Here is a 56735-nt window from a genome sequence, read left to right as displayed (position 1 = left end):
CCAGAGAACCCCGAGTGGCAGATCCTCCTGTTCCATTACGGACTGCAGCCCATTGCCACTGTGCAGTAAAACAGGCTGAACAGTTATCCCATACGCGGGTCAGAACACGCGCTGACACACTAAATAATAGAGAGAACAAGGCAGCAATGAAGAACGCACTGGTGATCGGACTGCTCGTTGTGCTGGGCGGCTGCGCCTCTCAGCCATGTGACCAATATGGCAGCGACGGCAGTTGCCGCGCGGAGCGGCTGCTCTATCAGAACGATTTGCTGCAGGCCAAGATCCTCATTTCCATCGGCGACGAAAACGGCTATGAACTCGCCGATGCGCTGCTCGAGCGGAGCGCTCGCCTCGATGAACGAGGCGAGACCGAGTTCTACCAGGCGCTGCTGTTGATCCGCCAAGGCCCACAACCGGAACAGGTCCTGCGCCTACTCGAACAGGCCAGCGCCAAGGGCCACCCGCACGCCGTAGCGCTGCTATACAAAATCTACCAGGAACCCTACCTGCTGGATGAGCGCAACGCGGTCAAGGCCGAAGAATATCGCCAGGCCTATGCCGGGCTGGACGTTGCGCAGAGCGGCTATCCTTCGTTCGAGAAAGCTTTGGAGCTGGTTTCCCAGCTCGTCGAGCCGCCTCCCCCGCTCCCCGAAAGAGACGATCCCTGCGCTACTCAATGCCTCTGACGGCCATCACTGTGGCGTAGGTGTTTGCGAGATCTTGGGGTCTTGCTCCCCATCCAGCACTGCCTGCGCTTCCGCTTCGGTGGCGTACGGGCCGGCAATCGTTTGCCCATCGATCTCGACCACCCAACAGGTGACCCAGGTTGGCCGCCAACCCTGAGGTACTTCATCTCCGGTCAGATGCTTGATCGTGCGTTGCATATTCACCTCCGCTATTTGCTGTCAGCTTCGGAGCGTCGCGCTTGCGACGCTCTCTTGAACTAGGACCACAACCGCCGGCGTTTTCTCGCAGAAACAAGCCGTTGCTGTTTCGCCTCGAACTGACGAGGTACTAGCGGCTCTACAGAACAACGCAACCGAAACCCGTTCCGACATCCCGACGACAACCCGACGAGGACTGCAATGCAGATCAGGCAGGTGCTTGGGCGTAAATCGATTCTGGTCCTGCTGGCGTGTGCCGTTGTGCTGACCGGCTGCAGCCGCATGAATCTGGCCTACCGAAACCTGGATCTGCTGATCCCCTGGTCGCTCAACGATTACCTGGACATGAATCATGACCAGCAGACGCGCTTTCGTACGCAGCTGCGGGAGCACATCAGCTGGCACTGCCGTACTCAGCTACCCGGCTATCTGGATGTTATCGAACGCTTGCAGGCTCAGGTCCGCCGGGGCTCGCTGAATGAGTCCGCGCTACGAGCACACTATGAGAACGCCCAAGAGGCGATTCAGACGATCGCGCTGGAAATTACCCCAACTACCGTCCAACTGCTTCGCGACCTTGAAGACAGGCAGGTGCGTGAACTGGACGATCAGTTTGAGAAAGACCTCCAGGAGCGCGAGAAGAAATACTTGGAACCACCGCTGGACCAGCAAATCCGTAAGCGAGCCGACCGTATGCAAGAACGCGTCGAGCAATGGTTAGGCAAAGCCAGCGCCGCTCAACGCCAACGCATCCACGAGTGGGCTAGAGCGCTTAGCGAGCAGAATCAGCTCTGGCTCGATAACCGCGCCCAGTGGCAGCGGTCCCTGGTCGAGGCCGTTCGCAACCGGGAACAGGCAAATTTTGACGAGCGCATCGCCCGGCTGCTTCAAGACCGTGAGGTCTATTGGACAGCGCCCTATCGCGCTGCCTTCCCGGCCGTCGAACAGGCCACAATCGACTTGGTGATCGACCTGTACGACATGGCCAACGCAACCCAGCGTCGTCATCTTGATGAGCGTCTGCAGGATATGAGGCGCGACCTCAGCTCGTTGGACTGCCTGCCGGCGACTCGCTGACCAGCCGCCGCCGGCATATGAAACGCTAACGCCGCCGGCGAGCCAGTAGCAGCCCGACTACGCCCGCTGCGGCAATACCCCCGGCTAGCAACAAACTACGCTGCGGCTTTTCATCACTGCGCCAGCCGCCATCGATTCGACGCTCGCCCAACGCCGGATGGAACAGGTTTCCCGAGGACGGCGCGACACGGTCGGCACGGCCCAAGGCCGCACCGGTCAGCAGGCCGGACAAGCGGTCGAAGCCTGGCGTAATGAAATGGGCGAAACGAAGCAGCGTCGCCGTCAGCCCAACGGATGTCGTATGCCGCGGATGCAGGGCGAGACTGACCATCGCGTCGGCCACCTGACGGGGATCGCACAGTGGCGGTGGCGGCTGCAGCGAGCGACCGGCGAAATTGCCGCCGTCCCGGAAACCGGGGGTATCCACCATCGAGGGATACACATCGCAGACATGAATGCCCGGCCACCGCGCCAGCTCGCCACGCAGCGCATGGGAAAACCCGCGCAGCCCGAATTTGCTCGCCGAGTACGCCACCGCATAAGGCTGCGGTACCCAGCTACCCACCGACTGCGTATTGATCAGCACGCCGCCGTGCTGCTGTTTGAAATACGGCAGGACGACATGTGCCCCGCGCAGATAACCGATCAGATCCGTCTGCACGACCTGCTCGTGCGCATCCATTGGCGTCTCGTCGAAGGCCCCGACAGCACCGACCCCGGCGTTATTGATCCAGATATCGATACGCCCGCGGCCAAACTCGGCCGCCGCGCTGGCCAGTTGCTCGACCGAATCGCTGAGCGTCACGTCGGTCGGCACCACCAGCGCCTCGGCCCCCAAAGCGCGGCATTCGTTGGCCACTTCGTGCAGCGCTTCCTCGTCGCGCGCTGCCAGAACCACCCGGGCCTGCTCACGCGCAAACGCCTGTGCTGCTGCGCGGCCGATACCGCTGGAGGCGCCAGTGATGACCACCACCACGCCGTCGAGTCTGGACTCGCTCATGTTCGCTTCTCCGGTTTGCTGTCAGTCATAAGCTGACAGCTACCGCGAGACAAACATTCCCCTGCCTCGTCCAGCAAGCGGAGTTTCAGACCATCTGCAATGGGCGTGGACGCGACGGGGGCGGAAAGGCCTCGTCGAGCAGGGCCAGGTCATCGGCGTGCAACGTCAACTCCGCCGCGCTGGCGTTTGCTCGAAGATGGGCCGGGTTTGATGACTTTGGAATCACCAGTACGCTGGGCTGACGCAGCGCCCACGCCAGTGCTATCTGGGCGGGCTCTGCGTTATGCCGCTGGGCCACTTCCAGCATCGTCGGGTGGCGCAACAGATCCCCGCCCTGTCCTATCGGGCAGTAGGCCATGACGGGCATCCCCTGCGCCTGACACCAAGGCAGCAGATCGAATTCGATGCCCCGCTCCTGCGGGTTGTAGAGCACTTGATTGACAGCACAGTCCGGCGCATCCAGCTCGCGCATGTCGTCCAGATCCAGGTTGGATACACCCCAACGGCGAATCTTGCCCGCGTCTTTCAATCGCTCGAACGCTTCGACCGTTTCCGCCAGCGAATACTGCCCGCGCCAATGCAGCAGATACAGGTCGATGCACTCGGTGCCCAGCCGCCGCAGACTACGCTCACAGGCTTCGGGCACGCCTTTGCGGCTGGCGTTGTGCGGATAGACCTTGCTGACCAGAAAGACCTGATCGCGGCGATTGCGGATCGCCTCGCCGACCACCTCTTCAGCACCGCCTTCGCCGTACATCTCTGCGGTATCGATCAGCGTCATGCCCAGCTCGATGCCCAGTTGCAGGGCAGCTACCTCATTGCTGCGCTCGGCCGGGTTCTCGCCCATGTGCCAGGTGCCTTGCCCCACTACGGGAACGCTAGCGCCGTCGGCGAATTTGAGGTTACGCATCAGCAGTCCCCCCGCGGTGCGTTCTGCTCGGCAACCGGCTCGGCCCACGGATCGTAGGTGCCGAAGTTCCACAGGTGCCCCTCAAGGTCGCGACAACTGAACCCACGACCGCCATAGTCCTCGTCCTTCAGCTCGACAACGATCTCCGCGCCGGCGGCCTTGGCCTTGGTATAGAGGGCGTCGGCACTGTTGACGATCACATAGATGCTTTGAGTAGAGACGCCACCGACTTCGTCCGGCTGCCTGACCTGGCGGCCATAGTCCGAATCGGCCACCGGCCCCAGCATCAGCATGCCGCTGCCAAAACTGAGCTGCGCGTGAATGACCCCGACTTGCGCGTCTTCGACTACACGCTGCTGCTCGAAATCAAAAACCTGGCAAAGCCATTTCAGCGCTGCGGGCACATCCCGATAGCGCAGACAGGGAATCAGATTGGACGTAGTGTTCTTGCTGTACAGAGACATGAGCGCTCCTTTCGGTTGCCGCGGCTGCGCCTATAAAAGCGTACCGCATACCCTTCAGACCGAAACCGGGGCTGACGTTCCCATATCTGGGTCTGGACGCTATGTACGCTCAGCCAAGCCGAGGCGAATCCCCAGACCGATCAAGACCGAGCCGAGCACGCGGTCGATCCATTGACTCAAGCGACGGTTACTACGCAACGCCGAGCTCGCCCGAGCCGCCAGGAAAACCAAGGCGCATTCCACAATCACCGCCACCAGCACAACCAGCACGCCGAGTACCAGAAGCTGCAGGGCTATGGCGCCTTGGTCGGGGCGTACAAACTGTGGCAGAAACGCCATAAAGAAAATCGCCGCTTTCGGATTGAGGACGTCAACGAGAATGCCTTGGCGATAAGCTTGCCAAAGGGTGACCTTCGGAGCCGCTTTGACGTTGAGCGCCGCGACCGACCCGGCAGAGCGCAATGCCTGAACGCCGAGATACAGCAAATAGACCGCACCCACATACTTGACCACAGCGAAGGCCAGCGCCGAGGTGGCGAGAATGGCGGATATCCCCAGCGCAGCCGCGGCGACGTGAACCAAGGCACCGCTGCAAACGCCGCACACTGAGGCCACACCGACCCGGCGCCCGCCGGACAGGGTGCGCGACAGCACGAACAACAGATCTGGCCCTGGCGAGAGATTCAGTGCCAGCGCGGCCGAGAAAAACACCAGCCAGAACGTTGGATCGGACATCGCCTGCTCCCATTGCGCGCGAAAAAAGACCAATAAATGTAGTCCAGCATGCGTCTGTCTGCCACCACCCTCGACCGCTAGAGCGATGTGGCTCGTCGGAAAACAGTCACTATTTCGCAACAATGACTTTTTATTGTCACCGCTCTGAACTATCTTTTCCCGAGCAATGTCAAAGCGCCAGTCCCGGCAAGGATCACGGGCGCTACTCCCAGTCACTTCTGCAAAGGATATGCATATGTTCGATGAATCCCCTGCGGTCGTCGCTTCTTCTCGTCTTGTCTTGCTGTCCAACAGCGAATTGCTGGACGGCCTGCTTCATCAGCATCTCCACGGTGGCCCACAATTGCGTCTGACGCGCAGCAGCACATTTCGTCCAGGCGTAATCGACGCGGATCTGATTCTGCTCGACGTTGGCAGCTTCACGGAAGTTGATTGTTTGCGCCTGCTCCGGCAGCTGCGCGACACCCCAACCGCGTTGATCAATGCCCAAGCTGACCAGGCGCGCGGTCTGCTGGTACAGCACCCGTGGATCAAGGGCGTGTTCTACCCGAACACCAGCCGGGGTAATTTCAGCCGCGGCATCAGCGTGATGCTCGAAGGCGGCGATTGGCTGCCCCGTGCGCTGATGGAAAAGCTGCTGGGCCGCTACCGTCAGCTCACCCATGCCTCGCGTGCCATCGACGACCTGTCGGTACGGGAAAAACAGATCCTGGCACTTGCCGGCAAAGGTCTTTCCAATTCCGAAATCGCCGAGTCCCTGCATCTGAGCACCCACACCATCAAGAGTCATATCCATAACGCCTTGGGCAAGTTGGGTGCCTCCAACCGCGCACAGGGCGCATCGCTCGTGTTGGGGCATGTCGGCGAGGCCGGGATATGAAGATGGCCTGCCTGGGTCTGATGCTGCTGCTCAGCATCCAGGCCGGTGCCGACGAGGCCGAGCTCAAGGGATTCATCACCAACAATACGGTTTCACGCTCCGGCCAGGAGTTCTACCGCAAGTTTTGTGAACGTCTCAACGACACCAGCGCATTGGATTTCAACCTGGCCGTCAAAGAGCGTCCCTCGGCGCGCTGGGGGATTCTGGTCTGGGTGGAGCAGGACAACCAGCCGCTGTATCGCCGCTTTCTGCAACCGAACGTCAGCGACATGGAACAGACCGCCTATGAAGCGGCGGATTTCGTGCTGCAAGAGATAAACCGTAGGAAAGTCGAAGCACTATTCGAAGACACCATTGACCTCGCGAAGGATGAGTTATGAACCGGCCACAACAAAAAATCACCGGCGTCTTCCTGGCCGGATTGCTGCTTAGCTCCGGCCTCAGTGCCACCGAACTGGTGTACACCCCAGTGAATCCATCGTTTGGCGGCAGCCCCCTCAACGGTGCATGGCTGCTGGGCAGTGCCCAGGCGCAGAACGACAAGAAGGATCCGGATGCGGTCGGATATGACCGCTCCATTTACGAGCGACCTTCCGACTTGGAGCGCCTTACCAGCCAGCTCGAATCAAGCCTGCTGAGTGATTTGCTTAGGGATGCGCAAGCAGGCGAAACCGGCTCGCTCACGACCACAGACTTCTTCGTTCGAGCCTACAACGGCGATGCAGGACTACTGATCGTCGAAATCACCGACCGGGTAACCGGCGAAGTATCCGAAATTATCATTGGTCAATAACCAGGGAGAGGAAAGGCCATGAGAAGCCTATTTGTAGCCATCGGGATGATGGCCGTTCTACAGGGCTGCGCGGTACGCGAGCCAATGTCGGCGGACCAAGAAACCCCAACACTGACACCGCGCACTTCGACCTACGAGGACCTGCTTGAGCTGCCTCGGCCTCGAGGCCCGCTGGTAGCAGCGGTCTATGGCTTTCGTGACCAGACCGGGCAATACAAGCCCAGCCCCGCCAGCTCCTTTTCCACTGCGGTAACCCAGGGCGCAGCGAGCATGCTGGTCGACGCCATGCAGGCGAGCGGCTGGTTCATCGTGCTCGAGCGTGAGGGTCTGCAGAACGTGCTGACCGAGCGCAAGATCATTCGTGCATCACAAGCGAAACCGGACGTAGCGCCGAACATCCAATCCGAGCTGCCGTCGCTGCTGGCCGCCAACATCATCATGGAAGGCGCCATCGTCGCCTACGAAACCAACGTGCGCAGTGGGGGGCAAGGTGCTCGTTATCTGGGCATCGGCGTATCGCAGGAATATCGGGTCGATCAGGTCACGGTCAACCTGCGCGCCATCGACGTACGCAGCGGCCAGGTGCTGTCCAACGTGATGACCACCAAGACGATCTATTCCATCGGACGCAGCGCCAACGTCTACAAGTTCATCGAATTCAAGGAGCTGCTCGAAGCCGAGGCCGGCTACACCACCAACGAGCCGGCGCAGCTTTGTGTGCTGTCCGCCATCGAGGCGGCGGTTGCACACCTCATCGCCCAAGGTGTTGATCGGCGCCTGTGGCAGACCGCAGACAGCTCCCCGGCGGTCGACGCTCAATTGGCGAAATACCTCGGCACGTCAACCAATCCATAGCAAACGAAGCGGTTTCAGCCGTTCGATGGATTTGCCAGATCGCGGTTTAGGTCAGGATGACCTACCGCGACTTAACCAGGGATGACTGATGATCGACGCGCAAAGGATCGCTTGCAGAGCAGTGCTGTTGCCGCTGCTCTTCGCAGCACTAGGCAGCCCCACCCTGCTCGCCGCCAGCCTTCCGACCTCGCTCGATCTCGCGCCTGACGAAATCGCCTCCAGTCGGCCTAGCGCAAACGCACCGACACAAACCGAAACCGGCTCCCAAACCCGCAACCTGGCGTTCCTCGCCCAGGCTGGGGACAGCCTGAGCGGAAATATCAGCCAGACAGGCAATGCACTGGAAGCCTTCATCCTCCAGAGCGGCTATGCGTTCGAAGCATCCATCGAGCAGCACGGCAGCCATAACCAGGGATTGATTGTTCAGTCGGGCAGCTACAACCAGGCCCGCATTGAACAGTACGGCGCGGACAACGACGCGCAGATCGAACAGACCGGCACTGGGCATAGCAGCAGCGTCACGCAGCATGGCCGGGGTCTGAGCGTGCTGGTCCGCCAGTACCGCTAAAAAAGCACCACCAGGAAGTACCGCTGAAAACATTTCATGGAGAGACAACAATGTTCAAGATCAAACCCCTAGTAGCTGCCCTGCTGACCGTTGCCGCCGCTCAGGCTATGGCGGCCGATCACACGTCCGAACAACGCCAGAACGGCGTCAATAATGTCGCCGAGGTCATCCAGAGCTACGGCAGCTCCAACGCAGCCAAACAAGTGCAGAGCGGTTGGGGCAACGACGCGATGGTCGAGCAGACCGGCTCCTTGTCTTCGTCTGCCCTGCAGACCCAGACCGCCAATTTCAATGAGGCAAACGTCAACCAGACCCTGGCGATCAACAGCCGCTCCGTGCAATGGCAGTATGGGCACTCGAATGAAGCCAGCGTCAGCCAGAGCGGCACCTGGGGCAGCAGCGCCGAACAGCGCCAGCGCGGCCAGGACAACACTGCCAATACTGAGCAGGGCGCCAGCTATGGTGCCGAAGCGTTCACCAAGCAGGAAGGCAACGGCAACTCAGCGACCAGCTACCAGTACGCAGTCAATGGCAGCAAGAGTTCGCTGTATCAGGACGGCAACCTCAATGAGGCTACCGTTAGCCAGACTTTGAGCTCCGGTGATCGCGCCCTGATCAATCAGCTGGGCGACCAGAACATGGCTGAGGTGACGCAGACCTGGAGCAATGGCTCGGTAGCCGAGGTTGAGCAAATCGGCACGGCGAACGACGCCGACGTGCGTCAAACCGGAAGCAATCAAGAGGCCTACACCTACTCAGGCGGCAAATACAACACGGTGAACGTCGACCAGCGCGGCAGCAATCAGAACGGGTTCGTGTATCAGCAGGGCAACCTGAACAATGCAAACCTGGATCAGCGCGGTAATGGCAACACAGCTACCGCTAACCAGACTGGCCTCGATAACGCAGCCGCAATCGACCAGAACGGACGCGGCCAGATCGCCAAGGTTGACCAGCACGGCGGCTATAACCAAGCCAACGTCGAGCAGCAAGGCAAATACAACGAGCTGAACTTCACCCAGTCGGACGTCGGCAACATCCTGGCGGCGCATCAGGAAGGTGACAGCAACCGCATCACCGGCTCTAGCACGGGTGTCAACAACAACGTCGACATCGACCAGGACGGCGACCTCAACGTGGCCAGCGTCAGCCAGAACGGTTTCTTCAACGAGGCGGAACTGGTTCAGCTCGGCCAGAGCCACACCGCTACGGTAATGCAGAACGGCACAGGCAACGCCGCAGACGTCATGCAGAGCGGTATCGGCAACACCGCGTTGATCAGCCAGGCAGGCCTCAGCAACATGGCTATCGTCAGCCAACACTGACATCGCAGCAGCCAAAACTGCCGGCCGTGTGCCGGCAGTTTCGTTTCCATCCCACATCGACTAATCCGGCTATAGGCGCCACCTGAGCTATTCGCCAAACCATACGTTAGCGCCAGGGCCTGTCTGTTGGCGTTGCTTCAGCCCTAGACTCGGATCGCTGCGTCTATGACGAGCGACGAGTGAAAACCAAAGCCTTGAGACCACTGTCGGGGCTGATGTCGGGGAACTCCGGCGGGTTTTCCAGGCGCTCCTGAAACACCAATTCCGGCGCTTCGGCCGCCATCCCCTGGATAAGAAAATCTGGACCGGTGTCCGGGTCATTGATGCAGGCCAGCACCGTCCCGCTTTCGGTGAGCAACTCGGGCAGACGCCTGAGAATCTTTTGGTAATCGCGGCTCAGCGCAAAGCTGCCCTTCTGGAAAGACGGAGGGTCGATGATGACCAGATCGTAAGGGCCGGTCTTCTTGACCTTACCCCAGGACTTGAACAGCTCGTGGCCGAGGAAACTGACCCGACTCAAATCATGATCATTGAGCCGGTGGTTGTCCCGTCCACGGCTGAGCGCCGCGCGCGCCATATCCAGGTTCACCACGTGTTCCGCGCCGCCGGCAATGGCTGCCACCGAAAAACCGCAGGTATAAGCGAACAGATTGAGCACACGCTTGCCGCCCGTCTGCTGGCGGACCCAGCGCCGGCCGTAGCGCATGTCGAGAAACAGCCCATTGTTCTGTTTGATGCCCAGGTCGAGCTTGTAGCGAAGGCCATCCTCGGTGATCACCCACTCCTCGGGCGGCTCTCCAAGCAGTGGTTGCATATGACTGTCGGGCAGGTAGCGGTGCTGCAGCAGCAGGGTATGCGCCCCGCTCGATTGCCAAGGCTGTGCCTCGGTCAACGCCGACAGCATCCCGATCAGCGCCTCCAGTTCTTCGGCAGCTGGCTCCCTGAACAGCGAAACCAGCACCACGCCCTGCAGCCAATCCACCGTGACGTGCTCGAGCCCAGCCCAGCAGCGCCCGCGCCCATGAAAGAGCCGGCGGGTTTCGTCCGGCACCTGGGACAAGGCTTGGCTGAGGTGCTGCTGGAGGGTCGCGAGGGCATCTGGCTGCATGTTCAATCGTCTCGAAAAAGGCGCGCGCATTCTAAACGCGAATCGCCATACCTGCTGGGGCGATGGACAGCCAGGCGGACTCTCGCTTGCTGGCTACCGCAGCCGAGACAGCAACGAAGCGCCCGGTCTAGACTGTTCGGCCCGGTGCGATGAGCGCACCCTTCGAGCCATCAAGGACAGCGACAGATGGAAGCCACCGCATACCGACCCGTCGACGCCCTGCGCCGCGTCGCACCCGCCGCGCTGGCGATCATCCCGGTCAGCCTGTTGTTTGGCGTGCTGGCCGGCCGCTCGGACTGGAGCCCGCTGGAAGTCGCCCTGATAGGCCTGTTGGGGTTCACCGGCAGCGGTCAGTTTGCCGTGCTGCCGCTGGCCGATTCCGGCGCCGGGTTCATCACCATGTTGCTGCTCACCGCTTCGATCAACAGTCGCTACCTGCCCATCGCCTATGTATCGGCCTCACGGCTGCCGCGAACCTGGGGGCTACGCGCGCTCCTCGCTCATATGCTGGGTGACGAGGCCTATGCCACCGAAAGTGAACAGGACAGCTGGGCATCGCTGGCCGTGATCCGCGCCACGCTGTTCCTCACCTGGGTAGTTGCCGGCGTGGCAGGTGCGGTGATCGGCAACCTGATCCCGGCGAACTGGCTCGCTGCCGACCTGAACCTGGGCTTCCCGGCAAGCGTCGTGTTGATGTTCCTCTCTGCCAGCCAGCTCCGCTCACGCCTGCCCCAACTCAGCGTCAGCCACGTTCGCTTGTCGCTGGCCGTCGCGCTCTGCACGCTGATCGCCGTGGCGCTGATCATGCTGCTCGGGCCGCTGTATTTCTGGATTCCAAGCGTGCTGCTCGCCACCTTCGTACTGGCGCGGGTGCGCTCATGAACACGTCCGTGCTGCTGGCCATTGCGGCGCTGTTCGCCACCAGTTGCCTGGTGCGTATCCTGCCGGTGTTCGTCACGCTCGACCTGAGTGACGCGACCCGGCGCATTCTGGAGCGCGTGCTGCCAACCGCCGTGTTCATCAACTTCGCGGTGTACATCCTCTACAGCGAGGCCGCCAAGGCACCGCTCGCCGCCACCGTTGCATTGGCGCTGGTAGCGGGCATCGCTGTGGCAACACGGCTGGGGCTGATCGTCACGGCGGTGCTGGGTAGCGCCTGCTATTACCTCTTGCAGACCTGGCTTGCCGGATAGCAGACCGTCATGCGGGGCTGGGTGACTTCGCAGCGCGGCGCGTCTTGGGTGCGGCTTTGCGGCCCGCGCCCTTGCGCTTTTTCCAGGGTGCGTCGCGACCGGTTGGCGCGGCGGGCCCGCTGATAGTCAGGCGAACGCCCTTGCAACGCTCGACCTGCTTGCTCATCCACGCCGATTGCTTGCTGACGAATTCATCCAGGCTCATCTCCCCGCTTTGCACCATGTCCAGCGCCTGCTCCCAGATCGCCGTGGTGCCTGGGTCGGCGATGGCACGCGGGACTGCGTCGATCAGGCTGAAGGCCGCGGGCGTTGCCGCCAACGCCTTGCCCTGTTTGGTCAGGTAGCCGCGGTCAAGCAGACCCTGAATGATCCCCGCACGCGTCGCCTCGGTGCCGATACCCGTGGTGTCCTTGAGCTTCTGCTTCAGCTTGGGATCGTCCACCAGCTTGGCCACGTTCTTCATCGCCTTGATCAGATCACCTTCGGTGAAGGGCTTGGGCGGCTGCGTCCAGAGGTCCTTGAAGGTCAGGTCGTGGATCGGGCATATCTGCCCCTCACGCAGCGCCGGAAGTGTCTGTGGCCCTGGCGCCTCACGGCCGCGATTGGCCGCCAGCGCCTCGGGCAAGGCGCGCTTCCAACCCGGCTCGACGATCTGTTTGCCGACGGCCCGCAGCGCCTCGCCGGCACAGTCGAAGTCAGCCTGGGTGCGATCGTATTCATGCGCGGGCAGAAACTGCGCCAGATAACGCGCCCGGATCAGCGTATACACCGCCCGCGGTTTGCCCGACAGCCGCTCGAAGGCGCGAGCCGCCACCGTGGGGATGATGCCGTGGTGCGCGCCGACCTTGGCGTCGTTCCAGGCGCGCGACTTACGCCGGGGTTCGAGGTGCGGTGCGAGCTCGCCGAGGGATGGATCGGCCTGCGCCAACGCTGCCAGAATGCCCGGTGCTTCGCTGTGCTGACTCAACGGCAGGTAGCCACAATCGCTGCGCGGATAGGTGATGAGCTTGTGGGTTTCGTAGAGCGCCTGGGCGATATCCAGCGTTTCCTGAGCACCCAGGCCAAGCTTCTTCGAGCAGATTTCCTGCAGGGTGCCCAGATCGAACGGCAACGGCGCCGCTTCGCGCATGCGTTCGGTCTTGAGTCGTTGCAACCGAGCGCTGCCCGCCGCGCGCATGGCCTCGGCTGCTCGCTGCGCTAACGCCTGGTCGAGACAACGCCCCTGGTCATCGCAGAGTGCCTCCGGCGCGCGCCACTGCGCAGTAAAGGGCACCGGATCGTCACCCAAAAGCTGCACCTCGATGGCCCAGAATGGCTGCGGCACGAAGTCCGCAATGCTGCGGTCACGGTCGACCACCAGGCGCAGCGTCGGCGTCTGCACCCGACCAACCGGTAGTACACCCTGGTAGCCGGACTGCCGCCCGAGCAGGGTGAACAGTCGGCTCATGTTCATGCCGATCAGCCAATCGGCGCGGGAGCGACCCAAAGCCGACTGATAGAGGTTGAAGGTCTCGGCACCCGCACGCAGCCCGCCAAGCGCCTTGCGAATCGAGGCATCATCCAGCGCCGATAGCCACAGTCGCTGGATCGGCCCTCGGTAACGGCAATGCTCCACCAGTTCGCGGGCGATCATCTCCCCTTCGCGATCGGCGTCGGTGGCGATCACCAGTTCACTGGCTTCGCCCAGCAGCCGTTTCACGGCCTTGTACTGGCTGGCGGTCTTGGGCTTGACCAGCATCATCCAGCGCTCGGGCACGATCGGCAGATCAGCCAGCACCCAGCGCTTGTAACGCGCGTCGTAACTGTCCGGCGGTGCGGTTTCCAACAGATGGCCGATGCACCAAGTCACAGTGACGCCAGCACCAAGCCAGCAACCATCGCCCCGCCGAGAGGCGCCGAGCACCTGAGCGATATCTTTGGCTTGAGAAGGTTTTTCGCAGAGAAACAGCCGCATCACGTCGTCACTGGGTCATTTTCCATGCTGACTAGCATGCGCAGCGACGACGCGGCAGGCAAGATTTATCTGTATGGATATACAGACCAAGGATGATGATAGTGGTGAAATCCAGCGTGGATGGAACGACAAAGGTCTTCTTTCGGCTAGCAACAGCCACTCAACAGTTCTCAGGGATGCTAGCAAGGCTTATGAGAGGTAGAGCTTGCCAATTGTTACGTGCAAGCGATTAGGGAGTCATTGCACGTAACAAGACAACTTGCCATTTCTTAGGCGTGAGAATGACCGTGACTTTCTATCTCAGATTGGGTCTCCGGCTCGCTGTCGCCACATGCCGACACCTAACAGACAAACCAGCAGCAGGGAGCGGCTCAGCGTATGGAGTTGTTCATCATGTATTCCTTCAATCTTGATCTTAGAGTTAAAAGCCCCAGCGCCTACGACGCTGGGGCTATTTGTCTTAGATAGCGCGTTTGACGCTCAGGTACTCACCCTTGGTCTTCAGCGTAATCGTCACGTCGCTGTTGCTTCGGTTACGCCAGAACCAGCCATGGGTGCCATCGAAGATGGCAGTGAATTCGCCTTTATCACCTTTGACCTGCTTGGCCTTGCTGTAGCTGTGGTAATAGCCCTTGGGGCCGTTGTAGGGCTCGCCATGGGTGTCGTGATTGACCGGAACGCCATCGGTTGCCCACTCGTAGCTAACCGTGGCCTTGTCCAACATCTCCAGCTTGATTTCACTGGCCTCGCCCGGCTTCAGCGTGACAGTCATTTCATCAGTCTTTAGGACTTGCTGTGGCTCTGCTACCGGCTCAGCCACAGGTGCTGCCGCAACCTGCTCGTGGGGTGCCACCTGACCAGGCGCGGGGGCTTGTACGACCGGGGCCGCCGCTGGCTGAACAGCTGCATCCGCAGCCGCTTCTTCGGCCAGCACCTCCTTCATTTCACCCATCTGGGTCAGGCCAAGTACGCGGCCGACGCCCGTTGGGTCGATGGCGTATTCAGAAGGCATCACCACGGTGACGAGCAACGCAGCCGCAACACCCATTGCGATCACAGTGGAGCGCAGCAGCTGGCGGCTAGTCGGCAATTCACTCTGGGTTGGAAGCGTGGTATTGAACATTCTGCAAATTCCTTACTGAGAGACGATCAGGCCGGTGAGCTGGTAACCCATCAAGAGGAAACCGGCGCTCATCATGGCGACGTTGGCGGTGTAGGCATGGCGCCAGAAGCTGGCGGTTCGTCGCCAGTAGCCCATGACGATCAGAATGGCGCTCAGCGCCAGTAGCTGGCCAATTTCCACCCCGACGTTGAAGGCGATCAGGTTGGCGACCAGGCCATCCGCGGAGATCTCGTACTCCTGGATTTTCGTTGCCAGACCGAAGCCATGCAGCAAACCGAAGATCAGCGTGGCGGCTTTGGTGTTCGGCTGGTAACCGAACCAGCGCTGGAACGCGCCCAGGTTGTCCAGCGCCTTGTACACCACCGAGAAACCGATGATGGCGTCGATCACGTAGGAACTGATGTTGATTTCCGCCAATACACCGAGCAGCAGCGTCACCGTGTGGCCCACGGCGAACAGAGTGACGTAGAGCCCCACGTCCTTCAGGCGGTAGAGAAAGAAGATCACCCCGAACAGAAACAGCAGATGGTCGTAGCCGGTGATCATGTGCTTGGCGCCCATGTAAATGAACGGCAGCACCATCACCCCGGAGCTTTCCTGGATAAAGCCCTTGTCGCCCTCGGCAACAGCGTGGGCCAGCGCGTCAGGCATGCCGAGAAACAGCAATGCGGTGAACAAGAGCAGCAGTATTAGCGAGCGGTTTGGGCGCGCGGAAAATGCGCCCATACCGCACATGGATAGCGAATGCATGGTTGAGTCCTAAGTGACTGTGGTATTGGCCGCATAGCGGCCGGTGTCAGAGCGCGAATCTTGGGCGTGGTGGCCGCTCGATCAGGAAGATCGGACTGGGAGGGATGGCGTAGCGCGTGGCTTCTATCGGCTGCGGACGCTCTGGCAGCGTACTGACGGTGAGGAGCGTGGTCAGGTATGGCGTTTCGTGCACGTGGTCGGCGGTAAGCGTGGAGTGGTAGTGATCGGCGCATCTGGCACAGCCTGAAATACCCGTGCTGCGGGAATGCGCATGAGCATGGTCCTCGCCGCTCCACGCACCTTGGCTCACCCCAGAGCTAAGCGCGGCGCTATGCCCAGCCCATGTCATTAGCATGACGAGGGCAAGGACAAACGTTAACTGAGCACTGACCGGTTTACTGAGCATGATGTGTCTTCGATTACAGATTCGGCTGGCCGCCCGACGACAACGACAGGTTTGCCATATCCCCCCAGGGGGATAGGATCAGAGCGTAAGTCATCGAGGCATGGGACTCAAGGCATGAGCGATCAAGAACACGCCCATCAGCACCAAAGTCATAGCGATATCATCAAAAGGTTGAAGCGTGCCGAAGGTCATCTGCGCAGCATCGTGGGCATGATCGAGGCCGGTCGCCCCTGTGTGGACCTTGCCCAGCAGCTACACGCGGTAGAAAAAGCGGTTTGCCAGGCCAAGCGCACCTTGATCCAGGACCACATCGACCACTGTCTGGAGCATGCGCTCGCGGCCACCGAGCCGGGTGACACCACCGCGCTGAGCGACTTCAAGCAGATCACCAAGTACCTCTGAGCTTCTTTGGCCGCCCAGCGGAGCACGCCATGACCTGGATAGTGACCAAGTACCTGATTACTGCACTGATGGTGGTCCTGGTATCCGAAGCGGCCAAGCATGGCGACCGTATTGGCGGTGTCATCGCCGCCCTGCCCATAGTCACGGTGCTGACCTTGATCTGGCTGCACATCGAGCATCAGCCGGGACAAAAGATCGCCAACCATGCCTGGTACACCTTCTGGTATGTGATCCCCACGCTACCGGCGCTGTTGATGTTCCCGCTCCTAATGTCTCGCTTCGGCTTCTGGCTGGCACTGGCGGGTTACGCATTGGCCACGTGCCTATGTTTCGCCCTGTTTGCTCTAGCAATGCGCCGCTTCGGCATAGAACTGCTGTGATGGGCGACTGAGGTCAGCTGTGAAGCAGTAGCAGCACTGTTCTAGGTACGATTCTGCCAATCGCGCACGGCTACTTTGGGACAGTACAAAGTCACCCGACAGCTCACGGCTCAAGCAACCTTGAACCGTCCCACCAGCTGTTGCTGTTGTTCAGCCAGGCGAGCGAGTTCGAGGCTGGTCGTGGCCGTCTGTTCTGCGCCCGCGCTCACCTGAATCGCGACATCGTTGATTTCGACGATGTTGCGATTGATGTCTTCGGCCACCGCACTCTGCTGCTCCGCGGCCGTGGCGATCTGCAGGTTGCGATCACTGATCGCCGAAACACCTTCAGCTATCTCTGCAAGCAACTCACCCGCCCGGCCAATGTTGCTGGAGCCGCTCTGCGCTTTGGCGAGCGTTTCCTGCATCGAGCGAGCCGCCCGGTCAGCCCCGCCCTGGAGGTTGGCGATCATGCTTTGGATATTTCCGGTGGACTCCTGGGTCTTCTGAGCAAGCGTCCGTACCTCAGACGCGACGACCGCAAACCCACGCCCATGCTCCCCTGCTCGGGCAGCTTCGATGGCCGCGTTGAGCGCCAGCAGGTTCGTCTGGTCGGCAATCCCACGGATCACATCCAGCACAGACGAGATGGAATCGCTCTCGCGCTTCAGGTCCGCGATGATGCTAGCCGTTTGCTCAGCTTGGTCAGAAAGCTCACGGATGAGGCCGATGGTGCTTTGGACCTCGGCTCGCCCTTGAGCGGTATTGGCGTTGAGCTGCTGCGACAGTTCGGCCGCATCGTTTGTGCTTCTGGCCACATCGCGCACGGTCGCGCTCATTTCGTTGATGGCGGTCACCACCAGCTCGGTTCCCTGACGCTGCCGATCGATGCTCTCGCTCGTTTGTACGGTGACTGCGGATGACTCCTCGGCGGCGGTCGCCACCTGCGCCGTGGCGGCACTGATCTCTTGAACGACCTGCTGCAGCTCCATCGCCATGAGGTTGAGGTTGCGTGAGATCTCGCCGAACTCGTCCTTGCCCTCATAGCACGACTTGGCCGTCAGATCCCGCGCCGACAGTGCGAGCAGCGTCTGATTGACCTCCCGAACGGCCAGTTTGATGTTGCGAATGATCAGCACGGACAGGCCAATCACTACCAACAGCGCGATGACCACTGCGGAGATGGTCATCCACAAGGCGCTCTGTGCCTCGTCGCGCGCCTGAGCGGCCAAGGTCCCGACGTCCTGAGCCAGTGCCTGTTCCAGCTCACCCATAAGATCGATTCGGTTGGTGGCTGTCTCGAACCAATTTTCACTGTCAATGCCCAGGCTTTGGCCAATCGGCACCTCAAAAGCCAAGCGTTGCAGCCGCGCCACTTCGAGCGCGCTCGGCTGCTGCAGTTTTTCGTCCAGCGCACGGGTAAAACCCTCCGCCGCCGCACGACGGAAGCCTTCCATATAGGCAGAGAATTCACCGAGGTTTCGGCTGAAGGATGCAAGCAAAGGCGCGTCGAAGCGATCCTGAGCGAATACAACACCCAGCATTGCGCGCTCGCGGCCTGCACGCTCCTTCATTTCGATGAACTGGTTGAGGCCGCCTAGGGCTCGTGCGAGCGTGGCGTCTTGCACCCCGCGCTCCACCGCATGTGTGAAACCGATCAGGGATCTGATGTATCCGGTGAAGCGCGCACCGGACTCGACATTGGTGATCGCAAATGCGTCGACCTGCGAACGCGATGCCGGAAGTTCATCAAGGCCCTTTAGAACAGTGCCTATGTGCGAGCTATCACGTGCGGCAAGTTCCCTCACGGCGCTCAACGCTTCATCGGTAGCTTGGCGCATGCCTGGCAGGCGATTCGCCATGGTGCGTCCCTGGCTCCCCAGGTAGACCCCACTGGCGCCACGCTCACGCTGCAATGCGGTGATCAGGCGGCTGACGGTCTGCGCGGCCACGCTGGCCTCTACAGTGTCCTCCATCTGTTTCAGCGTGCTGTAGCTGTTAGCGATGTACAGGCTGGCAAGCCAAAGGAAACCGAGTACCGGGCACGCAAGAATGAGAACGAGCTTCGCGCTCAGGGGAATATTTTTCAGCATAGGAACCTCATGCTCCGTTTTCACGGAGCGGCGCAGGCATGGGCATTTCTCGCTCCGCTGCACCGGGATGCAATGCTTCCGATGCTTGAGAGCGGTTTTTATGTCTGTTTGGGCGGTCGAAGCTTTTAGTAGATGCTCAGAAGCTTTTCGTGGATGCCCAATACAGAGGCCGACGCATGCCGAACAGGCTGCGTGGAATCCGTTTTTGACGGGCGGTATTTTTTCGGTTTGAGCCTCAGCCACCCCTGACGCAAGTCAATTTAGTAACGCCAATATCTCGCCGCTCGTCGGGATGTGCGTTACTCGGTAGACCTATCCCGATTGAGGGTGGGCGGCGGCAGCGCCGTCATGGGTTGGGCTGGCGAAATTCTTTCGATTACAACCCGATCAACGACAGCGTCGGGTCGGACGGCAGTCGTAAAAGGGAACGACGGCCGTCACGCTCCGGCCATCACCGAAATTGCCGGTACACGATAGGCATGATGCGAACCGCATCTTTGGCGTAGCGCTTTGCCAGGCGTCGCGGTTCGGTGCACATACGGTGCAACCATTCGAGCGACATGCGCTGCATCCATCTCGGCGCTCGCTTAACCTTGCCGGAGAGGAAGTCGATTGACGCCCCGACGCACAGTCCGACCCCTCGTGCTCGACCATCTGCTCGAATCAGTCGCCCCAGAACTTCCTGACGTGGGCAACCTACGGCAAGTACCACGAGCTCGGCAGGATGACCGATGACGAAGTCCATGCACGTCTGAACGTCCTGCGGGTTGTCGTCGAAGCCCATGGGCGGGGTGTGATGGAAAAAGGTCACATTCGGGTATAGCAGGCGCATCGTTCGTATGTCCGATGCGTCGCTGCCAATCACCGTTACCCGCCACTTCTTCGCCTCGGCGATGCACATCAGTTCCCCGGTCAGGTCGCTGCCGGGGATAACGTCGGGGACAGGGATGCGCAGCAGCGTCATCAAGCCTTTCAACACCTGGCTGTCGCAAATCCTGTGGCTGGCGTTGGCATAGGCGCGGCGCAGTTCGGGATCGTCTTCGAGCCGGACCACATGGTTGACGTTAGGGGTGACGATATAACTGAACTCGCGGTTGCTCGCCTCGATGATGTGGGCGATGAGCTCAGCATTCGATCCGTCATAGAACTCGATATCGAACCCTCTTACTGTGCTTTGTCTGTTGCAACTGGACGGTCGCTCGTCTGCATGGGGCTCCTTGGGTCCCAAAAGCTTTTGCAAAACGCTGTCTCCTCGTCAGACATAGGGCATCGCATACGGGTGCGTTCAAGCTCTGCCAGCATTAAACGCCGCTGAAGCTTGCATGGTTCTTAAACTGAACCCGATCGAACGCAGAGGTTCGAGCCAAGCGGCGAGGAACCGGACGGCGAACAGCTGGCTTTGACGCGTCCGTGGCGATCAACCTGCAGCGCTGCCGTCTGACACGCATTTGCGGTCGATTCGGCAGCTGTGTCGGATCACTGAGGATGGGGACAGTGCTCGGCCAGCTCGCAACGCAACGCCGTGTGGAATCGAGCACCTGGGCAATGGCACTGGCGTGAGGGAGAGGTAGTCGCAGAGGAACAACCGCATCAGGTCGTCACGGGATCCTATGCGATGCCGCAGCGCATCAGCAGCGATGCGCGGCAGGCAAGACCCACCCATATGGCTATATAGTAGAGTTGTCCAATCCGTCCCGCCGATGGTCAGGCGGCTGGGTCACAACGGGCACACCAATCGGTTCAATCGCTTACGCGATCAGCCAACGCTTCGATGCTAAAAACCATAGAGGGCTCTGCTTGGCACACGCGGTTGCGACCGCTTTCCTTAGCCTCGTACAGCGCCCCGTCGGCGCGCGCTAGTGCGGACTCGATGCTCTCTTGGGTGGTATCGATCTCTGCGACACCGATACTTACGGTGACGTGAATGTTCTCGCCTATGCTGGACGTAACTTCCAGCGCCTGCACGGCGCAACGGATGCGCTCGGCAAATTGGCCAGCCTCCATGAGGTTAGCCCCTGGCAGCAGAACGACAAACTCCTCGCCGCCCAAACGAGCAACCAGGTCAATAGTGCGACTTTCTTCTTTCAGCGTTTTCGCCAAGTGCCTGATGACTTGGTCGCCACTGGCGTGGCCGTGGGAGTCGTTAATGCGTTTGAAATGATCAATATCGAGCGTCACGATCGATATCGAAGTGCGGGAGCTTCTGGCCAGATTGAGTAAGTAATCTGATTCTGGAAAGAAGTACCGTCGGTTATACAGCTTGGTCAGAGGGTCAGTGTCCGCCTGCTTTTTCAAATCCTCTTGAGAGGCACGCATATCCTCTAGCAGCTTGATCCGGTGCGAGATGATGAATGCCAGCGTCAGCGCTTCGAGCACGATACCGATGCCAACCCCATGACTGCTTACATAGGTCGGTGAAAGGATGCCTTTATAAGTAAGCACGGCAAGAATATTGAATAGTACGAAGAAGCTGTGGCCAACCAGGAAATACTTTACGAGCGGATGACCTTTGCGATACAGCGAGATGCTGACCGAAAAGGTGACCAGCATCATCAGCGCTGCCAGACTGCTTGCCGGTTTGAGCGCAGCAGAAATATCAAAAAGGGACCATATGAAGGTGACCGCCAGGAGCGCAATCAGCGCTTGCAGAAAGCGATGCTCGGTGGGGTAGAACAACTTCGTCTCGAAGATTGACATCATGAACAGCAGCAAGAAGATGGGCATCGTAATCAGCGACATGTTCAGCTGGAAAACTGCGTCGCCATACCCATCAAACACGCTGGCAATCAGGCCGTAGGAGAGCGCGATCCAGACCAGCCCAGAGATAAGATAAAGCGAATAGTAGATGTTCTCTCTGTTACTGGTGGCGAAATACAGCAGCGCATTGTAGAACACTAGAGCGAGCAGCATGCCGACCATAAGAGCGATGTCGGTATTAACACTTACCAATGCCAGACGCGACGCTCTTTCGTTATAAATATCGATCGCGAACCATTGGTGAGAATAAGATACGCTGCGCAAGTAAAGCGTGGTGGACTGCTGCGCGGGAAGCGCCAGCGGGAAAACTAAAGTTCCGCGAAACATCAAGTCGGAATCAGCAGCTTGGTTCATATTAAGCTGTTCGCGTTGCCGCAGCTGGCCGTCCCGTTCTTCATAAATTTCAACTGAGCGTAGATGGTATGCATGCGGAAGGTGAATAAACAGCTTCTGATCCGTATCCGATGCGTTGCGCAGAATAAGCCGGTACCAGGCGACCCTTGCATCAGCGCCAAGAGAGGTCCGGTTGCCAGTTTCGTTAAATGGCTGGGCTCTGGCCTGGTCAAACGTCAGGTTGTGCGAGGCATCGACAAAATAGCCCATCCGAAAATCGGTCTGTTTGATCGGGTGCTCGCCAATTACTACCTCTGGTGCTGCCCGTGTCTGCGCCGCTGCCAGCAGCAACATAAACGCGAACAATACCTGCTTATATAGATCCATCTGCCAAAGCCTGTCTTATGTTCGCGTGTGCACGGGTCATACGTAGCGCTGCGGTTCTTTAATGGAATATACGCATAACGGACCATCACTCCCATTGTGAAATCATGAACAGAGGGAGCGCGCCTGACAGATGCTAGGGGCCCGTGGCAGGGAAGACTATTCGAGCATACTTTCCCCTCGCGGAAGGCTCGACGTAAGTCCCGTTGCGCTCGGTTGTTGAACCGTTTCCTGAAGGCTATTTAGTTCAAGATCAGTCGAACCGCGTTACCTCAAGCTGCCGCGCCACCAGCAATTAGAAACGACACACCCTATGTAGCTGAAAATCAGCGGTCCTGCCCTCCCTACTTCATCGCCCGCTTCTACCAGGGCAACGCTTCACCGCTATAGGCGTAAAACCCACCGCTTGCCTCAGGTCCCAACCCGTCGATAACGCGCAGCAGATCATGCGCTGCATCGGCGGCAGGCCGGCCAATCTCGGCGCCGCGGAAGGGCTGGGATAGATTCGAGCTGACCGTGCCTGGATGCAACGCCAGCAGTAAGGCATTCGGCTGGCTGCGCTTGATTTCGATGGAGGCGGTCTTGATCAGCATGTTCAGCGCGGCCTTGGAGGCACGATAGCTGTACCAGCCACCGAGGCGGTTGTCGCCGATGCTGCCGACCTTGGCCGAGAGCATCGCCAGCACGCCCCGCTGACGGTCGAGCAATCCCGAGAAATACCGCAGCAGCAGCGCCGGGCCAAAGGTGTTGACCTGAAAGGTTTCGAGTAGCTGTTGATGGTCGAGGTCAGCGAGGCGTTTTTCCGGCATGAAAGCATCGCTGTGCAGCACGCCGGCGGCGTTGATGATCAGGTGGAAAGGCCCATGTCCGGCTAGCTCCGCCGCGGCCTGCTCGATGCTGACCGGATCAGACAAGTCCAGCGGCGGCGAAGTCGAGCGCCCCAGTTCCGTTACTGATGCGCAGCGTGGGTCCGTGCGCAACGCGTCTACCAGCGCAGCCCCGATGCCACCGGAGGCACCAATGACCAGCACGCGATAGCCCTCGGGAAACGATTCCATATGCATCATGGTTGCCTCTGGCCGAGATCCGGCCTGGTTGGGTGGGTCGGGCTCAGTTCAGATCGAGCGCTTAGCCCGGTTTATTGGTTTGCAGGCCGGCACGCCATTGCTCGATATGGTTCGCCAGCAGGTCGGCCACCGGCAGGCACGCGCCGAGTCGGTAGAGGTTCCAGTAATGCCCCTCTAGCGTGCGGTTGACCAGCAGCGTACCGGACGCGGGCTGCAAACTGCCGAGCGCCGACATCAACAGCGGCGAAAGCTCGATCAGTTGCTGATGCAGCGATGCGCCGCGGAAATCCCATTGCGCGCCCGGTTGCAGCAACGAGTGCAGCAGCAGATGGATGCGGCGATACAGACTATGCGGCGGCGCGCTGCCGGGCTGGCGACCGCCGAGTGCCTGGAAGCCCGCCTCCAACGCTTCGCTGGAGGGGCCGCGCAGGGCATCGAAGATCTGCACATAAGCGCGCAGCAAACGCTCCGGCAGTGGCACGACACTGCCGAAATCGTAGACCACCAGCTCCCCCGTCTCGGTCCAGGCCAGGTTGCCCGGGTGCGGATCGGCGTGCAGCTGCCCGAGGCCGAACGCCTGTTCGGCAAGCCAGTCGCACAGGGCTTCGGCCAGTTGCTGGCGAATTTCGGCGGGCGCCTGTTCAACCTCGTTCATTGAGCGCCCCGGCCGCTCCTCCAGCACCAGCACACCTGGGCGGCACAGCTCCGTTGCGGCAAAGGGAATATGCACACCTGGCCAATCCGCAAAGTGCTGCCGGAAGCACTCTAGGCTTTGGCGCTCGGCGTCGTAGTCGAGCTCCTGGTCGATGCCGCGTTGCAACTCACGGTACACGGATTCGAGGCGCGCCGATGGCGTGCCGAACAATCGCCCCAGCGGCATCAGCCGGCGCAGCTGACGCAGGTCGGCGTCGCAGATGGCGCGGATGCCCGGGTACTGGATTTTCATGATCAACGCCCGCCCCTGCTGGTCACGCGCCCGGTGCACCTGCCCCAGGGACGCCGCCGCGGCGGGTTGCGCTTCGATGGTGTCGAACAGTTCGTACAAGCGCCCGTCATAGCGACGCTGCAGATGTGATTCGAGCGAGGCGAACGGCAGCGACGGCACCTGATTCTGCAGACGAGACAACGCCGCGCTGACCGGTGGGGGCAGGACGTCCTGCCATTGCGAGGCTTGCTGGCCGAGCTTGAGCACCGGGCCTTTCATCTGCCCCAGCGTATCCCCTAGCAACGCCCCGATCGGCGCCCAGTCGATACGTGCCTTGCCGGGGGTGATGCGCTGCACCAGCAGGTTCCCGGCGATTCGTGCGCCGGTGCCGCCGAGATTGAGAAAGCGCCCGAGTGCAGACGCCGATGGGCGAGAGAAACGAGACATGCTGGTTACCCGCGGCAGGCAAAGCCTGATCATGGAGCAGCCGACCAGATGAACCAAGGGTCAATGGTTGCAACCTGTTGCGTCGTCACCTCGTCAGTAGCCTGTTCGATGCAACAAGCGGAACGTCGGTAAGCCAGGCCTGGCGGGCTATCAAGCCCGCAATAGAACCGGCTGAGCGCGCCTGGTGAACAGGCTGACACGGAACGGGCCAGGGAAAAACGAGTCGGAATATCTGACTGCGCCCCTCGGCTATCGTCCGCCGCACGGCTGTAACACGCTCGCTCGGTATGCCCCTGGCGATTGCTCGAGAGGGTTTTAGCCCGACCCGCCGAATAGGCACTTTACGGGCGTGTTCCGCATGGCCTTTGTTCTGAATTGATGGACTCGGCCGGCAGGAACAACAAACGCGGGAACAACAAACGCGGCTTCATTCATACAGAAGCCTGCGTAAGGAGTACGGAATGACCGATCGCATTGATCCTTCCTTCAACCCGAACGAAGACTTCCCTCGCATTTCCACCGGCAGCGAAGGCCTGGACGATATCCTTGGCGGCGGGCTGGACCCGAACAGGATGTACCTCTACGAAGGCAGCCCAGGCGCCGGTAAAACCACCATCGCCATGCAATTTCTGCTGGAGGGCGTTCGTCAGGGCGAACGGGTCCTTTATGTAACCCTGTCGGAAACTAAGCAAGAACTGGAACTGGTCGCTAAGCGGCACGGGTGGTCGCTCGAAGGCATCGATGTGTTCGAGCTGGTAACTCCAGAAGCCAGCCTCGACCCCGAACTCGAACTGACTGTCCTGCACCCGGCGGAGATGGAGCTGAGCGAGACCACTCAGCAAGTATTCGACCGCGTGACACAAACCAACCCGACCCGGGTGATCTTCGACAGCCTCTCGGAAATGCGATTGCTGGCGCAAAGCCCGCTGCGCTATCGGCGTCAGGTTTTGGCACTCAAGCACTTCTTCACCACCCGCCGCTGCACCGTGATCCTGCTGGACGACCAGACCTCGGAACTGGGCGACCTGCAGCTTCACTCGATCTCCCACGGCGTGGTCATGCTGGAGCAGCTGGCCATCGACTACGGCGCCGAGCGGCGGCGTTTGCGCGTGGTGAAGATGCGCGGCATCCAGTTTCGCGGCGGCTATCACGACTTCGTCATCCGCAAAGGCGGGTTGCAGATCTTCCCTCGTCTGATCGCGGCCGAGCATCACTCCCGCTACATTGGCGAGGCGGCCTCATCCGGCAATGCCGCCCTGGACACCATGCTCGGCGGCGGTCTGGAGCGTGGCACCAACGCGCTGTTCGTCGGGGCAGCGGGCGTCGGCAAGTCGTCCTTGGCACTGAGTTTTGCGGTCGCCGCGTGCAAGCGCGGCGAGCAGGTCTCCTTCTTCGTCTTCGACGAAAACATCGCCACGCTGCTGGCGCGCGGACGGTCGCTAGGGCTTGCCATGGAGCCCTGGATCGAACAGGGCCTGCTGCATCTGCAACAGGTTGACCCGGCTGAGTTGTCGCCCGGTGAATTCACCGCAGCCGTGCGTCGCAGCGTTGAAGAGCAAGGCTCGAAGTTGGTAATCCTGGACAGCCTCAACGGCTATCTGCATGCGATGCCGGATGGCCGCTTCCTGATCCTGCAGATGCACGAGCTGCTGAGCTACCTGGGACAAAAAGGCGTCATCAGCATCATGGTGCTGGCCCAGCATGGGCTGGTGGGACCAATGGATACGCCAATCGATATCAGCTACCTCAGCGATGCGGTTATCATGCTGCGCTACTTCGAGCACGCCGGTATCGTCCGCAGGGCCTTGTCCGTGGTCAAGAAGCGCAGCGGGCGGCACGAGAACACCGTTCGCGAATACCGGCTCAGCACTACCGGCGTCGAGGTCGGGCCACCGCTGAGTCACTTCAGCGGGATTCTATCGGGCACACCGGAATACACCGGTGATGCGACTCAGCTACTGACAGACGAGCATGACGACGCCCACTAAACCAGAGCATCCGCTGATCGTCGTCTACGCCCCCATCGGCCGGGACGGCCCGGCCACAGCCGAACTGCTGCGCCGCAGCGGCATGGATGCGGTGGTCTGTCACGGCGTCGATGAAGTGCTGCAACGCGCCGAAACCGATGCCTCGGCGGTGTTCATCGCCGAAGAAGGCCTTTTTGGCCATGATCTACAGGCCTTGTCCGACTGGGTCGATCAGCAACCGCCCTGGTCGGACTTTCCGTTCGTGGTCCTCACCAGCAAGCACCAACAGCCCGCCGTTGCCGCCTGGCGTCAGCGCATGGTGGCGGCGCTGCGCAACGTCTCGCTGCTGGAGCGGCCCGTGCAGAGCATCACCCTGACCAGCGCCATTCAGGCCGCCGTACGGGGTCGCCTGCGCCAGTACGAAGTGCGCACATTGATCGACGCGCGCGAACGGGCCTCACAAGAGCTCGAAGCGCTGGTGGTGGAGCGCACCAGCGAACTGGAACGCACCAACCTCGAATTGCGCACGCAGATGGCCGAGCGTGCGCACATCGAAGAAACCCTGCGGCAAACGCAGAAGATCGAAGCCATCGGCCAGCTCACCGTTGGCATCGCCCACGACTTCAACAACCTGCTGATGGTGATCTCTGGCGGGCTCGACATGCTTGATCGCCGCGCCGATCCGGAGCGCCGCAAGCGCCTCATGGACGGCATGCGACAAGCCGCCCAGCGCGGCTCGGCACTGACCCGTCAGCTGCTCGCGTTTTCCCGCCGTCAGTCATTGGCGCCGGAAGCCGTCGACCTGGCTCAGCGGATCAGCCAGATGCGCGAACTACTCGACCGCAGCTTGCGCGGCGATGTGCACGTGAAAGAAGAATTTGCAGCAGACCTATGGCCCGTCGAGGTGGATCCAGGCGAACTCGAGCTGGTCATCCTCAACCTCGCGGTCAATGCGCGCGATGCCATGCCTGAAGGTGGCTCGATTCTTCTGCAGGCCTGCAACGCACCCGGCGAGCAGGTGCTGGGTCGTCGGGGCGATTTTGTTCGCCTGGCGGTCATCGATTCCGGCGTTGGCATCCCAGCTGATGTTCGCAATCGGGTCTTCGATCCCTTCTTCACGACCAAGGAAATCGGCAAGGGATCCGGGCTCGGCCTCGCGCAGGTGTACGGCTTCGCGCGGCAATCCGGCGGCACGGTATGGATTGATACCGAGTGCGGCCAGGGCACCAGTGTGGTGATGTTGCTGCCGCGCTCGGTCAACTTGCCGAGCCCGGCGAAAGACCAACCGCTGGTGAACGAGCCCGCCCGACGCTCGGCCGGCAACGTACTGCTGGTTGATGACGATGACGAAGTGGCCGCACTGGTGGGCGAGATGCTCGAACACCTCGGCTATGAGGTGACCTATGCCGCCAGCGCCGCGGCAGCGCTGGGTGCGCTCGCCAATGAGCGGGAAGTCGACGTCGTGTTCTCCGACGTGATGATGCCCGGCGGCATGAACGGCCTGGAGCTGGCCCGGGAAATCCGGGCGCGCCAGTTCGGTGTGCCGGTTCTGCTCACCAGTGGCTACGCCGAGGCAATCAAGCAAACGGCCGAAGCCGAAGGCGTACAGGTGCTGGCCAAACCTTACCGGCTGGAAGAATTGGCAGCGGCCCTCAAGGGCGTGGTCGAAACCATCTTGGCCCCCCACAGCCTTGCCGCTCGCGATGTGCATCGCCTTGATGGCTAGGGCCCGTCGCGCACTCCACCAGAACTAAGCGCATCCCAGGCCGTCGAAACGCCTGCCCTACGCTTGCGGTACACCGCATCCGGCCGCCTCCTCTTGCATCGCGCTCGTCTGCGCCTCAATCACAAGGAACCGATCGATGCTCACTGCTGACAACCAGTCCCGCCGAACCTTCCTGGCCCCTCGCACCCCGATTGCTTATGCCTTCAGCGGCCTGCTGTTATCAGGCGCCGCACTGCTCGCCCATGCCGATGAACAGGCTATCGCGGCGCGCGACGCGCAGAACAAGCGCTGGAGCCAGCAGATGATCGAGCAACCCAAGCATCAGCCGCCAGCGCTCGACGCGAAGTACAACCACATCATCACCTTCGGTCAGTCGCTGGCCTCGGCAGCCGAGGGCTGGCCCGCGCTGTCGAAAAAGCCGGGCTACGACAACCTGATGCTGGGCGACGCGACGCGCTCAGCGACCTTCAGTGGTGATCGTTTCGTGCCGGTCGGTGGCGCCTCGTTCAAGCCGCTGCAGGCGGTGGTGCAGCTCAAGCGCGACCCCAAGGTTCTGCTCGATGCCGAGGCCGTCGCGCAGTTGGAAGCACAGGCGCAGGAAGAAGGCGAGTCGGTCGAGGTGGGCGCATTGAACATGGCCCGGCGGCTCTATCTCGACAGCAAAGGCATCGAGGCCGACCCAGAGCATTTGCTCGTCGCCAGCAACGCCGCCACCTCCGGCCGTTCCATCACACAACTATCCAAGGTCGGCGGCACCCACGAATACAAGCGAGTACTCCAGGCTGTGGATCAGGCCCGGCAGGTCGCGCAAGCCGATGACGCCAGCTACACCCTCAGCGCGCTGTTCTGGTTGCAGGGCGAATACGACTATGCCGAAGTCCAGGGCGGCATCAACGACAAGGCCACCTACAAGAAGATGCTGCGTCAGTTACGCAACGACCTGAACGAGGACACCGCCAAGGCCATCGGCCAGAAGCGGATGCCGGCGTTCATCAGCTACCAGACCGACGCCAAGACGTCGGTCGTCGATGGCAGCCTGGACATCGGCCTTGCGCAGTGGGAACTGGCGAAGGAAGAACCCAACTGGTACCTCGCCGGCCCGGTCTATCCTTACGTCGACAAAGGCACGCATCTATCCGCCAATGGCTATCGCTGGTTCGGCCAGATGCTCGGCAAGGTGTTCCATCAAGTGGTGGTCGAGCAACGTGGTTGGCAACCGCTATCACCGCTGCGCGCGACGGTCGAAGGCCGTGAAATCCTGATGGACTTCCATGTGCCACATCCCCCGCTGGCATTCAGCGAGCCCTATCTCGGGCACAAGGCGCAGATGATCGAGAACTATGGTTTCGTCATCACCGATGACAAGGGCAAGGTGCCGGTGGAAAACATCGAAGCCGCCGCCGATACCGTGTTGCGGCTGGTCGTCGGGCGCGATCTGGTGGGCATCCCGACCATCCGCTACGCCAGCCATGCAACAGGCGGCGCCGGTGAGCTGCATGACAGTGACCCGACCGTAGCGGACGCCAACTATGAATACCTGCCCGACGAAGGCATGCCGGAAGAGGCAAACATCGAGGCGCTGGTCGGCAAGCCCTACCCGCTCTACAACTGGTCCATTGCCTTCGAACTCAAGCCCAGCCAAGGGCACGATTCGGCACGCTGACTTTAGGCGACGTCCCCACCCACCGAGGCGCGACGATCAGCGCGACATTGATGAATCCCGCATCGCAGCTTCGGTAGTAGAACGAGCCGCGCTAGCGAACCGCAGGTTCCGTTGCTGAGCCGGCACGCTCGGCAGCTTGGGGGTTTACCGCATCACGCAGCGCCTCTATTGCCTGGAGGAGTTCCGCTGGTATTGCGTGTCGCTGACCTTTTCGAGCCATTCGACGTTCTGGCCTTGCTCGTCAGTCCCGGTCACGGCGATGTGTGTCATAGCGGTCTCGGGCGCAGCGCCATGCCAGTGCTTAACGCCCGGCGGGCACCAGACCACGTCGCCCGGCTTGATCACCTGAATAGGTTCGCCCCACTGCTGGACGCGACCCACGCCAGCGGTGACGATCAGGTATTGGCCCTTGGGATGGGTGTGCCAGGCCGAGCGGGCGCCAGGCTCGAAAGTGACGTATGCGCCAGAGGCATTCATGTGTTTGGTCGCGCTGTAGAGCGGGTCAATGCGGGCGCGCCCGGTAAACCATGCATCGGGGCCGGCAATGGATGCCTGGCTGCCGGCGGCGGCAATGCGTTGGTCTTCGGCGTTGCCTTCATCGGCGAATGCCATCGGCACCAGGGTCGAGATAAACAGGGTCAACAGTAGCGTGCGCATGGGTCTCTCCGCGTTAAATGGTTGGGTCGGGCGCCGTTTCATGGCCGAATTGAATAGCGGGGCCGGCCACGGCCTGCCGGATTACTCGCTCAGGTTGTTCCTGAAGAAAGCAGCGAGCTTGTCGAAGGGGATCAGGTCGACGCGGTCATAGAGATCGACGTGCCCGGCACCCTTGATCCACAGCAGCTCCTTCGGCTCGCCCGCCTGACGGTAGGCCGCTTCGCTGAACTCCTTCGAGTGCGCCTCGTCGCCGGAAATGAACAGCATCGGGCGCGGGGAAATCGTCTCGATGTCATTGAACGGATAGAAGTTCATGAACTTCACGTTGCTGGTCAGTGTTGGGTGCGTGGTCAGATCAGGCGTTGAGCTGGCCGGCGTGAACTCGCCGCGGGCCGTACGGTAGAAGTCGAAGAACTCGCGTTGGATGGGGTGAGTGTCCTCGTGCAACTGGTGCACCGTGCCGCCGGTATAGCGAGTCTCGCCGCCGGTGAATTCGGCGTAGCGTTGCTCGGCGGCCTCAGCGAGGATCTGCTTACGCTGCTCGAGCGTTTGCGACTTGTTCAAGGCGTCGCGGTTGGCCGCGCCCATGTCGTACATGCTAACCGTCGCGATGGCCTTCATGCGGGGGTCGATCTTGGCCGCGCTGATGACAAAGCTGCCGCTGCCGCAGATGCCCAATACGCCGATCCGCTCCCGGTCCACGAAAGGCCGCGTGCCGAGGTAATCAACCGCGGCGCTGAACGCCTCTGTATAAACGTCCGGCGCCACCACATTGCGCGGCTGGCCTTCGCTCTCGCCCCAGAACGACTGGTCGATGGCGAGCGTGACGAAGCCCTGCTCGGCGAGCTTCTGTGCGTAGAGATTCGAACTCTGCTCCTTCACTGCGCCCATGGGGTGGCCCACGATGATCGCGGGGTAGCGCGTGTTCCGGTCAGCAGCTTTAGGCATGAACAGGTTGCCCACGACCTCCATGTTGTATTGGTTATCGAACCGGACCTTTTCCAGGCTCAAACTATCGCTCGTGTAGAAATTATTGGCACCGTCAGACATGTCTTGTCCCATTGCGTTGAATGCGTAGGCGCTGGTCATTAGTCCTACCGCCAGAAGCAGCTTTTTCATCGGTCTATCCTTCTTCATGCAGTGATCGGGAATGGGCGGCCAGCTGGCCTGGTGGTTGTTCAGCACCCGGCGTAGTCACCACCCTTTGTCCGGTATGTGAGCGCGATGTCAGGAAAGTCAGAAAGGCCGCAATTAGCAGCAGGGCCATGCCGCTGAGAAAGGTGCTGCGGTAGCCGCTGGTGTCGAACAGCACCCCGCCCAGCATCGAGCCCACGGCGATCGACAGTTGAATCACCGCCACCATCAGTCCGCCACCGGCCTCGGGGTTTTGTGGAAAAGTCCTCGGCACCCAACTCCACCAGCCGACCGGAGCGGCGGTGGCAATGAGTCCCCAGGCGCCCAGAAGCACGACTACAACGCCCGTCGCGTGTCCGAATTGGGTCAGCGACAGTGCGATGACGGCCATCAGCACGGGGATGCCGATCAGCGTCGGATAGAGGCCGCGTTTGAGGACCGAGCTGATCAGCAGCGTGCCGATAAAGCCCATCACCCCGATCACGAGCAGCATCAGCGAGAGCGTGGACACGTCGACCCCTGTCACCGTCTCGAGGAATGGCCGCAAGTAGGTAAACAGCGTGAACTGGCCCATGAAGAACGCCCCGACAGCCAGCATGCCCAAGGCCACCACCGGGTGTTTGAGCAGGCTGAAGACATGAAACGGTTGGGCCTTGCGAGCCTCGGTCGGCATCGAAGGCAGGCTGATCCACTGCCAAATGAGCGCGGCGAGGGCCACCGGGACCAGGCACAGGAAGGCGCCGCGCCAGCCGATGATTGAGCCCAGATAACTGCCCAGAGGAGCCGCGACGACCGTGGCCAGCGCATTGCCGCCGTTGAACACTGCCAGTGCCCGCGGGACCTGATCTTCCGGAACCAGGCGCATGGCCGTCGCCGCGGACATCGACCAGAATCCACCAACCACCACGCCGATTAGCGCGCGGCCAAGCATGTAGGTGAAGTAGTTCGGCGCCAGCGCAACGACCGCGCCAGACAACCCCATGACTCCCGTCAGCAGCAGCAACAGCGCCTTGCGGTTCATGTGCCCAGCGAGCGAGGAAATGAACAGGCTGGTCACCACGGCGAATGCGCCGGAAATCGCAATGCCCTGACCGACGCTCCCCTCGCTGATGTTGAGGTCGGCGGCGATGGGCGTGAGCAGACTGACAGGCATGAACTCGGAGGCGATCAGCGCAAATACGCACATCGACATGGCGAACACCCCGCCCCAATGGGCAGTCTCGTGGTTGTCTAATGTGGCATCGGTTGTGTAGCTGATCATGAGTGGCGATACCCCTGAAGCGGCCTCACTGACCGCAATGCTTGGCCGGCGCGGCGAGCTGCACACCCCACAATCGGTTGCGAGCGACAGCGCCGCGTCTTTTCGTATCAAGCATTCTCCTGGGGTATGGCTTTCCTGATTAGCTAATGAATGCTTAAAGCCGCTATAAGCGCCGCTAATCAGTTATCTATGCCAAGCTAGGCCCATGGTCAGACGCAACCTCAACGATCTCCTCTCATTCGTCACCGTCGCACGTGAAGGCAGCTTCACCCGCGCAGCGGCGCAACTGGGCGTTTCGCAATCGGCGCTAAGCCAGGCGGTCAGCGGCCTGGAGAAACGCCTCGAAATTCGCTTGTTGACTAGGACGACACGCAGCGTCTCGCCCACGCCTGCCGGTGAGCGGCTGCTGCGCGCCATCGGACACCGCTTCGATGAAATTGAGGCCGAGCTGGACGTGCTGACGGACCTGCGCGAGAAACCGGCGGGCACGGTGCGAATCACCTGTGGCGACCACGTGCTGCGAACCCTATTGCTGCCAAAAATCACGCCACTGCTCAAAGCCTTCCCCGACATCAACGTCGAGTTCGACGTCAACTACGGCTTTCGCGACATCGTGGCCGATCGCTTCGATGCCGGTGTGCGCCTGGGCGATACCATCGACAAGGACATGATTGCCATGCCGATCGGCCCGGCGCTGCGGATGGCCGCGGTGGCATCGCCGACATACTTTGCGCAGCACACCAAGCCGACCACACCGCAGGACCTGACCGGACACCGCTGCATCAACATGCGCTTTCCGACCCATGGTGGGCTATACGCCTGGGAGTTCGAACAAGGCGAGCAGGCTCTTAACGTGCGCGTTGAGGGCCAGGTCGTGCTGAACAGCACGCCGCATATCGTGCTTGCGGCGCTGGACGGGCTGGGCATCGCCTTCCTGCCGGAAGACGAGTTCGCCCCGCATATTGAGGAAGGCCGCTTGGTGCGGGTGCTGGACGACTGGTGCGCGCCGTTCGATGGCTACTACCTGTACTACCCGAGCCGCAAGCAACCCTCGCCCGCATTCACCCTGGTGCTCGACGCGCTGCGTCTCGCAGCGACTCAGAACCACGGCTGACGGCAGGCGACCCCACCGGCGCTATACAGGCACTGCATCGGTCCCCTGAGCGAGATCAGGCCATGTTGCGCAGACGGGCCAGGTCCTTGACCGGGGAGGCGCCGAACAAGCGGCTGTATTCCCGGCTGAATTGCGAGGGGCTTTCATAGCCCACCCGGTAACCCGCTGCCGACACTTCCAACCCTTCGGCCACCAACAACCGGCGGGCTTCCTGCAGGCGAAGCTGCTTCTGATATTGCAACGGACTCATGGCCGTCAGTGCCTTGAATCGATGATGCAGGCTGGAGCTGCTGAGATTGACCCGTCGCGCTAACTCATCGATGCGCAGCGGCTCGACGTAGTTGCGATTGAGCCACTCGATCGCATCGTTGACCCGGTGCGACTGACTGCCTTGCAGCGCCACCGCCTGAAGGTGGTGCCCCTGCGGCCCGCAGAGCAGTCGGTAGAACATCTCGCGCACTGCCAATGGCGCGAGGACCGGGATGTCCTTGGGATTGTTTAGCAGGCGCACCAGCCGCAGGGTGGCGTCCAGCAGCGGCGCGTCGATACGGTCCAGATAGAGGCCACGCCCCGCGGTATCTTCTGGCGCTGGCGCCGGGTTGGCGTCGGCAACCAGCCCGGCAATCAGTGATGGGTCGATGTCCAGCCGAATGCAGATGTAAGGCTCATCGCTGGACGCCCGGATCACGCAGCCGGCAACAGGCAGCGTCACCGACACCACCAAATAATGTAGCGGGTCGTAGCGATACAGCTCATCAGCCAGGCGCACTTCTTTGCCGCCCTGAACGATGACGCACAACGCCGGCTTGTGCAGGCCATAAGTCATCTCGCCAGGCGTTGCGCAGCGGATCAGATGCAGCGGCTCGATGGCGGTCGGGTGCATGCCGTCGCCGCTGACGGCGCCTTCGACCAGCCGCGCCAGCTCGGCGCGCTGTGCGCTGGTCTCGTCACTCGATGGGGAGATGAAGGAATTCATGAGCAGCGGGTTCCGGAAAACGGATGAAACAGCTTAGCAGTTCGTTCGATTTTGCCTGAGCGATGGGACCTTTGTGTGCAGAACCGTTCGAGTGCCGGCGATTTGCGGCGAAGCACCCGCAGCCAGCCAATGTGCGCCTCGAATGCTGTCATCGCTATGACATAACGTGATGATACTTTGCCATCACTACGCATTGAGTGCCCCGCCGTGATTCGACGGTTCCTGTCCTCCCCCACGTTTCCTCAGGCGCTGTTGCTATCGCTCTGTATAGCCACGCTGGCACTCCTGTGGGGATCGTATTGGCACCACGGACAGACGTCGCGAAGGGCGGCGTTGCAAGCCAAGGCCGCCGAGCATCTCAGCCTGGCCCGTAGTGCCGTGGAGAACCTGCAACAACGCGTCGACCGGGTGCAGGTCATCGGTCACCTGATGTTGAGCGACGGCTTCAGCTCCGACCGTCAAAGCCTCGCTCGCATGCTTGCCGAGGACCCTACCCTTGAGCGCTTGAATCTCTACGATCTGGGCGGGCGCCTGCTCGCCAGCACGTCTGACTCCCAGCCACTGCCAGAGCAATGGCTCGCGGAATTCAACGCCCATAATGCGCAGTACGGTAACCAGCCCTTCCTGCTACGACCCATGGCGTCGCTGCAGGCCGCAGAGCCTGCAAGCTGGCAGTTACCTTTTCTGATACCGCTGACCGGCCCCGACTCGATTGAGTTGAAGCGCATCCTGTTGGTGCAGTTGGACGTTAGCCCACTCGCCGTTCTACTCAATCACGCCGACCTGGGCGCTACCGGGCTGGTGCGATTGCTGGACAGGGCTGACGAGGGACGGCTCCACTTCACAAACGGTGGGATGTCTGCCGCAGGCAAACGCCTCAGACCCGGTCTGCCTGCAAAGACGGATGCCGGCATGACCACCCAATACAGCACTGATCAGGAATATCAGAGCCTTTACAGCCGCGCGCGTGACAGCGGATTCAGCGTGGTCGTCAGCCAGCAGGTTGGCGAAATCCTCGCGGCCCACCAACGCAGTTTCGGCCGTCAGTTGTGGATGAATCTGGCCATGACGTTGCTCATCCTCGGCGGAGTGATCTGGGCGATGCGGCTGTTGCAGAGGCGCCACGAGGCATTCTGCGCGCTGGAGCAGGCCCATCGGATCGACCAAGAGCGGATCAGTCGTCTGGAGGACGAACATCGGCGCAGCACCCATGCAGCCGCTACCGACCACCTGAGCGGCCTGCACAATCGCCGGCAGTTCCTGGATACCTGCGCTGAAACCCTGGCTCGCCAGCGCAACCTGCGTCGTTTGATGGCAATACTCTTCATCGACATGGATCGCTTCAAATCGATCAACGATTCGCTGGGGCACAAGGTCGGGGATTTGCTACTGCAGGCCGTGGCGGGACGGATCAGCCGCGCGCTGGAACCCGGCGATCAGGCGGCGCGCTTCGGCGGTGATGAATTCGTCGTGCTGCTTGCGGGCGACCGAAGTGAAGAGCAGATCGACACCTGGGTCCGCGATCTGGTGAACAAGCTCACCGCCGTCTATGCCCTCGATGAACATGAGGTCAACACCAGCCCGAGCATCGGTGTCAGCATCTGTCCCCGTGATGGTCAGGAAATCGACGGTTTGATTCGCTGCGCTGACGCGGCAATGTATTCGGCCAAGCAGTCCGGTCGCGGCCAGTATCGGTTCTTCGACCCCTCCTTGAACCTCGCGGATATCAATGAATTCTCGCTGGAGCAGTCGCTGGTTGCCGCGTTGAGCGAACGGCAATTCGTCCTGCACTACCAGCCGCAAATCCGCTTGGATTCGATGCAGGTTTCTGGCTATGAAGCACTGGTGCGCTGGGAGCACCCGCAGTTCGGCCTGCTCTATCCGGATCGCTTCATTTCGCTGGCAGAGCGCAGTGGGTTCATCGTCGCGCTCGGCTGGGAAGTGATACGTCTCGCGCTGGAGGAACTGAAAGGTTGGAGCGCTCAAGGCCGATCCTCGCGACTCGCCGTCAACGTATCGGCCATACAGCTGCGTCAAGCCGACTTCAGCGAACGGTTGCTCAGCGAGCTGGCGCAGCGCGGCATCGAAGCCTGGCAGTTCGAGCTGGAGATTACCGAAACGGTCGTACTCGATGATGAAGGCATGGCCGTCGAGCATCTCGAACGGCTGCGTGTGGCCGGGCTGAACATCAGCCTTGATGACTTCGGCAGAGGCTATGCGGGCTTCGCCCACCTGCACTCGATGCCGCTCAATACACTGAAGATAGACCGGGCGTTGATCGCCCCACTGTCGAACAGCTATGACGACAACCCCATCGTCTCGTCCACCATCACGCTGGCGAAGCGCCTGGGTTTGACGGTGGTGGCCGAGGGTGTGGAAACGCGGGATCAGCTCGTCTACCTGAGGCTGGCGGGCTGCGACATCGCGCAGGGCTATCACTTCAGCCGCCCCATGTCAGCCGAACAGCTCTATCAATACGCTCCGTTCACCAGAACGGCGGAACCCGTATGTGGATGACGCAGCAGCCCGCATCACGGGTCCAGCATTGATAAAAAAACGCCGGCCCTGAGGCCGGCGTTTTCGCAACATGGATCGATCAGCTACGGGCGCGCTCGGCGTCGCGCAGTGCCTTGACCTCATCATGGTTGCGCTGCACGCCCTGCATCTGACGCTCGACCACCGAACGGACATCCATTGGCAGGTCCTTCTCGAGCGCTTTGCGGTAGCTCTTGAGGGCAACGTCTTCGCCACGCTCGCACTCGTTGAGGATGGACTCGTCATCCTTGCCGGTGACCTTGGTCTTCAGGTCGACCCAGCGACGGTGCATATCACCGGCAGTGCTTGTGGAGGTATCCGGATCGCCACCCATGGTGCGTACCAATTGCTGCAGCTCAGCGGCTGCCGTGGCGCAATCCTGGGCACGTTGATTCATGGTGGTCTTCAGCTGCGGATTCTTCAGGTCATCAGCGCATTCGCGGAAGCCCTTCTCACCGTCTTTGCTGGTTTCGATGAGATCGTTGAGTACGGAAATGGTGTCTTTGTTATCCATTGAGAAAGTCTCCTACGGGCTTGGATGAACGGCCGGAAAGAACACGGCCAACCTGTTAAGTCGACTCTGCCGTTTCGATAAAGGTTCAGCCTGTCTGCCCGGTGGAGCCACTACGTTCAGCGAGGAAAGGACAGGCTGAAGCAGGTAACCGATGCATCGCTGGTCACCCGCACTTCACCCCCATGCAGCTGCATGATCGAGCGCACAATTGCCAGCCCCAGCCCGCCAGAGTCGCCCGGTTGGGCACGTGACGGATCGCAGCGATAGAAGCGGTCGAACAGCCGCGGCAGGTGTTCGGCAGCGATGGGCTCGCCGCCGTTTTCGACAGTGATCACCACGTTTTCAGCGGTACGCTCGCTGCTCACGCGGACCTCCGTTCCCGTCGCGCCATAGCGCAGCGCATTGGCGATGAGGTTGGCCAGCGCCCTGCGCAGCAGATCCGGATCGGCGTGCAGGCTGCCGCTCGCCTCGTTCACTACCCGCATCTGCTGCTCTTCGGCAACGCCCTCGAAATAATCACCGAGCTGTTCCACCGTTTCGGCCAGGTCGAGGTCCTGCCGGTGAATTGCCGCATCGACCTGCTCGGTGCGGGCTAAAAACAACATGTTGTTGATCATTCTGGCCAGACGCTCATATTCCTCCTGATTGGAAGCCAGCAGGCTCTGGTAATCCTCCAGCGAGCGTACCCGCCGCAAGGTTTGCTGGGTCTGGCCCATCAGGTTGCTGAGCGGGGTGCGCATCTCATGCGCCAGGTCTTCGGAAAACCGCGACAGCTGGGCAAAACCGGCCTCCAGTCGCGCGAGCATCTGGTTCAGTGCCTCGCTCAACGCGCGCAACTCGCTAAGCTCGGCACTGTCTTCGATGCGCAGATGCAGGTGCTGGACGTCGATCGCCAGCGCACGGCGGGTCAGCTGACGAACCGGCCGCAGTCCTCGTTCGCTCACCAGCCAGCCCAGCAGAAACGCCAGTAGCGCACCGGTGGCCAGGGCCAGCCAGAGTTTCAGGCGGTACGCGGCAAGCATCTGCTCACGCTCGCCCAGCAATTTGCCGGCGATCAGCGTCAGGCCGCCACGTGGTCGTTCGATCTGTATCCAGGCCAACCGCGCCTGATCACCCAGATCCTCCAGCCGCGGGTGATCCGCCGGCGGCAATTGCGGGATCGCCAACTGAGCGGGATTGATCTCGATCAGCGGCGCCCCACTCTCCCCCAGCACCCAAAGCAGACTGTCGCGATTGCCGAGCATGTTGGCGTAGAGCTGAGGTCGCTCGCGCAGCACCTCGATGCTGTCACTGTCATCGAGCAAGGCCGCCATGCGCTCCAGCCGCCCGAGCAGCGCCTGGTCGTCGCGCCAGGCGATCTCGCGCTCCAGTGATTGATAGAGGTAGAAGCCAATCGCACCCAGCAGCGCCGTGCTGACCAGCGCAAACATCAGTGCCAGACGCAGGCTCAGCGAGCGTGGCAGCAGCTTCATTCCGGCACTTCCAACAGGTAGCCCATGCCGCGCACGGTGTGGATCAGCTTGGGCTGGTAAGGGTCGTCCACCTTCGCCCGCAGCCGGCGTATCGCGACGTCGACGACATTGGTATCGCTGTCGAAATTCATCTGCCAGACCTGCGAAGCAATCTGCGCCCGCGACAGGACTTCGCCTTCACGGCTGAGCAGCAGGTGCAACAAGGCGAACTCCTTGTTGGTCAGCGTCAGCCGCTCACCCTGACGCGTGACCCGACGGCGGAGCAGGTCCAGCTCCAGATCGGCGACCTTGAACTGCTCGACCTCACGCGGCGGCCCGCGGCGCAGCAAGGTGCGAACCCGCGCCAGCAGCTCGGCGTAGGAAAACGGCTTGACCAGATAGTCGTCAGCGCCCAGCTCCAGGCCCTTGACCCGGTCTTCCACGGCATCGCGCGCGGTGAGGAACAGCACCGGCGTCTGCGCCTTGCGCCGCACGATCTGCAGCAGTTGCCAGCCGTCGATGCCCGGCAACATGACGTCGAGGATGATCAGGTCGAACTCGCTTTCCTGAATCAGGTGCTGACCGTCCAGGCCGTTGAGCGCGACTTCCACCAGATAGCCCGACTCGCTCAACCCCTTGCGCAGGTAATCGGCCGTCTTGAACTCGTCTTCTACTACCAGTATGCGCATCTGCTTCCTCCGGGCGAGGCGCATAGGCTAGGCGCCCGCGAGCATTTATCCCATTACAAATACGTAATGCGCAGGCAATGGGTTTGACGCGGCCACCAGCACAGGATGGCCCCACCTGCTCCACGGAGCCCATTGAGGAGAAACCGATGCGCATTGTCCCCCTTTCGTTGGTCGGCCTGGCCCTTGCCGGTGCCCAGGCCATGGCCGCCACCCCGCAACCTGTCAGCCAGCAGAACGTCTCGCTGCAACTGGCCAACGCCCTGCTCGACTCGGCCATGGCCGCCTGCCACGCCGAGGGCCGTACCGCCGCGATGGCAGTGGTCGATCGCGGCGGCAACCTGATCGCGCTGCAGCGTGACGACAACGTCGGCCCGCACAACACCATCGCTGCACAGCGCAAGGCCTACACCGCGTTGTCCAGCAAGACACCGACCCGCCTGTTCGGCGAGCGCGCCCGCAACAACCCGGACGCCGCCAACCTCAACACCTTCGATGAACTGTTACTGCTCGGCGGCGGCGTTCCGCTGCGGGTCGGCGACGAAGTCATCGGCGCCATTGGCGTAGCCGGTGCCGGCGGCGCCGAGACCGACGAGGCCTGCGCCACTCAGGCAATCGCAAAACTGCTTCCTTCCAACCGTTAACCGGAGATCAATCCATGACTAACCTGAAAACCCTTTGCGCCAGCCTCGTCATTGCCAGCCTTTCCAGCCTCGCCATGGCTGCCGACAACCCGCTCAGCGTACATGTGCTCAACCTCAACGACGGCCTGCCCTCGCCTGATGTGAAAGTCACGTTGGAAAAGCAGAACGGTAAGCAGTGGACTGCCCTGAACGATGGCGTGACCAACCAGCAAGGCCGCATCACCGCGCTCTATCCGCAGGACAAGTCGCTGGAGAAAGGCACCTACCGCGTCACGTTCAAGACCGGTGACTGGTTCGAGGCGCACGATACGGCGAGTTTCTTTCCGGAAGTCCCGGTGATCTTCGAGGTGGACGGCACCGTGCCGCACTACCACATCCCGCTGCTGCTCAGCCCGTACGGCTTCTCGACCTATCGGGGCAACTGAGCCATCAGAAGGGCCGACTGACAGGTAACCCGACGGGTTGCACCTGTCAGTCGCGGCCTCGTCTAAGTCTGCTGACTGCCACCCAGCGGCCCAGGGCGGCCCAGCAGATAGCCCTGCGCCTTGGTCACCTGAAGCTCACGGAGGATCTCCAGTTCGGCCTCTGTCTCGACGCATTCAGCGACGATCTTGCAGTCGGTCTCCTGACCGAAGCGGATCAATGCCGACGCCAGCGCCCGGCAGTCGCGGTTGCTGTCCATGTTGCGGATCAGGCTACCGTCGAGTTTGATCACATCCGGCTTGAGCTTGAGGATGTGGCGAAAACTCGCATAGCCGGCACCTGCATCATCCACCGCCAGCAGCAGGCCCTGCGCGCGCATGGGTTCGAGCGCTTCGGCGATCAGGTCATAGTCGCGTACTGACGCGTGCTCGGTGACCTCGAGCATCAGCCTGTCCAGGGGCTGGCCGTCTAGCAGGGTTCCGAGTGCCCCGGCGAGGATGGTTTCCGGCGAGACGTTCAACGACAGGTAGCGGTCCTGGCGAATGCCACTCAGGCCTTTCAGGGCTTCCTGGACGAGCGCTATTTCCAGTTCGCATTGCAGACCGACCTGCTCGGCCTCACCGAACCAGAGATCCGGGGTACGTTGTGGTTCGCCGGAGAATCGCGCCAGCGCTTCGTAGCCAACCACGTCGTTCTGCCTCACATCCACGATCGGCTGATACACGACGTTGTACGCCTGTTCACTCAGCACGCTGTTGATGCGCGCGAGCCGCTCCTCCTGTTCGCGCTGCTCCTTGGCCTGAGTCTCGAGCAACCGGCCGGCGAAGTCGGCGAACAACCGCAGGGTATCCAGATCACGTTCGTTCAAGGTGCCGTCAGGCTTGGAACTGAAGCAGCAGAAGGTGCCGTACAAGCGACCATCGCTAAAACGGATCGGCACGCTGATATAGGCGCCGATCGACAATATCTCGGTGATGGGCAGCGCCACCGCTTCGGGCAGTTTGCTGGTGTCGGGGATCAGCTGCGGCAGTCGACCATCCACCACCCGCTGGCAGTAGCTGTCTGAAAGGGGATCGGAGCCGCCCACACATATCGGCGGCGGATCGCTACGGCCGCTTACATGGCGGAACACGCGAAAGCCCTGCACCATCTCGGCGACGAACGCGACATCCATGCCCAGGTGCGAACGCACTGAGCGCAACGCTTCGCAGAGCATGTCACCTACCGTATGGCCCGCTATTTCCAGGTCCCGCAGCATGGCCGCTGGGTCGCCGCCCCGCTCGAAGGCCTCGGGTCCCAGCCGAACGTTCTGCAGCATTCACACCTCCGGTGAAATAGCCGTTTCGTTTCGACGGCTCGGGTTGACGGTCCTTATCCAGCGGCGAGCACAACTGCGCCCCGCTGAATCGTTGGGACCTTTAGTTCAGTGTTGTTGGTTTCTGGCGACTCGCCTGAGTTTTCCGGATGATCGGTCCCCCGCTGCGTGCCTTAAACGCCGATTAGCCTGGTGCTGAACGTTCTGAACCGGTCTGGGCTGCATCCTGGCTGCTCCATCGATTGGCTGAATAGCTGTTGATCACAAGCAGCCACGCCTTAGCAGCCCGCCGCCGCCAAACTCGAAGAAACCCACAAACATAGCCAAGTTGCCGTCCCCGTTCGTTCATGTAACGGACCAGCTGCACGGCCGTCGCCGGGAGCAGCGGCAGCATGCTTTGCCAAGTGTGACCAATCATTTCACGCTAAAGATTGTCCCAAGGGAGTAGCCGCCGCCCCGGTGCGGCGCTCCGATCAGTTGAAACCGCCCTTCGAGCCTAGCCAAAGATGCCGCAATACCTCGCCCCCGTTCCTCGCTGGGAACCCGAAGAACGCCCCTCAATGCCGGGCTCGCCGGCGATCCTGCTGCATCCCATGCCGCTGCGCATCGCCTATGCCTGTGTTGCCGTACTGGTCGGCATCACCGGCGGGCTGGGCAACGCCCTGTTCATCGCCAACCTGCCGAGCATTCAGGGCGATCTGGGCCTGACGCCGTCGCAGGCGGCCTGGCTTCCGGCGGCCTATTTCATGGTCAGCGTGTCGGCCAACCTGCTGATGATCAAGTTTCGCCAGCAATACGGCCTGCGCCGCTTCGCCGAGATCGGCCTGACGCTCTACGCATTGCTGAGCATCGCGCATGTATTCGTCGAAGGCTTTGAAATGGCCGTGTTCGTCCGCGCAGCCAGTGGTCTGGCCGCTGCGACCACCTCCTCCCTGGGCCTGTTCTACATGCTGCAGGCGTTTCGCAAGGTCGATCTGCCCAAGGCGGTGATCCTCGGCTTCGGCATTTCCCAGCTGGGCACACCCTTGGCCTGGCTGATGTCCCCTGCGCTGCTGGTGATGGGCGAATGGCATCGCCTGTATGTGTTCGAAAGCGGCCTGGCGCTCTGCTCGCTGGCCGCCGTGGTGGTGCTCAAGCTACCGCTGGGCGAGCGCATCAAGGTGTTCGAACCGCTGGATTTCCTCACCTTCGCCCTGTTGGCTCCTGCGCTGGCGTTGATCGCGGCGGTGCTGGCCCAGGGGCGCATCCTCTGGTGGACGGAGGAGCCTTGGCTGGGCTACGCCCTGATTGCCGCGCTGCTGCTGTTCTGCGCTGCCTTCATGATCGAACATCACCGGCGCAACCCGTTGCTGCACACACGCTGGCTGGGCACTGCCGAAATGCTGCGCTTCGCCTTCGGCGCGCTGGCGTTGCGGCTGCTGCTTTCCGAACAGACCTACGGCGCGGTGGGCCTGCTGCAGACCCTCGGCATGGGCACCGAACAGCTGCAGCCGTTGTACGCGGTGATCCTGCTGGGCCTGGTCATGGGCATTGCCGGCAGCGCGATGACCTTCAGCCCAACCCGGGCCTTTCCGCAGATCCTGTTGTCGATCGTGCTGATTGCCATCGCCAGCTTTCTCGACATCGATGCCACCAACCTGACCCGTCCCCATGACATGTTTCTCAGCCAGGGCCTGCTGGCCTTCGCCAGTGGCATGTTCCTCGGTCCGCTGCTGATCACCGGTATCGGCCGCGCGCTGCGCAACGGTCCGAACTATCTGGTGACGTTCATCGTCTTGTTCACCATGACCCAGAGCCTCGGCGGCCTGGCCGCACCAGCACTGTTCGGTACCTATCAGGTGATGCGCGAGAAGTACCATTCCAGCCACCTCACCGAACAGGTGGTGGCCGGCGACCCGCGGGTTGCCGGACGTTTGCAGGCCCAGAGCCAGGCGCTGATACCGCGCCAGAACGACCCTCGGCTTCGCCAGGCACTGAGCGCAGCGCAGCTGAGTCAAGCGGCCACGCGCGAAGCCAACGTGCTGGCCTTCAATGATGTATTCCGGCTGATCGGCATGCTTTCCATCGGCGTGTTCGGCTGGACGCTCTATCGCACCCTGCGCATTGCGCAGCAGAACAGGAATTCCGCCTCTCCATGAGCGAACGCACCCAACCCGAGGAACAGCAAAGCCTGCAGCCAGCCCAACCCACGCAGCCCTCTGCGGCGGCCACCGACGCGGGACCGACCCCGGACGATCCGCCGAAAACCATCAAACCGAGCCGTCGTTCGGTGATCCTGATGGTGCTGGTAGCGCTCATCGGCGTGCTGGCGATCCTTTATGCCTGGCAGCTGTGGCCGTTCACCGGCCGCGTGGCGGTCACCGAGAATGCCTATGTGCGCGGACAGATCACCGTGCTGGCCCCGCAGGTTAGCGGCTATGTGACCGAGGTGCTGGTGCAGGACTTCGAAGTGGTCGAGCAAGGCCAGCCATTGGTGCGCATCGATGATCGTCAGTACCGCCAGCTGGTTGAACAGCGCAGGGCCGAGCTTGCAGCGCGCCGCTTCGAGCTCGAGAACCTGGCGCAGACCCTGGCCTCCAACCGGGCGACGCTGGCCGCCCGCCGCGCCGAACTGGCCGCTGCCGAAGCGGAGCTGAAACGGGGCTTGGCGGATGAGAAACGTGTCAACGAGCTGGCCGAACGGGGTTCTGTTTCGATCCGCGAGCGCGATCAGATCCGTGCAACCGCACGCGCCGACTCGGCCCAGGTGCAACAGGCGCGGGCCGCCATCGACATCGCCGAGCAAACGCTGAAGGCCAGTGAAGTCTCACGCGGCGGTTTGCAGGCACAAGTGGAAATCGCAGAATCGGCGCTCAAGCGCGCGCAGATCGACCTGGACAATACGGTAATCGACGCACCGCGCGACGGGCAGGTCAGCGAGGTCACGGTGCGCCAGGGCCAATACGTGACGGCCGGCTCGCAGCTGTTGTACCTGGTGCCGGAGCAGCTCTGGGTAATCGCCAACTACAAGGAGACCCAGACGTTCGCCATGCGTCCCGGACAGCCGGTCGAGATTGAAGTCGATGCCTTGGACGGCGCGCGGCTCCGCGGCCATGTACAGCGCCTGGCCCCTGCCACCGGTTCGGAATTCAGCGTGCTACGCCCGGACAACGCCACCGGCAACTTCACCAAAGTGGTTCAGCGCGTGCCAGTACGCATCTCCATCGCCCCGGATCAGCCACTCGCCAAGCGGCTGCGCCCCGGTCTGTCGGTGGTGACTCATGTGGATACCGGCGCCACAGAGGCAGCGGAGCGATCCACCGCGGACAGTACGCAATGAGCGGCCTGGTCCGCGCCCTGCGCCGGCTGATGCCAGGTCTGCTGCTGGTTACGCTGGCCGGCTGCATGCCGCCTCGGCAGCCGCTTCCGCCTGAAGCCGCGTTCACCCCACCGGCAGACTGGCGGGAACCAGGCTCAAACATGGCCGACGTCTCCGCGACCTGGTGGCAGGCGTTCGGTGATGCTCAGCTGACGGCGCTGGTCGAGGCGGCACTGGCGCACAACACCGAGGTGCTGAGCGCCGCCTCTCGCGTGGAACAGGCACGTGAACAGATCCAGCTGTCGCGGGCCGCGCTGCTGCCATCGCTCGACGCGGCGCTGGGAGCGCAACGCACCCGCGAACTCAGCGTACTGGGCATGACCCATACCACGGCCGTGCAGCCGTCATTGCAGGTGTCCTACGAGGTCGACCTCTGGGGACGGCTACGGCGCTTGAAGGAAGCGGCGCAACTTGAATATCGCGCGACCGAAGCCGAGCGCGACGCCGTCAGGCTGGCAGTGGCAAGCACCACTGCCCGAGCGTATGTGTCGCTGCTGTCGTTGGACCGCCAGCTGTACGTCACACGCGAAACCATCAATTCACGCCGAGAGGCGCTGCGTGTCGCCGAGGACCGCGCAGCCCTCGGCTACACCTCGCAGCTTGAACTGACCCAGGCGCAATCGGAATACGAAGCCGCCGCCGAATTGCTGCCGCAGCTGCAGCAGGCCATCCGGGAGCAGGAAAATGCCCTGCGCCTGCTCACCGGTCGCTTCCCAGGGGACGTGGAGCGCGGCGCCGGGCTGCTAGCCATCGAGCCGCCTCCGGTGCCGGGCGTGCTGCCTTCGGAGCTGCTGCGCCGCCGCCCGGACATCCAGCAAGCCGAGCTGCTGCTCGCGGCCAGCAGCCTGAATCTGCAGGCCCAGCGTGACCGATTCCTGCCGCAGGTACAGCTGTCTGCCAGTCTCGGTCGGCTGTTCGTCAACTCACTCGATTACGACCCGGTGCGTGTCTGGGATCTCGGCGCCAGCGTGCTCGCCCCGATCTTCGATGCTGGCCGCCTGGAGGCAGGCTTGAACATCGCGGTCGCCCAGCGCAACCAGGCGGCCTTCGCCTACCGCGCCGCGGCGCTGGACGCCTTCAGGGAAGTGGAAAACAGCTTTTCGGCGGTCAGTAATCTGCGCCAGCAGCTCGCGCGCGTCGCGGCTCGCCGCGCCGTACTCGAGCGCTCCCTGACCTACGCTGAGGACCGCTACCGCGCGGGCTATTCGTCCTACCTGGAGACCCTCGATGCCCAGCGCAACCTGTTCAATACCGAACTGGCGGCCGTACAGCTCCGCGAGAGCCGGCTCAATGCGCTGATCAGCCTGTATCAGGTGCTTGGTGGTGGGTGGCAGCGGACTGTTCCGGATCACCCTGGCTGACGTACACGGCCATGACGCGCCCTCGCCAGCGCATCGAGCAGCGCTTCGACAATCAGGAATATCAACAGACTGGCGCCCAGAACCGGCAGGCAGATGCCAAACAGCAGGGCAAGCACCAGCGTTGTACCCAAGGTCCGTGGCGACAACGCGCCCAATGCCTGTAACACTCTGACTCGCCGCGCCGCTGCACGTCGTCGCCACCACATCAGGTAACCCAAGGCCACCATTGTCGCCAAGCCAAGCGCAGTCACTGCGAGCAACAGCTGATTGGCCAGACCGAACAGCGCCCCCATATGCGCATCGATCCCCCAACGCGTCAGCTTGGCGGCGACAGGAAAGCTCGCGAAATCGGTGCGATCGGTGATCTGCAGCGTGCGCGGATCGATGGCCACGGCATCGACCTGGGTAGGCCAGCTGCGGTCGATCTCGGTCACCGTCCAGGCACGATTCGGCCCGGCGGCGGGCATGATTTCGACCTTGCCAGCGTTTATGCCGCCCTCACGTGCAGCGCGCAGCACGCTGTCGAACATCTGCGGTTCAGCGGTTCGCGCCACCGGCATGGCCATCCCGGTGTGGTGCGCGTGTTCACCCGCCGCTTTTACCGCTTCGCCATCCAGCGCCGTGGACACACTCGGCGTCGACATGCCCAGCGCCGCCCGCGCGACTCCGATGTTGTCGCCCGCCCAACGCGACCAGGTCAGGCCCGTGGCAGAGAAAAACAGCAGCCCGATCAACAGGCACAGCCCCAGCGTGGCGTGCCAGTGCCTCAAGCCTTTTGCGCGGACCGCACCCGGCGTGTGTTGCCTCCGGATGTACCACAACGCAAAGCCACCTAGCGCCGCGACCCACAGCCAGGAAGCGGCCAGTTCGCTGTATATCCGGCCCGGTTCGCCGAGCAGCAGGCTGCGGTGGAACTGGTCGAGCCAGGTACGCAGCGGCAAAACACCGCTGGTGCCATAGACCAGCAGATCACCGCGGACCTCGGCAGTGACCGGATCGATGAACACCGCTCGGCTCTCCGACTCGCCGAGCGCCGGTGCTTTGAACATCACTCGGGTGGTGTGTCCGGCCTCTGGTGCCGGGCGCACCGCTGAAAGCGTCGCCGATTCACCGATATGGGCCTGGGCAATCTCGATCTGTCGGGCCAACGGTTGCGGCGTGCCGGTGCTGTCGGTGTACAGCTGCTCGGCGTAGAGCCGATCTTCCAGTTGCGGTGTCAGCGCGTATACCAGGCCGCTCAGCGCAGCGATAAAAATGAACGGGCCGACCAGTAGCCCGACGTAGAGATGTAAACGAACCAACAGGGCCAGCAGCGATTGCTGCGTGCGGGAAACCATGGGTGGCGCTTGGGGGCGGGCGCCAGCGGTACTTGAAGTCATGACTACTTACTCGATCGAAATGGCTGCAGCTTCTCTGTAGGAGCCAGCTTGCTGGCGATCAATGGTGCTCCAGTGGATCGGGATCGCAAGCAAGCTCGCTCCTACAAAGGCGGGACCGTATTTTTCGCTCTGCCGGCCGGGACGTAGGCCTGCAGCAAGGGCCAGCAATCAGCGGCGGCACGCATACGTGACCACCGATGGCTACCGGACAGATCAGGGGGGGTTGATCAGGCGAGCGGGGATGCGCGGGGATTCAGTGCAGGCCAACGGTAACGCGGCGACAGCTGCGGCGCAGTTACCGTGGGCAGGCTGCCGGCCCGTACCAGATGAGGTTGATGGAGCACCGGCGAGCCGGTCGTAATCGCAGCGAGAGATGCCGAACCCGCCGCACAGCAGCAGGGCATCCCCTGGTGATGACTGGGCTTGGGCGTAGATTCATCGACGTGGGCGTGCTGGACGTGTCCGCTGTGATGCTGGCTGGCCTCGGCCATTGGGCAATGCCCGCCCGTACCGTCCATGCCTTGCATATGCGCGGCCATCAGCGGCATCGCGAACAGATGCAGCAGAACGGCAAAGGCCGCTATCCAGATAGGCGCACGACTAGGGCGACGCATACGGGCAAGCTCCAGCAGAAGCGGAAAGCGCCAGGCGTATTGCGCGCTGACGCAGTGAGTTTACTGGGTTGTCTTGGCTTTGCTGCGTTTGGCCGGCTTTTCCTGCACAGCCTTGCCGCTCGCCTCGCCTTTTAACGTAATCCAGGTCGGCGCGTGGTCGCTGGCATGCTCCTGGTCCCGCACCCAGCGATCGACCCCGGCATCGATCAGCCGTGGCGCCAGATCGGCGCTGAGTAGCAGGTGATCGATGCGCAGGCCGGAGTTCTTCTGCCAATGCTGGCGAAAGTAATCCCAGAACGTATAGATGCGCTCGTCCGGATACTTGGCGCGCAGTGCGTCGATCCAACCCTGCGCCAGCAGCCGCTCGTAGCATTCACGGCTCTCAGGCTGCAGCAGCGCATCCTTGGTCCAGGAGCGGGGATTGTAGATGTCTTCGTCGGTAGGCACGACGTTGTAATCGCCAGCCAGCACCACGGGATGGCCATTGTCGAACAACCCGGCGGCGTGTTTGATGAAGCGTTCGAACCAGGCGAGTTTGTAGTCGAACTTCGGCCCCGGCTGCGGATTGCCGTTGGGCAAATAGAGGCAGGCGACAATCACCCCGTGGGCGGCAGCCTCCAGGTAGCGGCTGTGGGTATCGTCCGGATCGCCCGGCAGGCCGCGGCGGATTTCCAGCGGGTCGTCGCCCTTGGACAAAATGGCCACGCCGTTCCATGACTTCTGCCCGTGCCAGATGGCGCCGTAGCCGGCCGCGCGGATGTCATCGATGGGGAAATCGGCGTCCTGCGCCTTCAGCTCCTGCAGGCAGACCACGTCTGGCTGTTCGCGCTCCAGCCATTCGAGCAGGTTGGTCCGACGGGCACGGATGCCGTTGATGTTGAAGGTGGCAATTTTCAGGGAGTCCACGGGTAGCCTCGCGCCGAGAAATGACCCTTGCTGTGACTCGCGGCGGCCTGCCGTGGTTCGACGTGCTCGGTCACGCGGTGGGCTGAAGCCCACCCTATAGACCAGAGCAACGCTAAACCCGCATCAACGATACACCCACACCCGTAGGGTGGGCTTTAGCCCACCAAACATGCGTGTGGCCCCCGGTGGGCTGAAGCCCACCCTACGGATCGGAGTGATACGAAACCCACCCCAGCCATACATCGACACACGTAGGGTGGGCTTTAGCCCACCACAAGGTGCATGGAGGTTCGGCTCAACGCACCTCCCAGTAGCCAGGCGCGTTGTAGACCTGTTTCAGGTAGTCGATGAAAAAGCGCACCTTAGCCGGCAGGTAGCGCTGTTGCGGGTAGACCGCCTGGATGTCGTAAGCCGGCAAGGCGAACTCGTCGAGTACCGTCACCAACTCGCCGCGCTTGAGCTCGGCCTGAATTTCCCAGGTCGAGCGCCAACCGATGCCCAGCCCCTGCTTGACCCAATCGAACAGGAGCTCGCCGTCGTTGCAGTCGAGGTTGCCGGCCACGCGCACCGCTACCTGCTTGCCGTCACGCAAAAAAGTCCAGCCACGCTGTTGCCCGCCCTGCAGGTTGAACGCCAGGCAGTTGTGTCGTGAGAGTTCCTCCAGGGTACGCGGCACGCCCTGCCGCTCGAAGTAGTCCGGCGAGCCACAGACCACACGGCGGTTGGGAAATAGCTTGATGGCGACATAGTTGGGGTCGGTCACCTCGCCGATGCGGATGCCCATGTCGTAACCGTGGCGCACCAGATCGACCACGCTGTCGGTGAAGTTGAACGACAGCTGCAGGTCCGGGTAGCGCGCCTGGAAGGCCGGCGCGTGCGGGCCGATGTGCCGACGGCCGAATGCCGCGGGCGCCGATATCACCAGGTGCCCGCGCACCGAGGTGCGGTCATGGCTGATGCTGGCATCGGCTTCGTCGAAGTCCTTGAGCAACCCACGGGCACGCTCCAGGTACTGCTCGCCAAGGTCGGTCAGCGCCAGCCCGCGCGTCGAGCGGTGCATCAGCTTGACGCCCAGGTGTCGCTCCAGCGCATCGAGTCGGCGGCCCATCACCACCGGCGTCACGCCTTCCTTCAGCGCAGCGGCGGCAAAGCTGCCGTTTTCAGCGACCAGCACGAAGCTGTGCAGGGTTGTATAGCGATCCATTCGATACTCCTGATATCGACAGAACTGAAGTTTCGGCCAATTCCCTCGTTCCGGCCAGCCCTTCATGCTTGGGCCACGTATAAAAACTATCGAAACAGAGCCATTCACGATCTTGCGAGCTAGAGACCTGCAAGGCAAAAGCAGGCGAGGAAGCGGAGTTTGCTGTTGCAAATGAGCATTCCGAGCCTGGTTTTAACGCAGCAGGGCCGACGCGCAGCAGATCGTGAACAGGTTCTAAGCCAAGAGGAACGACAGATGGCCCGAATGAGAGCAATCGATGCCGCCGTAGCGGTATTGCGCAAGGAAGGCATCGATACCGCCTTCGGCATCCCCGGTGCCGCGATCAATCCGCTGTATTCCGCCCTGCGCGCCGACGGCAGCATCCGTCACATTCTGGCTCGCCACGTCGAAGGCGCCTCGCACATGGCCGAGGGCTACACCCGCACCAAGGCCGGCAACATCGGCGTGTGCATCGGCACCTCGGGCCCGGCGGGTACTGACATGATCACCGGCCTCTACTCGGCCTGGGCCGACTCGATCCCGATTCTCTGCATCACCGGCCAGGCGCCGCGTGCACGGCTGTACAAAGAAGACTTCCAGGCCGTGGACATCGAATCCATCGCCAAGCCGGTCACCAAGTGGGCCGTGACCGTGCGTGAGCCGGCATTGGTGCCGCGCGTGTTCCAGCAGGCCTTCCACGTGATGCGCTCCGGTCGCCCCGGCCCGGTGCTGATCGACCTGCCCTTCGACGTGCAGATGGCCGAGATCGAATTCGACGTCGAGACCTACGAGCCGCTTTCGGTCTACAAGCCGGCCGCCACTCGCAAGCAGATCGAGAAAGCCATCGACATGCTCTGCGCTGCCGAGCGCCCGCTGATCGTCGCGGGCGGCGGTATCTACAACGCCGGTGCCGAAGCCTTGCTGGTTGAATTCGCCGAGACCGTTGGCGTGCCGGTGATCCCGACGCTGATGGGCTGGGGTTCGATCCCGGACGACCATCCACTGATGGCCGGCATGTGCGGGCTGCAGACCAGCCACCGTTACGGCAACGCCAATATGCTGGCCTCGGACTTCGTGCTTGGCATAGGCAACCGCTGGGCCAACCGCCATACCGGCACGGTCGAGGTCTACACCAAGGACCGCACCTTCGTGCACGTAGATATCGAACCCACCCAGATCGGGCGGGTGTTTTCACCGGACTTCGGCATTACTTCTGACGCGGGCGCTGCACTGAAGCTGTTCGTCGAAATCGCCAAGGAACGCAAGGCCGCAGGCAAGCTGCCGGATCGCACGCCCTGGGCTGCCGACTGCATGGAGCGCAAGCGGACGATGCTGCGCAAGACGCACTTCGACTCGGTGCCAATGAAGCCGCAGCGCGTGTACCAGTGCATGAACAATGCCTTCGGCCGTGATGCCTGCTACGTCAGCACCATTGGCCTGTCGCAGATCGCCGCCGCGCAATTCCTGCACGTCTACAAGCCGCGCCATTGGATCAACTGCGGCCAGGCCGGCCCGCTCGGCTGGACGATTCCGGCAGCGCTGGGCGTGGTCGCAGCGGACCCGACCCGCAAGGTGGTGGCGCTCTCGGGCGACTACGACTTCCAGTTCATGATCGAGGAGTTGGCCGTGGGCGCGCAGTTCAAGCTGCCCTACATCCACATCCTGGTGAACAACGCCTACCTCGGCTTGATCCGCCAGGCGCAGCGCGGCTTCGAGATGGATTACTGCGTGCAGCTGGGCTTCGAGAACATCAATGCCGACCACAGCGGCATGGAAGGCTACGGCGTGGACCACGTCGCCGTGGTCGAAGGGCTGGGCTGCAAAGCGATCCGCGTGTTCAAGCAAGAAGACCTGCGCCCGGCCATCGACCAGGCCCAGGCCTGGATGGCCGAGCATCAGGTGCCAGTGGTGATCGAGGTGATCCTCGAACGAATAACCAACATCTCCATGGGCACCGAGATCGACGCCATCAACGAATTCGAGCCGCTGGCCGAGAGCCGGGAGGACGCACCGACTGCGGTCGCGTTGCTCGATTGATGGAAGACCACCGCCCGTAGGAGCCAGCTTGCTGGCGATCCCGAGCGCCATTGCCTGCTGATCGCCAGCAAGCTGGCTCCTACGAAAAAAGCTGTAACCAAAACCGTTTGGATGTCGCGAAGCGCATCCACAACGCATATCCCGACGGGATTGGAAGCGTCACGAGCGCAGGCGAGGCAAGGCGGAAGCGAACGAGAAAGCGGAGTTTACGCATGTAAATGAGCATTTCGAGTTCGGTTCCAACGCAGCATCGCCAAGCGCAGTAGCTTCCAGCCCGATCGGGGATGTCCCTACAGACAGAAGGAAACTCATATGCCCCGCTTTGCCGCCAACCTGTCCATGCTGTTCACCGAGCTGGACTTCCTCGACCGCTTCGCAACCGCTGCCGAAGCTGGCTTCAGCGGTGTCGAGTACCTCTTTCCCTACGACTACCCGGCCGAAGAAATCAAGGCACGCCTGGACGCCCACAACCTGACCCAGGTGCTGTTCAACCTTCCAGCCGGCGACTGGGCCAATGGTGACCGCGGTATCGCCTGCGATCCCGAGCGGGTCGAGGAATTCCGTGCGGGCGTCGACAAGGCCATCGCCTACGCCAAGGTATTGGGCAATACCCAGATCAACTGCCTGGCCGGTATCGCACCCAAGGGCGCCGACCTCGGCAAGCTGGAGATGACCTTTATCGAGAACCTGCGCTACGCGGCGAAGAAGCTCGAAGCAGAAGGCATCCGCCTGATCATGGAGATGATCAACACCCGCGACATCCCGCGCTTCTTCCTCAACAACACCTCGCAGGCGTTGGAGATCCGCGACAAGGTCGGCAGCACCAACCTGTTCCTGCAGTACGACATCTATCACATGCAGATCATGGAAGGAGACCTGGCGCGCACCATCGAGAACAACCTGGCAGTGATCAACCACGTGCAGTTGGCGGACAACCCTGGCCGCAACGAGCCAGGCACCGGCGAGATCAACTACCGCTTCCTGTTCGAGCACCTGGACCGCATCGGTTACCAGGGCTGGGTCGGCTGCGAGTACAAGCCCGCCACCACCACCGCGGCCGGCCTCGGCTGGATGAAAACGCACAACGCTATCTGAACTGACGCGACTCAAACCGGATTAGAGGAAAAAACTCATGGCTAAGATTGGATTTATCGGCACCGGCATCATGGGCCTGCCCATGGCTCAGAACCTGCAGAAAGCAGGCCACAGCCTCTTTGTTTCGACTCACCACGATGCGGCGCCGGCAGCCCTGCTCGAAGCGGGCGCCGTTGCCCTGGCCAACCCGAAGGAAGTGGCGCAGGAAGCCGAGTTCATCATCGTGATGGTGCCGGATACCCCGCATGTCGAAGACGTGCTGTTCCGCGAGAACGGCATTGCCGACGGCGTCGGCCCGAACAAGCTGGTGATCGACATGAGCTCGATCTCACCCAGCGCCACCAAGGCGTTTGCCGAAAAGATCAACGCCACCGGCGCCCAGTATCTGGATGCACCGGTCTCCGGCGGTGAAGTCGGCGCCAAGGCCGCAACGTTGTCGATCATGGTGGGTGGTAGCGAGGAAAGTTTTGCCCGCGCCCTGCCGCTGTTCCAGGCCATGGGCAAGAACATCACCCTGGTCGGCGGCAATGGTGACGGCCAGACCGCCAAGGTCGCCAACCAGATCATCGTGGCGCTGAACATTCAGGCGGTGGGCGAAGCCCTGCTGTTCGCCGCGAAGAACGGTGCCGACCCAGCCCGCGTCCGCGAAGCACTGATGGGCGGTTTCGCCGGTTCGAAGATTCTCGAAGTGCATGGCGAGCGCATGATCAAGGGCACCTTCGATCCGGGCTTCCGCATCAGCCTGCACCAGAAGGACTTGAACCTGGCTTTGGCCGGTGCCCGCGAGCTCGGCCTGAACCTGCCCAACACGGCTAACGCGCAGCAGGTCTTCAGCACCTGCGCAGCCATCGGTGGCAGCGGCTGGGATCACTCGGCGCTGATCAAGGGGCTGGAGCACATGGCCAACTTCTCGATTCGCAAGGATTAAACAGAAACTTCAGCCTTCGAGCACGTTGGCCAAGCCAAGCGGCCCACCTTCAGGGACAGACAGACCAGGTGGTGGGAACCGCAACGTTTGGCCCAGCGATGCTCAAAGGGTCGGATTGGAGTTGCGCGGGGTCGGAATCACAGCGTCCCCCACTACCTCAGCCCAGCGCACCTGCGGTCCGATCGCTGCCCTCGGGCGGCACCCCTTTCGACCTGCTCGGCACGAGGAGTCACGGCCTGACTGCCGGGTGGGTCGATTCCAAACCTTAGGACTTGCTTTTGTACTTGCATAACCGAGCCCTAAGGTCTGGAATCGGGCACCTGACCTAATAGATGGAGTTGTACATGAACCTCGAACCGCAAGGCTTCCTGCGCGACCTGTTCACCGCCGCCATCGATGCTGCCCATCCACGCCAGGTGCTGGCCGACCATTTGCCGGCTGACCGCAGCGGCCGGGCCATCGTCATTGGAGCAGGCAAAGCGGCAGCCGCCATGGCCGAAGCCATCGAAGCGGTCTGGGAAGGCGAGCTCTCCGGACTGGTGGTAACGCGTTATGGTCATGGCGCCGATTGCCGCAAGATCGAGGTGGTCGAGGCCGCGCATCCAGTGCCGGATGATGCTGGCGAGCGCGTTGCCCGGCGCGTGTTGGAGATGGTCAGCAACCTCAAGGAAAGCGACCGAGTGATCTTTCTGCTTTCCGGCGGCGGTTCCTCACTCCTGGCACTGCCAGCCGAAGGCATCAGCCTTGCCGACAAACAGGCGATCAACAAGGCGCTGCTGCGCTCCGGCGCGCACATTGGCGAGATGAACTGCGTACGCAAGCACCTCTCGGCGATCAAAGGCGGCCGTCTGGCCAAGGCTTGCTGGCCAGCCAGCGTCTACACCTATGCCATCTCCGACGTGCCGGGCGACGAAGCAACGGTGATTGCCTCCGGCCCGACCGTGGCGGACCCAACCACCTCGGCCCAGGCGCTGGCGATTCTGGCGCGCTACAAC

At 61.8% G+C, this 56735-nt stretch carries 54 protein-coding genes (2 of these 54 only partly in view); 27 read left to right on the top strand and 27 right to left on the bottom strand.

All coding sequences use genetic code 11. The annotated features are described in order from the left end of the window. Together C1896_06375 and C1896_06370 are read left to right on the top strand one after the other, a co-directional pair. Positions 1 to 69, top strand: partial view of a PAAT family amino acid ABC transporter substrate-binding protein gene (locus C1896_06375; protein ID AZZ44574.1) — the 3' end only. 693 nt of this gene lie to the left of the window's left edge; the window shows 69 of its 762 coding nt (coding positions 694-762); its start codon lies beyond the left edge, outside the window; it ends in the stop codon at positions 67 to 69. 77 nt (positions 70 to 146) lie between these two features. After that, the gene (locus C1896_06370; protein AZZ44573.1) at positions 147 to 686 is read left to right on the top strand and encodes a hypothetical protein; all 540 of its coding nucleotides are present in this window, start codon (positions 147 to 149) and stop codon (positions 684 to 686) included. A gap of 6 nt (positions 687 to 692) precedes the next feature. Here the strand turns inward: C1896_06370 and C1896_06365 are convergent, their stop codons facing one another. After that, positions 693 to 884, bottom strand: a complete 192-nt coding sequence (locus C1896_06365; protein ID AZZ44572.1) for a hypothetical protein — start codon at positions 882 to 884, stop codon at positions 693 to 695. 201 nt (positions 885 to 1085) lie between these two features. Here C1896_06365 and C1896_06360 point away from each other — a divergent pair, with 201 nt between their 5' ends. Continuing rightward, on the top strand, positions 1086 to 1961 hold the full coding sequence (locus C1896_06360; GenBank protein ID AZZ44571.1) for a hypothetical protein: 876 nt from the start codon (positions 1086 to 1088) through the stop codon (positions 1959 to 1961). Positions 1962 to 1986: 25 nt separating this feature from the next. On the opposite strand, the gene C1896_06355 is transcribed toward C1896_06360, so the two are convergent. From C1896_06355 to C1896_06340, 4 genes are all read right to left on the bottom strand, one after another. Continuing rightward, positions 1987 to 2961, bottom strand: a complete 975-nt coding sequence (locus C1896_06355; GenBank protein AZZ44570.1) for a short-chain dehydrogenase — start codon at positions 2959 to 2961, stop codon at positions 1987 to 1989. 85 nt (positions 2962 to 3046) lie between these two features. Beyond that, positions 3047 to 3871, bottom strand: coding sequence for an oxidoreductase (locus tag C1896_06350; GenBank protein ID AZZ44569.1), 825 nt, complete (start codon positions 3869 to 3871; stop codon positions 3047 to 3049). After that, a complete protein-coding gene (locus tag C1896_06345) occupies positions 3871 to 4335 on the bottom strand; it encodes a glyoxalase (protein AZZ44568.1) in 465 nt (154 codons plus the stop codon). The genes C1896_06350 and C1896_06345 overlap by 1 nt, the downstream gene beginning before the upstream one ends. A 99-nt stretch (positions 4336 to 4434) precedes the next feature. Further along, on the bottom strand, positions 4435 to 5070 hold the full coding sequence (locus C1896_06340) for a LysE family translocator (GenBank protein ID AZZ44567.1): 636 nt from the start codon (positions 5068 to 5070) through the stop codon (positions 4435 to 4437). Between the two features lie 235 nt (positions 5071 to 5305). On the opposite strand from C1896_06340, the gene C1896_06335 reads away from it, so the two are divergent. From C1896_06335 to C1896_06310, 6 genes are all read left to right on the top strand, one after another. Continuing rightward, the gene (locus tag C1896_06335) at positions 5306 to 5950 is read left to right on the top strand and encodes a DNA-binding response regulator (GenBank protein ID AZZ44566.1); all 645 of its coding nucleotides are present in this window, start codon (positions 5306 to 5308) and stop codon (positions 5948 to 5950) included. Beyond that, positions 5947 to 6330 (top strand): curli production assembly/transport protein CsgE, encoded by a 384-nt coding sequence (locus tag C1896_06330; GenBank protein ID AZZ44565.1) that lies wholly within the window; start codon positions 5947 to 5949, stop codon positions 6328 to 6330. The genes C1896_06335 and C1896_06330 overlap by 4 nt, the downstream gene beginning before the upstream one ends. Beyond that, positions 6327 to 6743: a curli production assembly protein CsgF gene (locus C1896_06325; protein ID AZZ44564.1), complete on the top strand. Its 417-nt coding sequence runs from the start codon at positions 6327 to 6329 to the stop codon at positions 6741 to 6743. Before C1896_06330 ends, C1896_06325 begins: the two co-directional genes overlap by 4 nt. 18 nt (positions 6744 to 6761) lie before the next feature. Beyond that, on the top strand, positions 6762 to 7598 hold the full coding sequence (locus C1896_06320; protein ID AZZ44563.1) for a curli production assembly/transport protein CsgG: 837 nt from the start codon (positions 6762 to 6764) through the stop codon (positions 7596 to 7598). Positions 7599 to 7686: 88 nt separating this feature from the next. Continuing rightward, entirely contained in the window at positions 7687 to 8166 is a 480-nt protein-coding gene (locus tag C1896_06315) for a curli production assembly protein CsgB (GenBank protein AZZ44562.1), read from the top strand. Between the two features lie 50 nt (positions 8167 to 8216). Continuing rightward, positions 8217 to 9491, top strand: coding sequence for a hypothetical protein (locus C1896_06310; protein ID AZZ44561.1), 1275 nt, complete (start codon positions 8217 to 8219; stop codon positions 9489 to 9491). A gap of 163 nt (positions 9492 to 9654) precedes the next feature. Here the strand turns inward: C1896_06310 and C1896_06305 are convergent, their stop codons facing one another. Then, the gene (locus C1896_06305; GenBank protein AZZ44560.1) at positions 9655 to 10599 is read right to left on the bottom strand and encodes a methyltransferase; all 945 of its coding nucleotides are present in this window, start codon (positions 10597 to 10599) and stop codon (positions 9655 to 9657) included. A 186-nt stretch (positions 10600 to 10785) separates the two neighbouring features. Here C1896_06305 and C1896_06300 point away from each other — a divergent pair, with 186 nt between their 5' ends. Both C1896_06300 and C1896_06295 read left to right on the top strand, forming a co-directional pair. Beyond that, the gene (locus C1896_06300) at positions 10786 to 11481 is read left to right on the top strand and encodes a branched-chain amino acid ABC transporter permease (GenBank protein AZZ44559.1); all 696 of its coding nucleotides are present in this window, start codon (positions 10786 to 10788) and stop codon (positions 11479 to 11481) included. Beyond that, entirely contained in the window at positions 11478 to 11792 is a 315-nt protein-coding gene (locus C1896_06295; protein AZZ44558.1) for a hypothetical protein, read from the top strand. The genes C1896_06300 and C1896_06295 overlap by 4 nt, the downstream gene beginning before the upstream one ends. A 7-nt stretch (positions 11793 to 11799) precedes the next feature. Here C1896_06295 and C1896_06290 read toward each other — a convergent pair whose 3' ends face one another. From C1896_06290 to C1896_06275, 4 genes are all read right to left on the bottom strand, one after another. Further along, the gene (locus tag C1896_06290) at positions 11800 to 13746 is read right to left on the bottom strand and encodes a DNA topoisomerase III (GenBank protein AZZ44557.1); all 1947 of its coding nucleotides are present in this window, start codon (positions 13744 to 13746) and stop codon (positions 11800 to 11802) included. 460 nt (positions 13747 to 14206) lie between these two features. Beyond that, entirely contained in the window at positions 14207 to 14869 is a 663-nt protein-coding gene (locus C1896_06285; GenBank protein ID AZZ44556.1) for a transmembrane anchor protein, read from the bottom strand. A 12-nt stretch (positions 14870 to 14881) separates the two neighbouring features. Next, positions 14882 to 15619, bottom strand: a complete 738-nt coding sequence (locus tag C1896_06280; protein ID AZZ44555.1) for a hypothetical protein — start codon at positions 15617 to 15619, stop codon at positions 14882 to 14884. Between the two features lie 46 nt (positions 15620 to 15665). Beyond that, on the bottom strand, positions 15666 to 16025 hold the full coding sequence (locus C1896_06275) for a hypothetical protein (GenBank protein AZZ44554.1): 360 nt from the start codon (positions 16023 to 16025) through the stop codon (positions 15666 to 15668). Positions 16026 to 16139: 114 nt separating this feature from the next. Between C1896_06275 and C1896_06270 the strand changes: the two genes are divergently transcribed. Both C1896_06270 and C1896_06265 read left to right on the top strand, forming a co-directional pair. Then, the gene (locus tag C1896_06270; GenBank protein AZZ44553.1) at positions 16140 to 16427 is read left to right on the top strand and encodes a metal resistance protein; all 288 of its coding nucleotides are present in this window, start codon (positions 16140 to 16142) and stop codon (positions 16425 to 16427) included. 29 nt (positions 16428 to 16456) lie between these two features. Next, entirely contained in the window at positions 16457 to 16807 is a 351-nt protein-coding gene (locus C1896_06265) for a hypothetical protein (protein AZZ44552.1), read from the top strand. Positions 16808 to 16917: 110 nt separating this feature from the next. Here C1896_06265 and C1896_06260 read toward each other — a convergent pair whose 3' ends face one another. From C1896_06260 to C1896_06240, 5 genes are all read right to left on the bottom strand, one after another. After that, entirely contained in the window at positions 16918 to 18879 is a 1962-nt protein-coding gene (locus C1896_06260) for a chemotaxis protein (GenBank protein ID AZZ44551.1), read from the bottom strand. A gap of 451 nt (positions 18880 to 19330) precedes the next feature. Then, a complete protein-coding gene (locus C1896_06255; protein AZZ47551.1) occupies positions 19331 to 20107 on the bottom strand; it encodes a glycosyltransferase in 777 nt (258 codons plus the stop codon). A gap of 512 nt (positions 20108 to 20619) precedes the next feature. Next, on the bottom strand, positions 20620 to 22356 hold the full coding sequence (locus C1896_06250; protein ID AZZ44550.1) for a GGDEF domain-containing protein: 1737 nt from the start codon (positions 22354 to 22356) through the stop codon (positions 20620 to 20622). 359 nt (positions 22357 to 22715) lie between these two features. Next, positions 22716 to 23417: a short-chain dehydrogenase gene (locus tag C1896_06245; protein AZZ47550.1), complete on the bottom strand. Its 702-nt coding sequence runs from the start codon at positions 23415 to 23417 to the stop codon at positions 22716 to 22718. 64 nt (positions 23418 to 23481) lie between these two features. Next, the gene (locus C1896_06240) at positions 23482 to 24792 is read right to left on the bottom strand and encodes an ABC transporter (GenBank protein AZZ47549.1); all 1311 of its coding nucleotides are present in this window, start codon (positions 24790 to 24792) and stop codon (positions 23482 to 23484) included. A 461-nt stretch (positions 24793 to 25253) separates the two neighbouring features. Between C1896_06240 and C1896_06235 the strand changes: the two genes are divergently transcribed. From C1896_06235 to C1896_06225, 3 genes are all read left to right on the top strand, one after another. Beyond that, positions 25254 to 26780, top strand: a complete 1527-nt coding sequence (locus tag C1896_06235) for a circadian clock protein KaiC (GenBank protein AZZ44549.1) — start codon at positions 25254 to 25256, stop codon at positions 26778 to 26780. Then, positions 26764 to 28485, top strand: coding sequence for a hybrid sensor histidine kinase/response regulator (locus tag C1896_06230; protein AZZ44548.1), 1722 nt, complete (start codon positions 26764 to 26766; stop codon positions 28483 to 28485). Before C1896_06235 ends, C1896_06230 begins: the two co-directional genes overlap by 17 nt. Positions 28486 to 28621: 136 nt before the next feature. Beyond that, complete coding sequence (locus tag C1896_06225; GenBank protein AZZ44547.1) at positions 28622 to 30148, top strand: phosphate ABC transporter substrate-binding protein; 1527 nt, start codon at positions 28622 to 28624, stop codon at positions 30146 to 30148. A 165-nt stretch (positions 30149 to 30313) separates the two neighbouring features. On the opposite strand, the gene C1896_06220 is transcribed toward C1896_06225, so the two are convergent. The 3 genes from C1896_06220 to C1896_06210 all read right to left on the bottom strand — a co-directional run bounded on the left by C1896_06220 (position 30314) and on the right by C1896_06210 (position 33131). Next, positions 30314 to 30805, bottom strand: a complete 492-nt coding sequence (locus C1896_06220) for a cupin domain-containing protein (protein AZZ44546.1) — start codon at positions 30803 to 30805, stop codon at positions 30314 to 30316. 81 nt (positions 30806 to 30886) lie between these two features. Next, on the bottom strand, positions 30887 to 31924 hold the full coding sequence (locus C1896_06215) for a hypothetical protein (GenBank protein ID AZZ44545.1): 1038 nt from the start codon (positions 31922 to 31924) through the stop codon (positions 30887 to 30889). A gap of 4 nt (positions 31925 to 31928) precedes the next feature. Then, positions 31929 to 33131, bottom strand: a complete 1203-nt coding sequence (locus C1896_06210) for an MFS transporter (GenBank protein ID AZZ47548.1) — start codon at positions 33129 to 33131, stop codon at positions 31929 to 31931. A gap of 274 nt (positions 33132 to 33405) precedes the next feature. Between C1896_06210 and C1896_06205 the strand changes: the two genes are divergently transcribed. Continuing rightward, positions 33406 to 34314 (top strand): LysR family transcriptional regulator, encoded by a 909-nt coding sequence (locus C1896_06205; protein AZZ44544.1) that lies wholly within the window; start codon positions 33406 to 33408, stop codon positions 34312 to 34314. A 55-nt stretch (positions 34315 to 34369) separates the two neighbouring features. Here the strand turns inward: C1896_06205 and C1896_06200 are convergent, their stop codons facing one another. Continuing rightward, entirely contained in the window at positions 34370 to 35290 is a 921-nt protein-coding gene (locus C1896_06200; protein AZZ44543.1) for an AraC family transcriptional regulator CmrA, read from the bottom strand. Between the two features lie 207 nt (positions 35291 to 35497). Here C1896_06200 and C1896_06195 point away from each other — a divergent pair, with 207 nt between their 5' ends. Beyond that, positions 35498 to 37807: a GGDEF-domain containing protein gene (locus C1896_06195; protein ID AZZ44542.1), complete on the top strand. Its 2310-nt coding sequence runs from the start codon at positions 35498 to 35500 to the stop codon at positions 37805 to 37807. Between the two features lie 79 nt (positions 37808 to 37886). Here the strand turns inward: C1896_06195 and C1896_06190 are convergent, their stop codons facing one another. The 3 genes from C1896_06190 to C1896_06180 form a co-directional block, all read right to left on the bottom strand. After that, a complete protein-coding gene (locus tag C1896_06190; GenBank protein AZZ44541.1) occupies positions 37887 to 38339 on the bottom strand; it encodes an aldehyde dehydrogenase in 453 nt (150 codons plus the stop codon). Positions 38340 to 38455: 116 nt separating this feature from the next. Beyond that, the gene (locus tag C1896_06185; GenBank protein ID AZZ44540.1) at positions 38456 to 39811 is read right to left on the bottom strand and encodes a two-component sensor histidine kinase; all 1356 of its coding nucleotides are present in this window, start codon (positions 39809 to 39811) and stop codon (positions 38456 to 38458) included. Then, a complete protein-coding gene (locus tag C1896_06180; GenBank protein ID AZZ44539.1) occupies positions 39808 to 40479 on the bottom strand; it encodes a DNA-binding response regulator in 672 nt (223 codons plus the stop codon). The genes C1896_06185 and C1896_06180 overlap by 4 nt, the downstream gene beginning before the upstream one ends. Positions 40480 to 40625: 146 nt before the next feature. On the opposite strand from C1896_06180, the gene C1896_06175 reads away from it, so the two are divergent. Together C1896_06175 and uraH are read left to right on the top strand one after the other, a co-directional pair. Then, positions 40626 to 41120 (top strand): hypothetical protein, encoded by a 495-nt coding sequence (locus tag C1896_06175; GenBank protein ID AZZ44538.1) that lies wholly within the window; start codon positions 40626 to 40628, stop codon positions 41118 to 41120. A gap of 14 nt (positions 41121 to 41134) precedes the next feature. After that, on the top strand, positions 41135 to 41545 hold the full coding sequence (gene uraH, locus C1896_06170) for a hydroxyisourate hydrolase (protein ID AZZ44537.1): 411 nt from the start codon (positions 41135 to 41137) through the stop codon (positions 41543 to 41545). Positions 41546 to 41607: 62 nt separating this feature from the next. Here the strand turns inward: uraH and C1896_06165 are convergent, their stop codons facing one another. Then, entirely contained in the window at positions 41608 to 42861 is a 1254-nt protein-coding gene (locus tag C1896_06165) for a diguanylate phosphodiesterase (GenBank protein AZZ44536.1), read from the bottom strand. 557 nt (positions 42862 to 43418) lie between these two features. Between C1896_06165 and C1896_06160 the strand changes: the two genes are divergently transcribed. The 3 genes from C1896_06160 to C1896_06150 are packed head-to-tail and all read left to right on the top strand — an operon-like array spanning position 43419 to position 47577. Continuing rightward, positions 43419 to 44996, top strand: a complete 1578-nt coding sequence (locus C1896_06160; GenBank protein AZZ44535.1) for an MFS transporter — start codon at positions 43419 to 43421, stop codon at positions 44994 to 44996. Beyond that, entirely contained in the window at positions 44993 to 46177 is a 1185-nt protein-coding gene (locus C1896_06155) for a hemolysin secretion protein D (GenBank protein AZZ44534.1), read from the top strand. The genes C1896_06160 and C1896_06155 overlap by 4 nt, the downstream gene beginning before the upstream one ends. A gap of 17 nt (positions 46178 to 46194) precedes the next feature. Then, positions 46195 to 47577, top strand: coding sequence for a hypothetical protein (locus C1896_06150; protein AZZ47547.1), 1383 nt, complete (start codon positions 46195 to 46197; stop codon positions 47575 to 47577). On the opposite strand, the gene C1896_06145 is transcribed toward C1896_06150, so the two are convergent. The 4 genes from C1896_06145 to C1896_06130 all read right to left on the bottom strand — a co-directional run bounded on the left by C1896_06145 (position 47565) and on the right by C1896_06130 (position 51680). Next, entirely contained in the window at positions 47565 to 48914 is a 1350-nt protein-coding gene (locus C1896_06145) for a hypothetical protein (GenBank protein ID AZZ44533.1), read from the bottom strand. The two genes, C1896_06150 and C1896_06145, sit on opposite strands and share 13 nt — an antisense overlap. Positions 48915 to 49183: 269 nt before the next feature. Beyond that, positions 49184 to 49570, bottom strand: coding sequence for a hypothetical protein (locus C1896_06140; protein ID AZZ44532.1), 387 nt, complete (start codon positions 49568 to 49570; stop codon positions 49184 to 49186). Positions 49571 to 49630: 60 nt separating this feature from the next. Next, positions 49631 to 50476, bottom strand: coding sequence for an exodeoxyribonuclease III (gene xth / locus C1896_06135; GenBank protein ID AZZ44531.1), 846 nt, complete (start codon positions 50474 to 50476; stop codon positions 49631 to 49633). A 295-nt stretch (positions 50477 to 50771) separates the two neighbouring features. After that, a complete protein-coding gene (locus tag C1896_06130; GenBank protein AZZ44530.1) occupies positions 50772 to 51680 on the bottom strand; it encodes a LysR family transcriptional regulator in 909 nt (302 codons plus the stop codon). Between the two features lie 255 nt (positions 51681 to 51935). Here C1896_06130 and gcl point away from each other — a divergent pair, with 255 nt between their 5' ends. From gcl to C1896_06110, 4 genes are all read left to right on the top strand, one after another. Continuing rightward, positions 51936 to 53717 carry a glyoxylate carboligase gene (gene gcl / locus C1896_06125; protein ID AZZ47546.1) on the top strand — a complete coding sequence of 594 codons (1782 nt, stop codon included), beginning with the start codon at positions 51936 to 51938 and terminating at the stop codon, positions 53715 to 53717. A gap of 312 nt (positions 53718 to 54029) precedes the next feature. Continuing rightward, positions 54030 to 54812: a hydroxypyruvate isomerase gene (gene hyi, locus C1896_06120; protein ID AZZ44529.1), complete on the top strand. Its 783-nt coding sequence runs from the start codon at positions 54030 to 54032 to the stop codon at positions 54810 to 54812. A 37-nt stretch (positions 54813 to 54849) separates the two neighbouring features. Then, on the top strand, positions 54850 to 55740 hold the full coding sequence (locus C1896_06115; GenBank protein AZZ44528.1) for a 2-hydroxy-3-oxopropionate reductase: 891 nt from the start codon (positions 54850 to 54852) through the stop codon (positions 55738 to 55740). A 344-nt stretch (positions 55741 to 56084) separates the two neighbouring features. Then, positions 56085 to 56735 carry the 5' portion of a glycerate kinase gene (locus C1896_06110; protein ID AZZ44527.1) on the top strand. It continues 621 nt past the right edge of the window, so only the first 651 of its 1272 coding nucleotides appear in the window; it begins with the start codon at positions 56085 to 56087; its stop codon lies beyond the right edge, outside the window.

The organism is Pseudomonadaceae bacterium SI-3, from assembly GCA_004010935.1.
GTDB lineage: Bacteria > Pseudomonadota > Gammaproteobacteria > Pseudomonadales > Pseudomonadaceae > Stutzerimonas.
This window is presented reverse-complemented; position numbering and strand designations above follow the sequence as displayed.

What these genes read in the sequence shown, in the direction of transcription:
- C1896_06370 (AZZ44573.1), top strand. Translation starts at nt 147, where the DNA reads ATGAAGAACGCACTGGTGATCGGACTGCTCGTTGTGCTGGGCGGCTGC.
- C1896_06365 (AZZ44572.1), bottom strand. Translation starts at nt 884, where the DNA reads ATGCAACGCACGATCAAGCATCTGACCGGAGATGAAGTACCTCAGGGT.
- C1896_06360 (AZZ44571.1), top strand. Translation starts at nt 1,086, where the DNA reads ATGCAGATCAGGCAGGTGCTTGGGCGTAAATCGATTCTGGTCCTGCTG.
- C1896_06355 (AZZ44570.1), bottom strand. Translation starts at nt 2,961, where the DNA reads ATGAGCGAGTCCAGACTCGACGGCGTGGTGGTGGTCATCACTGGCGCC.
- C1896_06350 (AZZ44569.1), bottom strand. Translation starts at nt 3,871, where the DNA reads ATGCGTAACCTCAAATTCGCCGACGGCGCTAGCGTTCCCGTAGTGGGG.
- C1896_06345 (AZZ44568.1), bottom strand. Translation starts at nt 4,335, where the DNA reads ATGTCTCTGTACAGCAAGAACACTACGTCCAATCTGATTCCCTGTCTG.
- C1896_06340 (AZZ44567.1), bottom strand. Translation starts at nt 5,070, where the DNA reads ATGTCCGATCCAACGTTCTGGCTGGTGTTTTTCTCGGCCGCGCTGGCA.
- C1896_06335 (AZZ44566.1), top strand. Translation starts at nt 5,306, where the DNA reads ATGTTCGATGAATCCCCTGCGGTCGTCGCTTCTTCTCGTCTTGTCTTG.
- C1896_06330 (AZZ44565.1), top strand. Translation starts at nt 5,947, where the DNA reads ATGAAGATGGCCTGCCTGGGTCTGATGCTGCTGCTCAGCATCCAGGCC.
- C1896_06325 (AZZ44564.1), top strand. Translation starts at nt 6,327, where the DNA reads ATGAACCGGCCACAACAAAAAATCACCGGCGTCTTCCTGGCCGGATTG.
- C1896_06320 (AZZ44563.1), top strand. Translation starts at nt 6,762, where the DNA reads ATGAGAAGCCTATTTGTAGCCATCGGGATGATGGCCGTTCTACAGGGC.
- C1896_06315 (AZZ44562.1), top strand. Translation starts at nt 7,687, where the DNA reads ATGATCGACGCGCAAAGGATCGCTTGCAGAGCAGTGCTGTTGCCGCTG.
- C1896_06310 (AZZ44561.1), top strand. Translation starts at nt 8,217, where the DNA reads ATGTTCAAGATCAAACCCCTAGTAGCTGCCCTGCTGACCGTTGCCGCC.
- C1896_06305 (AZZ44560.1), bottom strand. Translation starts at nt 10,599, where the DNA reads ATGCAGCCAGATGCCCTCGCGACCCTCCAGCAGCACCTCAGCCAAGCC.
- C1896_06300 (AZZ44559.1), top strand. Translation starts at nt 10,786, where the DNA reads ATGGAAGCCACCGCATACCGACCCGTCGACGCCCTGCGCCGCGTCGCA.
- C1896_06295 (AZZ44558.1), top strand. Translation starts at nt 11,478, where the DNA reads ATGAACACGTCCGTGCTGCTGGCCATTGCGGCGCTGTTCGCCACCAGT.
- C1896_06290 (AZZ44557.1), bottom strand. Translation starts at nt 13,746, where the DNA reads ATGCGGCTGTTTCTCTGCGAAAAACCTTCTCAAGCCAAAGATATCGCT.
- C1896_06285 (AZZ44556.1), bottom strand. Translation starts at nt 14,869, where the DNA reads ATGTTCAATACCACGCTTCCAACCCAGAGTGAATTGCCGACTAGCCGC.
- C1896_06280 (AZZ44555.1), bottom strand. Translation starts at nt 15,619, where the DNA reads ATGCATTCGCTATCCATGTGCGGTATGGGCGCATTTTCCGCGCGCCCA.
- C1896_06275 (AZZ44554.1), bottom strand. Translation starts at nt 16,025, where the DNA reads ATGCTCAGTAAACCGGTCAGTGCTCAGTTAACGTTTGTCCTTGCCCTC.
- C1896_06270 (AZZ44553.1), top strand. Translation starts at nt 16,140, where the DNA reads ATGAGCGATCAAGAACACGCCCATCAGCACCAAAGTCATAGCGATATC.
- C1896_06265 (AZZ44552.1), top strand. Translation starts at nt 16,457, where the DNA reads ATGACCTGGATAGTGACCAAGTACCTGATTACTGCACTGATGGTGGTC.
- C1896_06260 (AZZ44551.1), bottom strand. Translation starts at nt 18,879, where the DNA reads ATGCTGAAAAATATTCCCCTGAGCGCGAAGCTCGTTCTCATTCTTGCG.
- C1896_06250 (AZZ44550.1), bottom strand. Translation starts at nt 22,356, where the DNA reads ATGGATCTATATAAGCAGGTATTGTTCGCGTTTATGTTGCTGCTGGCA.
- C1896_06245 (AZZ47550.1), bottom strand. Translation starts at nt 23,417, where the DNA reads ATGCATATGGAATCGTTTCCCGAGGGCTATCGCGTGCTGGTCATTGGT.
- C1896_06240 (AZZ47549.1), bottom strand. Translation starts at nt 24,792, where the DNA reads ATGTCTCGTTTCTCTCGCCCATCGGCGTCTGCACTCGGGCGCTTTCTC.
- C1896_06235 (AZZ44549.1), top strand. Translation starts at nt 25,254, where the DNA reads ATGACCGATCGCATTGATCCTTCCTTCAACCCGAACGAAGACTTCCCT.
- C1896_06230 (AZZ44548.1), top strand. Translation starts at nt 26,764, where the DNA reads ATGACGACGCCCACTAAACCAGAGCATCCGCTGATCGTCGTCTACGCC.
- C1896_06225 (AZZ44547.1), top strand. Translation starts at nt 28,622, where the DNA reads ATGCTCACTGCTGACAACCAGTCCCGCCGAACCTTCCTGGCCCCTCGC.
- C1896_06220 (AZZ44546.1), bottom strand. Translation starts at nt 30,805, where the DNA reads ATGCGCACGCTACTGTTGACCCTGTTTATCTCGACCCTGGTGCCGATG.
- C1896_06215 (AZZ44545.1), bottom strand. Translation starts at nt 31,924, where the DNA reads ATGAAAAAGCTGCTTCTGGCGGTAGGACTAATGACCAGCGCCTACGCA.
- C1896_06210 (AZZ47548.1), bottom strand. Translation starts at nt 33,131, where the DNA reads ATGTCGATGTGCGTATTTGCGCTGATCGCCTCCGAGTTCATGCCTGTC.
- C1896_06205 (AZZ44544.1), top strand. Translation starts at nt 33,406, where the DNA reads ATGGTCAGACGCAACCTCAACGATCTCCTCTCATTCGTCACCGTCGCA.
- C1896_06200 (AZZ44543.1), bottom strand. Translation starts at nt 35,290, where the DNA reads ATGAATTCCTTCATCTCCCCATCGAGTGACGAGACCAGCGCACAGCGC.
- C1896_06190 (AZZ44541.1), bottom strand. Translation starts at nt 38,339, where the DNA reads ATGGATAACAAAGACACCATTTCCGTACTCAACGATCTCATCGAAACC.
- C1896_06185 (AZZ44540.1), bottom strand. Translation starts at nt 39,811, where the DNA reads ATGAAGCTGCTGCCACGCTCGCTGAGCCTGCGTCTGGCACTGATGTTT.
- C1896_06180 (AZZ44539.1), bottom strand. Translation starts at nt 40,479, where the DNA reads ATGCGCATACTGGTAGTAGAAGACGAGTTCAAGACGGCCGATTACCTG.
- C1896_06175 (AZZ44538.1), top strand. Translation starts at nt 40,626, where the DNA reads ATGCGCATTGTCCCCCTTTCGTTGGTCGGCCTGGCCCTTGCCGGTGCC.
- uraH (AZZ44537.1), top strand. Translation starts at nt 41,135, where the DNA reads ATGACTAACCTGAAAACCCTTTGCGCCAGCCTCGTCATTGCCAGCCTT.
- C1896_06165 (AZZ44536.1), bottom strand. Translation starts at nt 42,861, where the DNA reads ATGCTGCAGAACGTTCGGCTGGGACCCGAGGCCTTCGAGCGGGGCGGC.
- C1896_06160 (AZZ44535.1), top strand. Translation starts at nt 43,419, where the DNA reads ATGCCGGGCTCGCCGGCGATCCTGCTGCATCCCATGCCGCTGCGCATC.
- C1896_06155 (AZZ44534.1), top strand. Translation starts at nt 44,993, where the DNA reads ATGAGCGAACGCACCCAACCCGAGGAACAGCAAAGCCTGCAGCCAGCC.
- C1896_06145 (AZZ44533.1), bottom strand. Translation starts at nt 48,914, where the DNA reads ATGGTTTCCCGCACGCAGCAATCGCTGCTGGCCCTGTTGGTTCGTTTA.
- C1896_06140 (AZZ44532.1), bottom strand. Translation starts at nt 49,570, where the DNA reads ATGCGTCGCCCTAGTCGTGCGCCTATCTGGATAGCGGCCTTTGCCGTT.
- C1896_06130 (AZZ44530.1), bottom strand. Translation starts at nt 51,680, where the DNA reads ATGGATCGCTATACAACCCTGCACAGCTTCGTGCTGGTCGCTGAAAAC.
- gcl (AZZ47546.1), top strand. Translation starts at nt 51,936, where the DNA reads ATGGCCCGAATGAGAGCAATCGATGCCGCCGTAGCGGTATTGCGCAAG.
- hyi (AZZ44529.1), top strand. Translation starts at nt 54,030, where the DNA reads ATGCCCCGCTTTGCCGCCAACCTGTCCATGCTGTTCACCGAGCTGGAC.
- C1896_06115 (AZZ44528.1), top strand. Translation starts at nt 54,850, where the DNA reads ATGGCTAAGATTGGATTTATCGGCACCGGCATCATGGGCCTGCCCATG.